Genomic DNA, 57,224 nt, shown 5'->3' on the forward strand with positions numbered 1-57,224 from the left:
GGTCACCACATTATCTCCCGGCCTTGTCGACGTTGCCGAAAGAATGTGGCGAGACGAACTGAACAGCGCCGCTCATCTACACGCGGTTTCGGGCTCACAGGGACTACCCGCCCTGCCCGTACCATCTCGTGCCGACGCTGCCGCGTCCACCGCAAGCCCGGCTCGCGATAGTGACGACACATGATCGCCCCTCTTGGGTGAGCCGGGATGGGCGACACATACGCCGAAACCGAATTTCGGTAAAGTGGAATATTTTTAGCGAATTGGATTGACAGAGGGCGACACAGGCTCTCGGTGCCGTAGTCCGGATGGAGCGCCAGCGTAATCCGGGACGGTGCGAGATGCCGGGAGCGGCCCCGGATTGCGCTTCCGCCGTCGCTCTTCGAGCTATGGCGGACAAGTCGCTGCATCCGGGCTACGGGAGCAGCCACTTCGCTCGAAGACGCTCTAATCGGCGGCCGCCTGCGCCGGGGCGATTTTCCCGATCATCGTCTCGATTTCCGTCTTCACGAGCTCCGGCACGGCGTTCTGCACCATGTGGCCGAGATCGGGCAGCACGATCAGCTTCGCATTCGGCACCATGGCTGCGAACGGGCGCGCGTGGATGTTGGTCTTCACCGTCTTGTCGGGCTCGCCGGCAATGATCGTGACCGGCGCCGATATCTCGCCATAGCGCGCGGCTTGCGCAGTCACCGCCTCCTTCAGCGTCACCAGATCATAGGCATTGGCGATGAACTCGCGCGGTCGCAGCAGCAGCGGCGTCGCGGAGTCCTGCACGAATCCATCCGGCATCATCTGCGGCAGGAACACGTTGCGCGCGCCGGGCTCGGCCAGAAAGTAGCCGAGCGGCAGGGTGATCGTGTAGGCGAGCAGCGGACCGATCACCGGCGTTGCGATGAACTCATTGTAACGGCCGACACCGCCGCGCCAGGGATGGGTGACGGGGGCGAGCATGACGAGGCCGGCGACGCGGCCGGGATGATCGAGCGCGATCCGGGCGCCGAGCGCGCCGCTCCAGGAATGCACGACGAAGACCGCGCGATCGATGCCGAGCTTGCCAAGCGCCTCATCGATCATCCGCGCCTGGATCTGCGGCGTGGAATCCTGGCGCCGCGCGCGCGTGCTCCAGCCATGGCCGGGACGGTCGACCAGGATGACGCGATGGTCTTTGGCGAGCAGGTCGCCGAGCGGGCGCCGCATCGCTTCGAGATTGGAGCTGGCGCCGTGCAGCATCACGATCGGCAGGCCTGCATCGCGCGGACCGATATCGACGACGTGAAGCGTCGCGCCGTCGACCTCGACCATCCCGCCCTGCGGCGGAAAGGCGCGCTGAACGGCGACAATTCCAGCCTGCGTGACCAGCGCCAGCAAAACCAGCGCCGTCACGACTGACATCACGATCATGGAGAGAATCCGGGTAAGCCTGGGCACAGGGCAGTTACGGGCGTTACGGGTGGCAGTTTCGCTCCGGCGGCTTTCCGGACTTGCGCCGAAACTGCCGGGGCTGTGGATATGTGCATAATTGAAGAACGTGAAAACTCAATGGAATCAACAATATTCGAGGAGGACACGCAAGCCTCCGAACAGCATCATGGGGCCGTCATCGCGGCCTCCATATAATCGCCATGGTCGGTTCCGCCATCTAGGCGCGGGTGGGCGCCGATCCTCCTCGCAGGCCCCAGGGCAACCTCAGGGGATGCGGGAAAGACCGGCAGGATTTGTCCTGATTTGAACCGGAGGATTTTCGATGAGCTTCAGATCGAACGACACTGCGATCGACGAGATCGTGGCGAGCTGCAACGGCGACCTGCGCGGTGCCGTGCGGGCGCTGCTGCTGATCAACGAGCACCTGGAATCGGAGCTTGCAAAGGCTTACGCCGCAGCCGCCGATCACGGCCTGGTCGAGCGCGGCGGCAACGCCCTGCACTAAAGCGCGGTGGACCGCACTTTAGGCTCTCTATCGAGCATGATCGTGTCGGAAAACCGCTGCACACTTTTCGCCAACGCGGCCCTTCGGATCCGGATCATGCTTGGCACGCAGACTAGTTCGCTCCGTCCTCGTCCTTTTCCTCGTCCGGCGTAAGTGCGGGGCAGGCGCGGATCGTCGAACGGGCAAGCTTGGCATCGGCCCTCGACTTGTAGGGACCGTCGCCGAACCAGATATCGCCGATGATGACCGGATTGCTGGTCACGATGTTGCATTTTCCGGTGGCGCGGTTGCCGACCACCCAGAAAAGTCCGTCGGCGAAGCTCACCGTCCCCGACGCGAGCAGCAAGCTACCCGCAAAGATCAAACGCTTCATGGCTTTTGCTCCTGCCATGCAGGTAGGCCTGCGGCTGGGTCGGCAATAGTCCTCACGATGCCGCGCTTCCGATCGTGGTTAATCGGCGCAGGCGGCCATCACTCGGAAGATGATCAAACTATCCGCGTCCGGATCGTGCGCTAGATATCTCGTCCCTCGACCTTCTCGGTCAACGCCTTGACCTGGTCGGGGATCTTTTCGAGATGCGGATTGACGGCGAGCGCCTTGCGATAGGCCTCGAGCGCGCGCTTCTCGTCGCCGACTTCCTGCATGATCATGCCGAGGCCTGCGAGCGCGCCGAAATGGCGCGGCTCGCGGATCAGCACCTGCTGGATGTCGGCGAGCGAACGGCCATAGTCATTCTGCATGTAGTAGAGCGTGGCGCGCCGGTTCCAGGCCTCGATGTAGTCGGGCCTGAGCTTGATGACCGAATCCAAGAGCTTGATCGCGACCTCGATCTTCTTGGCGTCGACCGCGGTCTTGGCGCGGGCCATCAACAGCGCCGCGGTGTCGCTCGGGGTCTGCAGCCAGATTGCCCAGATCCGCGCCTCGACATGCTTGGCGCTGGCCTCGTCGGGCGCCGCCTTCAGCGCGCCGAACAGGAATTCGAGATTCTTGTTGCGATCGACCTTGGGCAGCTTGGCCGGCGCCTCGGGGAGCTTCTTCTGCTTGCCGGGTGGATCAACCTGCTGTGCCAGGGCCGGAGCAAGGCCGGAGGTTCCCAGCACAAGGGCCAGACACAAGGTGCGCGCGAAGAGGAATCTCACTGCCATGGTCAAAGTCTAAACGCGCAAAGCCGCCCTTGCAAAGCAAAGGCGGCGTCAAACTCGTGTGAGACCGTGGTCTTGCGGGGCGCGCGCGGGCGTCCGGCAGGGCAATATCAGCCCTGACGAGCCTTGAAGCGGCGCTGCACCTTGTTGATCACATAGACCCGGCCCTTGCGGCGGACCAGGCGGTTGGCGCGATGGCGACCGCGCAGCGATTTCAGCGAGTTACGGACCTTCATGGCGGAATCCTGAACGTTCGAAAGGCCGTGTTCGGCACTACCGTTTCGGCACGCGCGAATGTGGCAAAATGAGATTTTTCCCGCCGGCGGACGACCGCCCGGGACGGGGCGGTTCTTAAGGCATGGCGGGAGGTCATGTCAATGTTAACTGCCCCGTTCCGAACCGGCAAATTCGTGAAAACAACCCCATGCACCGTCAAAGCGGCCGGATCGGCCCGATTTATCCCCGGGGAATCAGACCTTTCGACGACACCTTGCCAAATTCGTTATATCATATAATCAATTTGGCAACCCGTCGGGAGGAAACCCATGCCGAAGCTGAAGCTGCCCAATATCGACGATGTCGTCGCCATCGACATCCACACCCACGCCGAGGAGCCCTGCGGCTGCCACCCCGACGATGGTTATGACGATTTCCAGGCGCAGATGGCGGAGTATTTCAAGTCGCCGAACAAGCATCCGCCGACGGTGCCTGAGACCGCGGCCTACTACCGCTCCAAGAACATCGCCGCCGTGATCTTCCCGGTCGACGCCGAGCGCGAGACCGGCTTCCGCCGCTACAACAATTACGAGATGATCGAGGCCGCCTCCGACCATCTCGACGTCCTCATCCCCTTCGTCTCGATCGACCCGCACAAGGGCAAGCTCGGCTCACGCGAGGCGCGCAAGCTGATCGAGGAATACGGCGTGCGCGGCTTCAAATTCCACCCGACCATGCAGGGCTTCTACGCCAACGACCGCATGGCCTATGCGCTCTACGAAGAGATCAACAATGGCGGCGCGGTCGCGCTCTTCCACACCGGCCAGACCGGCGTCGGATCGGGCATGCCCGGCGGCATGGGCATGCGGCTGAAATATTCCAACCCGATGTACATGGACGACGTCGCGGCTGATTTCCCCGACCTCAAGATCATCCTGGCGCATCCCTCCTTCCCCTGGCAGGAAGAAGCGCTGTCGGTCGCGACCCACAAGCCGAACGTCTATATCGACCTCTCCGGCTGGTCGCCAAAATACTTCCCGCCGATCCTGGTGCGCTACATCAACTCGATTCTGCAGGACAAGATGCTGTTCGGCTCGGACTGGCCGGTGATCACGCCGGACCGCTGGCTGTCGGACTTCGCCAAGATCGAGATCCGCGACGAGATCCGGCCGAAGGTGCTCAAGGCGAACGCGCGGAAGCTGCTGGGGATCTGAAGCGGAATGGCTGTAGGTGGAATCGCCTGAGGCGCCACGGGCTCGCTGCAACCTCTCCCGCGTGCGGGGGAGGTCGACGCGCTCGGCAGCGCACTTGCGCACCTGAGCGCGGCGGGTGGGGGCTTTCTCCACACGATGACTTTCCCGATGCGGCGACACCCCCACTCCAGCCCTCGCAAGCGGGAGGGAGCGCACCGTCCCCCTGACACCTAGCGGAAGGCTTCCGACCTGAGGTTTCAGACCTGAGGTTTCAGACTTGCGCCAGGCCGCCATCGACGAAGACCTCGCCGCCGGTCATGAAGCTGCTGTCCGAGGACGCCAGGAACGCGGCCACCGCTACCGGCGCGCCATCCGCGACGTCAGCGACAAGGTGCTGATCCAGCAGTTGAAGGAGCGGGAGGCCGACGGGCTCGTGAAGCGGACCGACTACAAGGAGGTGCCGCCGCGGGTGGACTACAGCCTCACCCCGTTGGGCCACAGTCTGGCCCAGGCTCTCGTGCCGCTCTGCACGTGGGGCACGGAGCACATGGCGGAGGTCAGCCAGGTCTTCGCCGAGCGGGCAACCTGGACGCGGCGAGGAGGTCAGCCGACTGTCTAGCTTGAATGGTTGCATCGAACACCATGCAAACTCTACTGCGTCTGCTTCCTCTTAAAGCGGTTGTTTAGACAGTTGGCTGGCGAACAAAATTTGCGGTGTTTTGCAAAAGCCGAACCGTCCATGGCGCAACTTCCGGTGGGACATTGTCCGTTGTCAGAGCTCATCTTGGCTGCTGGACTGTGCACCTGAGCCCTCGCTTCGACCGCAAACACCAGCGAACACATCACAATCAAAAGAACTGCAAAAATCCTCGACATCAACCGCCCCCTCGATTCAGCGTAAAGTCAGATTTTACCTAGGAGATTTCACCTAAGAATTGACCCGGAAAGAAAGCAAATCGATCATTGAGAGCATGCGCCTTGCACCTCGACCGTGGAACGACTCCACCGCCTGAGTGATTCAGCACGTCGGCTGCCGACTGCACCAGATTTTGGCTCTCTGCGGGTCCATCTGCTGAATAGCCCTTGCGTAACATCCCGTGATGGGGCCCATGCATTTCTGGTAGGTGCCGTTAGATAGAGCCGCATCAGCGCGCGTGACGGCGGACGACGAAGAGGGTCTTACTTCGCGGTGCTGCAGCTCCGGCTTTTTCTTTGCTTCAGGCGATGCGCCCTTCTTCTCGCACTCATTCTCGTCGTTCAGGACGTGGCCCTTGCGGCAGCTGATTTTCGTGCAGCGGTCCCCCTCCGCGCGGTAGCCGTTCTCGCAAATCAGCGGACATATTCGCCCGCCCTTGTTTTTGACAGCGTCGAGCGCGTCGGTAGTGGCGACGCTCACATTCAGTTTCATGCCCGCGTGCTTGTTGAAGAGGTCGAGGGCTTTCTGCGAGGGCTCACCCCAAACGCCGTCCACAACGCCCACATTGCATCCCACGCGACGTAGCTCGGCTTGCAGCGCGCGCGCTGTATCGGCGCTGATCTGCTCCGTCTCGACGGGAGGTGGTAGAGCAGCGACTTGCTGGTTGTTTTCTCGCGAGGCCTTCTCTCGAATTGCGAGTTCCCGTGCCGCGTTCTCCTGGGCTGTCAGACGAGCTCTTTCAGCGGCAGCAGCCTTGTCCTGCTCGATCTGCTTGACCTTCTCGGCAGCGATGCGGGCCTCTTCAGCAGCCTTGGCAGCCGCTGCTGCTTTTTCTATCTCGAACTGTCTTGCACCTTCTGCAGCAAGTCGGACCCTCTCCTGCTCCGCTAGCCTCGCCTTTTCAGCGGCAGCTGCCCGCGCCTCTTCTGCAGCGATTTTTTTCGCGTGCGCTCTCGCAAGGTTGGCATAGAAGCCATCTGGATATTGAGACAGAAAGGCTTCCCAGCCATCGTGGGTGCCGAGTTGGAGCGCCAGCTCGTAGTCCCTTCGGATCGCCGTCTGAGGATCAGCCTGCGGTCCTGTTGGTGACGGCGCCGCCGCTGCCGGGACAAGCGAAAGATCATCGCCTCCAAGCGAGCCGTAGAGATATGGCTCTTGCCTATTGGCGGTAGACTTCAAGACTTCGTCGCGGACGTAACCAAAAGCCTTTCGCAGATCCAGGCCTGGCTTGGTGACGTGGTGAACCATCGCCGCCGTGAACGGACTATTCCTGCCATCACCATCCAGCGCTGTTGAACCTGCCTTTGATGCGAAGGCAATCAGGGTGTTGGGGCTTGACGGTTCTACCTTTGCGAGGCCGCGCCCAATCGCCCTGGAAGCGAGGGTCCGCTTCATCACCTTCGAGAACGGGCTGTCACGGCATGCGTCAAGAACCACCAGCCGCAACTTTTTCGCAGGCTCGATCGCTACTAGCACCCGATCCAGCGACATTGCCTCGTCATAAATGTCAGTGTCACGTTCGAGGACAGCATCGATCGGGACGAGATAATTGACCCCATCAACCTCGATGCCATGACCTGCATAGTAAACGACCGCAACCTCGGCATCGCGGGACTGCTCGATAAAGTCCCGCAGCGCCCGCCTCATATCAGCTACTTTTAGGTCATGACGCAGGTCGACAAGATCGAAGCCAGCAGCCTTCAAGGTTTCCGCCACGAGTGCTGCGTCGCTGGAGGGATTGCCGAGCCGCGCGACCTTTTCATAAGCCGAGTTACCGATCACCAGCGCCACGCGACGCTCGGCATGCGCCGAACCGCAGGTCAGCCAGATGAAAAAGAATAATGAAAACCAGCGAAGAGCGCCCATTGTAGGCCCCGATCAAAGTGTGCGCAGCCTACGTCGAGCCTGATGAAAGGCAAGCATTGGCTCTGTGACGTCAATCACACTTCGATGCCATGCCCCTTTAGATCACAAGCCACCGATCATGCCTGCAGTGGCAAACTTCCGCCGTGCCTTGGTAAGCTGACGACAGCGCGTACTCCCCCAAGCGGAGTTCTTGTGCCCACAATTGACCCACCCCGAACTGTCGCGAACAGAGGAGTGAAGCCGCCCTACGACGGCTTCGTCCATGCCAACGCCGACTTCGATCAGCCTTTTTGAACGGCGGCTGCCGCCTTGCGAATGACGTCGATCACAATTTCGGGCCGGGAGAGCATCGGCACGTGGCTGCTCGCCACCTCCGTGACCGTCGCGCCCATGCGCTTCGAGACCCAGCGTTGCAAGTCGGGATGCACGGTGTGGTCTCCAGTAGCCAGGATGTACCAGCTCGGCTTCAATCTCCACGCGACCTTGTCAGCGCTAAGCTTCTGCTGCTGGAACAGATCGGCGACGGGCGCATAATGGGTGGCCCATACCAGTTTCTGCTCAGCCTCGGAAAGGTCGCCGGCGAAAAACTCGGTGCCGTTCGGCAGCATCCAGGCACGACCGTCTGCGACCTCGACACGTGAGAAAATGTCCGACGGGAATTTGTTGAGCTGGTCTTGCACGGTCTCGCCCGCATCGGGCGCAACCGCTGCGATGTAGACCAGGCCAACCACGCGATCATCGGTGCCGGCGCCCGTGATGGTCGCTCCGCCATAGGAATGGCCGACGAGGAGGACCGGGCTGCCGACGCGGTTGAGCGTGCGCTTCACCGTCGCAAGGTCTTCTTCATAGGAGTCCAAACCATATTGGACGGCAATGACCTCGTGGCCATCCGCCTGGAACGCAGGAATGACCTTGCTGAAGCACGAGCCATCAGCCCAGATACCGTGACAAAAGACGATTGTTGGCTTCGATGTGGTGGACATGGGCACTCCTTAGGAGGCGCGATTGCAGCCCGAATTTCTGTCGAAGGATGCAGCTGCGTCTTTCGAAATCACCCGAATCGAACAAGGGAGACGCCTTGAACGCGCCTCCCTCGCGGGCGAACCGTGATTTATTTCGACTGACCGCCTTCGACAGCCGCAGCAGCCTTGCGAATGACCTCGATGACCACGTCGGGCTGCGAGAGCATGGTGACATGGCTGCTATCGGTCTCGACGGTGATCGCATTCATGCGCTTCGCCAGAAAACGCTGAAGATCGGGATGCACGGTCTGGTCCTTGCGGGCGAGGATGTACCAGCTCGGCTTGGACTTCCAGGCGACCTCATCGAGCTTCTGCTGCTCGAGCAAGTCGGCAGCCGGCGGGTAATGGGTCGCCCACACCAGCTTCTGCTCCTGCTCGGGAAGGTCTCCCGCGAAGTACTTGACGCCTTCCGGCTTGATCCAGACGCGTCCGCCCGCGACCTCGATCTGGGAGAAGATTTCGGTCGGGTATTTGTTGAGCTGGCTCTGCACGGTCTCCTGGACATCCGGAACGACGGCAGCGATATAAACCAGGCCGGCGACGCGGCCGTCGGTCCCCGCGCCCGTGATGGTGGCTCCTCCATACGAGTGACCGACGAGGATTGAGGGGCTGCTGACCCGTCCCAGCGTGCGCTTCACGGTCGCCACGTCATCCGCATAATTATTGAGCCCGTATTGGACGGCGATCACCTCGTGACCGTCGGCCTGCAAAGCGGGGATGACCTTGCTGAAGCAGGAGCCATCGGCCCAGAGGCCGTGACAGAACACGATGCTAGGCTTGGAGGTTGTCGACATTCTTCCTTGTCCCTTAATGGTTTGAAACTGCGCGAAGCTAAATCCCCCTTCTGTTGATGACTAAGACCTTGTACGCTCGGAGCTATGCCTCAAAGATATACGAGGGCGAATTGGAACTTCGGCATTTGCGCTATTTCGTTGCCGTGGCGGAGGAAGGCAGCTTTTTGACCGCTGCCCAGCGGCGGCTGAACACATCGCAGCCGTCTTTGAGTCGACAGATTCGCGATCTGGAAAACGAAGTTGGAGTACAGCTATTGGAGCGCCAGGCCCGCGGCGTGACGCTGACAGCCGCAGGAAGAGTGTTTCTCGATCACGCTCGGCTGGCGCTCTTGCAAGTCGAGGCGGCGACTGATGGTGCCCGGCGGACGGCCGAACCGCAGCGACCCGCGCTTTCCATGGGATTCCTGGTTGGATTGGAGGTCATGTGGCTACCCCATCTGTTGCGGATCCTCCGCGAGGAAGCACCCGAGGTCGAAGTCACGCTCTGCACTCAATCCTCCCCGGAACTCACGCTCGCGTTGATGCGAGGAAAGTTGGATATCGCCTTCCTTCGGCCCGAGAAAGAGAGTGCGGGTCTAATCTTTAAGATGCTGGCGAAGGAGCCCTTGATTGCTGTGCTTCCGGCTGACCATCGTTTGGCTTCCCGCAAAAAGATTCGGCCGCAAGATCTCGCCGGGGAAATCTACGTCAGCTCGGCAAGAACCTCTCCGGTGCTGCAAGCCGTCATTGATGACTATGCATCCAGGGTTGGGATCACGCTCAAGGCAAAGTACGAAGGCGAGAATATATCGTCGGCAATGTCGCTCGTAGCGTCCACAGGCGGAATCAGCCTTGTCCCCCTCTATGCGCAGAACATGCTGGCACCCAACGTTGTTGCCAGAGCGATCGAGGGAGGAGCGCCAACTGTCGATTTAGCTTTGGGGTTCAACCAGGCAAATTCCTCCCCGTTGCTCCAACGGCTTTTGTCTCGCGCAGATGAATTGATCGCAAGCGTTCAGAATCAGAGCATCATCCGCTATGCCGAAGTTCAATGATTGGCGGTCGGCAGGATGGGTTGAGCTCATGCGCACTCACGAAGCCGAGTCCCTGCGCCCACAACGATCCTGGAAGGACAGCCCATGAGCCACAAAGCCGTCGTCTTCGACGCCTACGGGACGCTCTACGACATCCAGTCGGTGGCTGAGATCACCGAGGACGCGTTTCCGGGTTACGGCGAGATCATCACGCAGGTCTGGCGCATCAAGCAGCTCGAATACACCTGGCTGCGCTCGCTGATGCGGCGTTACCAGGATTTTGCCGCGGTCACCCGCGACTCGCTGGCCTACACGCTGCGCGTGCTCGGGCTGGACTATGAGAGCGAGACCTTCGAGCGGGTGATCGAAAAATATCTGCATCTCGATCTCTATCCGGATGCGACAAGCGCGCTCGCAGCGCTCAAGCCGCGAAAGCTCGCCATCCTCTCCAACGGCAGCCCGGACATGCTGAATGCGCTGGTGCGCAACACCAAGCTCGATCGTCTGCTCGATGCCACCATCAGCGTTGACGCCAAGAAGATCTTCAAGCCGAGTCCGGAGGCCTACATGCTGATCGGGGAAGTGCTCGGCACCGCACCGAGCGAGACTCTGTTCGTGTCCTCCAACCCCTGGGACGTGGCGGGCGCGAAGGCGTTCGGGCTGAATGTCGCCTGGATCGAGCGGGTGACGCCGGAGGCGATGGCGCTGGCTTGCGTCGAGAACGAACTCGTGGCACCGCTGACCATGTTCAGGGCGATCCGCACCCAGATGGACGAGCTTGGCTTTGCGCCGGATCATCGTGTCCGGGCGCTCTCCGAGCTGCCAATGATTGCTTAGGCATCGCCGCCCGCCCGCAAAGTCTGACATGAGCTGCCCGGAATGAGCCTGGAATCCGTTCGCGCCTTTTTCGCCGAGAAAGCCCCCGACATCTCCGTCATGGAATCCCCGATCAGCTCGGCCACGGTGCCGCTGGCCGCCGAAGCCTATGGCGTCGAGCCCGGAATGATCGCCAAGACGCTGAGCTTGCGCGTCGGCGAACGCGTGATCCTGATCGTCGCCGCCGGCACCTCGCGCATGGACAACAAGAAGGTCAAGGCACAGTTCGGCGGCAAGCCGAAGATGCTGGGGCTGGACGAGGTCGCCGACATCACCGGACACGAGGTCGGCGGCGTCTGCCCGTTCGGGCTGAAGTCGCCGCTGCCGATCTATTGCGACCTCTCCCTGAAGGCTTTCGACGTGGTGGTCCCGGCCGCGGGCTCGACCCACAGCGCGGTGCGCATTACCCCCGACCGGATGGCCGAGCTGACCGCCGCCGAATGGGTCGACGTCTGCGAGGTCAGGCCGTAAGGCGGGCACGGGCTGCGATGCCTGGTGCATTTGCCGGTCAGGGAGGCTAGCATAACGACCATGACCGACGACAAGGTGAAGCGACGACTGACCACCGTGCTGTGCGCTGACGTGTACGGCTATTCTCGTCTCATGGAAGCAGACGAGACCGGAACGCTGGAGACGCTCCGCCGCTACCGCACCGCCATCGCGCGATTGGTCGAGCGCCGTGACGGCCGCATCGTGAATACCTGGGGCGATGCCGTGATCGCCGAGTTCGCCAGCGTCGTCGAGGCCGTGCAATGCGCGGTCGAAATTCAGCAGGAAATCTCCAGTCAGGCTGCGGACGCGCCTCAGGCGAGCCCGATGCGGTTTCGCATCGGCATCAACCTCGGCGATGTGATGGTGGACGGCTCCGACATCTATGGCGACGGGGTCAATATCGCAGCACGGCTGCAAGAGCTCGCTGAGCCCGGCGGCGTCGTGATCTCGAGCTCGGTCTATGACCAGGTGCACAACAAATTATCGGTTGGCTTCGACTGTCTCGGCCAGCGTCCCCTGAAGAACATCGCGCCCCTGACCAGCTATCGGCTGACCCTGGGTAGCCAAACTGCGGTGCCGGGAAGCGTCCCGATCGAGGCAAGCGCAGCTGTCTCAGAGAGAGCGCGTGCTCCGCGAATGGAAGACAGGCGCGAGCTGTCTTCGGCGACGAGTGTCGTCTCGGACTGGCTCGCAAAGCTGCCCCGCCCGCTGGCAGCGGCCCTCACGGTGTCGGCCTTCCTGATTCTGATTAATCTTTTCACTGGCAATAAGATCTGGTTCCATTGGCCGGTCGCAGCCATTCTCTTCGGTGTCGTCCTGCGGATGGTGCTTGGACAACGACCTGAATCGGACAGCAAGACGGAGCGCTGAACGGGGCGGCACGACGCGTCGTCGCGCCTAAAGCGCGATGAGATCTGGATGAATCGTCATCGCGCTTTAGGTTGTTGTTTACGCATGATCTTTCCGGAAAACCGCTTCGCACTTTTCCGGATCGTGCTTTAGCGCTGCGCAATTTTCCGGATCATGCGCCCTTCAGAGCCTAATCGTCGTAATCGTCATAGGGGCGCGGCGGAGGTGGCGGCGGCGCATTGTTATAGCGCGGCGGTGCGGCGCGGTTGCGCGGGACCTGCTGCTGCGGCGGCATCTGGTTGTTGGACTGGAACACGGCACGGCAGCCGCTCGACAGCTGCGGCGTGTTCTGCTGCAGACAGGCGGTGATCCGGCTCACGTCCGGGATCTGGTCGCTGCAAAGACGCCAGACGTCCGGCGTACATGCCATCTGCTGTTCCATGGTGCCGCGATATTCCTGGGCGAATGCAGCGCCCTGCGCGACGATGCCGCCGACCGCGAGCGCCACACCCAGCGCAATCCGCTCTGTTCGCATGTCCCGATCCTTCTTAATTCCCATCGATTTTCATCAATCAATGAGGCAGGACCCGGTTCTGAACCAACAACAAAAAGTGAAAATGGCTTCGGAACCCAATTCACCCTCGATATTCGGGTTGCCCGCAACGTCATCCCCCCTGCGCTTTTGCCCACGTGCTCTGACGACAAGCGGCGCCACGGTCCGTGGCACCGCCGCAACAGGGCCAGCGCAAACCGGCGGCTTGCGCCTTTGGCCATAGGGCATTTCGCATAACGCCAAGAACCGCGGCGACGGCCCCGCTAGCAATTGCGCTGGAATGAGGGAATCCGTCGATGCCGACCGCAATACCGATCTGTGCGCAAAACACCACAACGGCCGCCATCCGGCGTAGCAGACTGCTCGTCACCACGGCACTGGCCCCGCTGGTGCTCGTTGCACTCCCGGCCCTGACGACCGGCCCGGCCCTCGCGGCCTGCACGGTGGCGGGCACCGGCACGATCGGCGCGCTCAATTCGGGCGACGTTGCGACCTGCACCGGCCTCGGCAACACCGACCACATCAACGCCACCGGCCGCAGCAACGTCACGGTCAATATCGGCGACGGCACGCCGACGTCGCTGCTGCCGGGCGCCGGGATTCCCGCGGTCGTTTTCGACGGCACCATCGGCTCGCGCGTCACCGTCAGCGATCAGGCGACGGCCTCGACCTATAGCGGGGCGGTGCTGCTCTCCAATGGATCGATCCACAACAATGTGACGATCGCGGCCGGCGGGATTGCGGAGGGGACGGGCAATGCCGAAGCAGCCATCGTCATCGACAATTCGGACGACAATCTCGTCAACATTCGCGGGACGGCCGTCGGCACCGGAGCAAACACGACGGGACTCCGCATCAGCGGGACGTCGAGCGGCAATGTCGTCCTCGTCTACGACAGCGGATCGATCGGCGGCGGTCATACCGGCGCGCAATTCATCGCCGGCGGCAATACACTCATCAATGGCGGCACGATCTCCGGCGGCTTCTTCGCCATCCAGGGTTCTTCCGGCAGCGACACCATCTTCAACCCCGGCACCATCTCGGGCGGCATCAGCGGAGCGGTCGACCTGTCCGGGGGCGATGATCTGCTTGGCCTCGCCCCTGGCTCGACGATCACCGGGACCATTCGCGGCGGTAGCGGTACCGACACGCTGAACTTCGGCAGCATCGGCAGCGCCTCGTTCGACCTCGGCAATCTCGGCCCCGGCCTGCAATATGACGAATTCGAGCAACTGAAGAAAAACGGCAACTCCGTCTGGACCTTGATCGGCACCACCGTCTTCAATGGCGCCACCACGGTGGATGCCGGCGGCCTGATCGTGAACGGCACCTTGCCCTCCGTGGTCACCGTCAACGGCGGCTATCTCGGCGGCACCGGCACGGTCGGCGGCATCGTCGTCAACAATGGCGGCACGATCGCCCCCGGCAATTCGATCGGGACCCTCAATGTCAGCGGCAACGTCACCTTCAACGCCGGCTCGACCTTTCGGGTCGAGATCAATCCCGGCGGCCAGTCCGACAAGATCGCAGCGACCGGAACGGCGACACTCAATGGCGGCACGGTGCAGATCGTGCCGCTCGGCGCGGGCTTCCTCGCCAATACCCAATATACGATCCTCACCGCGACCGGCGGCGTCACCGGCACGTTCGCGACGCTGACGACCTCGAGCAGCCCGCTGGTCTCGGGGCAACTCAGCTACGATGCCAACAATGTCTACTTCCTTCTGCAACAGATCGGCGGCTTCGGAACGCTGTCGGGCCTGACGCCGAACCAGACGGCAGTGGCTGGCGCGCTGGATCAGGCGCAGTCTGGCGGCGCATCAGGACCGCTCGGCATCGCGATCAATACGCTCGCCGCGCTCAATACATCAGGCATCAAGGCCGGCCTCGACGATCTCGCCGGCCAGATTCACGCCGACGGCCGCCGCTTCACCGCGGACCAGGCCGACATATTCCAAAGCTTCATGTGGAACGCCGGCACGCAGTCGCGCGGCGAGAGCGTGCGGATGTCAGCCACAGCTTACGCCCCGGAGCCGGCGGACCCGATCGGCAAGGCGCTGCGTGGTCGCCGCGCCGCACCGGTGCAGAGCGTCTGGTTCGGCGGGTACGGCAATTGGGACAAGGTGGCGGCGAGCAGCATTGCTTTCGGGACCAGCACGGCCGTTGGCGGCGCGGCCCTCGGCGCCGATCTCTGGAGCCTGCCGGGCTTCACGGCCGGCCTTGCGATCGGCGCATCGACCGGTCAGCTGCGCATGGCGGGCCGGGCCGACCGCATCGACGCCAATGCCGGTCATGCCGGCTTCTACGCACGCGGTGAAGCGGGGGGATTCAATCTCGCATCCGCCATCAGCTATTCCTTCGCGGCGCTGGAATCCTCCCGCACGATCTCGTTCCTGGGACAGACTGCAACCGCTTCCTCGCGGGCGAATACCTTTGCCGCGTCGTTCGGCATCGCACGTCCTTTCGAGACCGGATGGGGTTTTACGGCCGAGCCATTTGCCAAGGCCGACTGGTATTCGACGCGCCAGGGCAGCTTCTCCGAGACCGGCGCGCCCGGCGTCAATCAGCTGGTGCGCGCCGGCAGCTTCGACGTCGGCTACGGCACGGCCGGCCTGCGCACCCATCACCGCATGATGATGCCGAACGGTCACGCGGCGCAGTTCGGCGCGACCCTTGCCGTACGCCATGAATTTTCCGGCAACGCAGCAACCATTACGGCTGCGCTCGAAGGTGCGCCCGGCATTCCGTTCGCGATCACCGGCGTCGAGCGCGCACGCACGGTGGCGCTCACCGGTGCGGAGGTCCGATGGGACCTCACGGCCGCAACATCGTTCAAGGCATCCTACGAGGGCGCGTTCGCGCCGGGATATGACCGGCATACCGTGCGGGGCGTGGTCCGCAGTGAATTCTGAAGCATGATCCGGAAAAGTGCGCAGCGGTTTTCCGAAAAGATCATGCTTAAACAACAACCGAAAGCCCCTACTCCACCTTGCCGATCTTCTTCACCGCCGCGATCAGCCGCTTGCTGTCGGTCGCGACGAATTCGGAGAAGGCCGGCGCGTCCTGATAGGCGACGAGACTGCCCGAGGTTTCGAAGGCCTTGAGCACCTCGGGACTCGCCATCACCTGTGCCATCGCCTCGCGCAGGCGGGTCGCGATCGGCGCGGGAAGAGAACTCTGTGCGAACAGCCCCGCCCAGATGTACATCTCAACGTCCTTGTAGCCGAGTTCCTGGAAGGTCGGCACATCGGGAAAGCTCGCGATGCGCTGCGCGCCGCAATTGCCGAGCACGCGGAGCTTGCCGTCGTCGACCTGCGGCTTCAGCGTCCCCGGTGCGGCGGCGATCGCCTGCACGGTCCCGCCGAGGATCGCGGTGAGCGCGGGACCGGCGCCACGGAACGGCACGTGCAGGAGCTTGATGCCGGCGCTGTTTGCGAACATCTCCATCGCCACATGCAGCGTACCGTAAGGCCCGGACGAGCCGTAGGTGATCTGACCCGGCCGCTTCTTCGCATCCTCGACGAAATCCTGCGCCGTTTTCCATGGCGCGGAGGCCGGCACCGCCAGCAGCGTGGGATCGGCGAGCACGCGCGCGATCGGCATGAACTGCGAGACCTCGTAGGCGGCGGGCCGGTCGAACAGACGGTCGGCCTCGGGGAGCACCGCGAGCGAGGACAGCGTCATCAGCAGCGTGTAGCCGTCGGGCTCGGCACGTGCCGCCGCGGCATTGCCGACCGAGCCGCCACCGCCTCCGGCCCGGTTGTCGACGATGACGGCCTTGCCCAGGATCCGCTCCAGCGCCATCGCCACCGGCCGCGCGGCGAGATCGGCCTGTCCGCCGGCCGGAAACGGCACGATCATGGTGATGTTGCGCGAGGGGTAAAGAGCTTGGGCAAAGCTTGATTGAGAGCAAGTTGCCTGTGCTAGCGGCAACACGGCAGCCGCCTTCAGGAGTTCGCGGCGGTTCATTGGTTGGTACCTCCCCGATTGTTTTCGTTGTTGGGAGGCAGCCTAACCGAAATGGATTGTGTTGCGATAGCCGTGCGCTTGCACCCCCCGGAGGGGGCCTGGAGAGGGGTGTCGACCGGTTGGCCGGATCTCCTCAACTACTGCGACTGCAACAAGGTAGTCAGGCTCTTGTCGAGGACGTTGCCGAGCAGTTGCCGCGTCGACGCGCGCATCACTGGATTGTTGGCGGCTTCCGGCGGTTCTGGCCACTGCGCCCAATCGATACGCAGCGTCGGCGGCCCGGTCATAAAGTTGCTTCCGCTGATCGAGCCTTCGCCGCTCTTCAGAATATCGAAGCTTTGCCCGTCATGAACGTAGATCCGTATTACCGCGTAGATGTCGGCCATGTTGTACAATGGGCTGCCCTTCATGACACCGATGCCGAAGAATCCACCCTGGCGTATTCCCTTGATCACGACGACATAGCGTTTGCATCCGGCCTGACCGGCAACTTGTCGGACGATGGCGCCGGCCTTGTCGCTGCGAACGAACATGCCAAGCCCTGGATCGTAGGAACTGAATGCGGATCTATCGGCGGCGATCCTGCGGACGACAAAACCGGAGCCGACCGCGGCCCTCACACGCTCGACGACGAGGTCATCGAGCCCGAAACCGTCGACCAAAACCTCCTTGTTCTCGTTGCCGAACACGGTCGCGCCGATCTTCTTCACGATGAAGCGATCGCCCAGCAGCGATATCACGCCGACGCACGGTCCTGCAGCTTGCGGCGTGGACCGCGAAGCAGGTGCCGGCTTGGAAGGCGCGTTCTTTGCCGGCTTGGCAACCGTCGCGGGCTGGGTGGTTTGCGCCTGCGCGGGACCGGCCTGGCACAGTGCGAACAGGACGAGGCAAACAAGACGAAGCATCATGTAGCGGTCGATCGGGTTGTTGAGAAACACGAAGCAGGAAGCAAAACGCGGCGCGGATATAGACAACAAAGTCTATGACCGCAACGCGACGGCGCCTAGCGTTTCTTCGCCTTGGGAAACTGCTTGGTTAAAAGCGGCAATGCCGCAACGGCGCGCAGGAGATCGGGTCGATCTATGATGGTGCCTTCCGCTGATTTTCTTTTGTGCGGCCAGCCTAACGCGCCAGGCGGCAAGAACAAGACGTTTACGAAGCGTTAGCCATGTCCGGCTTGGCCAGGAACGCATGTCCGGACCCGCTGTTGCCCTCCCGAGGAGAGTGAGCGATGCGGAATCTGGCGACCATCGACGTCGCGCTGGACGAGATGCTGGTGAATCTCGCGGCGATCGTGTTGCGGCTGTCGAAGCCCGAATTGACGCGGACACCGGAAGCGCGGCGCGCCTTGGCGCAATCTGTCCAGCAATACGGCGTCTGCGCAGCCCGCTCGCGCGACCCGCGCGTCCACGAATTGAAGACACAATTGGAAGGCACGCTGAAGCCACCCCTGCGTATCGTCGCCATCGACGGCGTAAAGGTGGTGTAGTCCGGCTCCGTCATTGCGAGGGGCGAAGCGACGAAGCAATCCAGACTATCTCCGCAGAGACAGACTGGATTGCTTCGCTGCGCTCGCAATGACGGTCGAGGCCGCTCGCTCTCTTACGACGCCTTGACCTTCCCACGCGCCCGCCGCTTGCAGGTGCCCGGCAGCTTGGCCGCGAGGAAATCGCCGAGCGCTTCGACGCGGGCGGGACGGGGGCCGCCGGGTGGGGTCACCAGGTGCACGGCGCCTTCGGCCTGTTTCCAGTCCTTCAGGATCACTTCGACGGCGCCCGATGAGATCGCTTCGCCAACGATGAATTCGGGCAGCTCGGCGATGCCGAGCCCAGCGATCAACGCCGGCATCACGGCCTCGCCGTTGTTGACGCGGAGCTGTCCACCCGGGCGCACGCTGGCCTGCTCGCCGGCTGAATTGGTGTAGTGCCAGATGTTCGGCGTCGACAGATAGGCGTAGCTGAAGCATTTGTGCTCGGCCAGATGCATCGGATGCGTCGGCCGGCCGTGGCGCTTCAGATAGGACGGCGCGGCCACGGTGAAGCGCGGCATGGTGAAGAGCCGCCGTGCGATCAGCGAGGAGTCCGGCAGCCGCGCGATCCGCACCGCCATGTCAAAGCCCTCGCCGATCAGGTCGACGGTCGCATCGCTCAAATGCAGATCGACTGAGACTTCCGGATAGGCCTCAAAGAACTCAGGCAGCAGCGGCGCCACCGCCTTGATGCCGAACGTCATGGGCACGGCGAGCCGCACCAGGCCCCGCGGCGCCACCGATTGCGCCAACGCCTCGTTCTCTGCCGCTTCGCCGTCGGTCAGCAGCCGCGTCGCGCGCTCGGCGAGCTTGTGCCCGGCGTCGGTCAGCGCAAGCCGGCGTGAGGTGCGGTTGAACAGCCGGGCGCCGAGCCGCTCCTCCAGGCGTGTGACCGCCTTGGACACAGTCGCCTTGGACATGACGAGCTCGCTCGCGGCCCCCGCAAACGACCGTAATTCCACGACTTTTGCAAAGATCGCGAGCGCCTCGAAATCGGGAAGTTTTGCCATGGCGGCTATCCATCTGGATATTTATGGAAACAATGCGTTTCAACAGTTTCTATTTCTATACCACAGAAGGAGGCTTATCCAAGGGGTCATCAGACATTCAGGACTGGAGAAATCCAATGACCAAGAAGCTCTCAGGCAAGGTCGCCCTCGTCACCGGCGGTTCGCGCGGCATCGGCGCGGCCTCTGCCCGCGCTCTCGCCGACCAAGGCGCGGATGTCGCCATCAGCTATGTGGCCTCGCCGGAAAAGGCGGAAGCCGTCGTCACCGAGTTGAAGGCCAAGGGCGTCAGGGCCCGCGCTTTCAGGGCGGACCAGGCTTCCGCGAAGGACGTCACGCAGCTCGTCAACGACGTCGCCAAGGAATTCGGCCATCTCGACATCCTCGTCAACAATGCCGGCGTCGCCGCCGGCGGTGCCATCGACGACGCCAATGCCGACACGGATGCCCTCGCCCGCCAGGACCAGGTCAACGTGCACGGCGTGATCGCGGCGATCCGCGCCGCCTCGCAGCTGATGGGTGAAGGCGGCCGCATCGTCACCGTCGGCTCCATGCTCGCCGACCGCGCCTCATTCCCGGGCCTTGCCGACTACGTCGCCACCAAGGCCGCCGTGGTTGGCTACACCAAGGGTGCCGCACGCGATCTCGGCCCGCGCGGCATCACCGTGAACGTGGTGCAGCCCGGCTCGATCGACACCGACATGAATCCGAAGGATGGCGGCGAATTCGCCGAGACCCAGCGCAAGCAGCACGCGCTGCAACGCTTCGGCCGTCCCGAGGAAGTCGCCGCCGGAATCGTCTTCCTCGCAAGCCCGGACGCCTCTTTCGTCACCGGCACTGTGCTCAACGTCGACGGCGGGTTCGGCGCCTGATCGAGGCGCCACCCCCTCAAGTCAAAGGAATTACGCAGATGATCGAACTCAGACCTTTCGACAAGCTCGGCGGCGCCGATCACGGCTGGCTCAAGGCCAAGCATCATTTCTCCTTCGCTGGCCATTATGACCCCAACAACATGGGTCACGGCGCATTGCGGGTGTGGAACGACGACGAGATCGCTCCGAACACCGGCTTTCCCGCCCATCCCCACGCCAACATGGAGATCATCACCTATGTGCGCGAGGGCGCGATCACCCATCAGGACAGTCTTGGCAACGAGGGCCGCACTGAAGCGGGCGACGTGCAGGTGATGAGTGCCGGCAACGGCATCCGCCACTCCGAGTACAATCTGGAACCGACCCTGACGCGGATCTTCCAGATCTGGATCGAGCCGACGACGCGCGGCGGACAGCCGACCTGGGGTTCGAAGCCGTTTCCGAAGGCGGATCGCTCCGGCAAGCTCGTCACCATCGCGAGCGGGATCGAAGGTGACACGGACGCGCTGCCGATCCGCGCCGATGCGCGGGTGCTCGCCACTACGCTGAAGGCCGGCGAGAGCGCGGAGTACGCGCCGCAGAAGTCGCGGCATCTCTACCTCGTGCCCGCAGCGGGTGCTGTCGAGATCAACGGCGTGCGCGTCAACGCCCGCGACGGCGCCGCGATCCGCGACGAGGACCGGCTGAAGATCACCGCGCTCGAGGACACCGAGCTCGTGCTCGTCGACGCAGCGTAAACACGCTCTCCGTCATGGCCGGGCTTGTCCCGGCCATCACGGCCTCAAACAACCATTCAAACTAATCCCCCAACGGAGACCACCATGACCAAAGTTCTCGTCCTCTATTATTCCGCCTATGGCCATATCGAGGCGATGGCCAACGCCGTCGCCGAAGGCGCGCGCGAGGCCGGCGCCACCGTCGACATCAAGCGCGTGCCGGAGCTGGTGCCGGCCGAGGTCGCCAAAGCTTCCTACTACAAGGTCGATCAGGCCGCCCCCATCGCCAAGATTGAGGATCTCGCCAATTACGACGCGATCATCGTCGGCACCGGCACCCGCTTCGGCCGCATGGCTTCGCAGATGGCGAACTTCCTCGATCAGGCCGGCGGGCTCTGGGCCAAGGGCGCACTGCATGGCAAGGTCGGCGGCGCCTTCACGTCGAGCGCGACCCAGCATGGCGGCCAGGAGACGACGCTGTTCTCGATCATCACCAACCTCCTGCATTTCGGCATGGTCGTTGTCGGCATGAACTACGGCTTCGCCGGCCAGATGAAGCTCGACGAAGTCACCGGCGGCGCGCCCTACGGCGCCACCACGATCACCGGCGGCGACGGCAGCCGCCAGCCCAGCGGCAACGAGCTCGCCGGCGCGCGCTATCAGGGCCGCCAGATCGCGGAGACCGCCAAGAAGCTCCATGGCTGAGCTATACGGCTGAGCTGCACGGTGATGCGACGGGCGGCATTCTCTTTCGGGAATGCCGCCTCAGCTCCGCTCGGTCTTCTTCCTGACGAGCTCGCGGCCGATCGGCCGCGCCGGTTCGCTCCGCAGCACCAGCGAGGTCGTCACAGTGCCGAATCCGGCAATGCGGTCCACGATCGTCTCGAGATCTTCCGGCGCCGGGACCAGCACTTTCAGCACGAAGCAGTCATCGCCGGTCACGCGATGGACCTCGATGATGTACGGAATCTCGCTGAATCTTTTCAGGCAGGTCTTGATGTGCTCATGCGACGTGCGCAGGCGCACCAGCGCCATCAGGCCGAGCCCGAGCGCGCGCGGGTTGATCCGGGCACCGTAGCCTTCGATGATTCCGGCTTCCTCCAGCCGCTTGACGCGCTCGGAGACGGCCGGCTGGGACAGGCCGACGGAACGGCCAAGCTCGGACAATGGCACGCGCGCATTGGCCTGCAGCGCCTCGAGGATCTTCAGGTCCTTGGCGTCGATGCTTCCGAAACGATCCAAGAAAATTCTCCATTCCGCCTTGAGATCATCGGCAGATGATCGATTCCGCCGATGACTTGCCATGTCACGCAGCACCGTGACCGGCCACACTGCGCCTCCATTTCAGATATCACGGGACGATCATGCACGACATCATCACCTTGCCCGGCCTAGGCGGCTCCGGCGACACCCATTGGCAGACGCTCTGGGAGCGCAGTGATGCGTGCTTCAAACGATTTCAGCCGACGAGCTGGGACCGGCCCGAGCTCGACGACTGGGAGCAATCGCTGGAGCGAGCGGTCAGGCGCTGCGCGAAGCCGCCCGTGCTGGTGGCCCACAGCCTCGCCTGCCTGCTCGTGGCGCACTGGGCCGCCCGCTTCCCATTCGCGATCGCGGGCGCATTTCTGGTCGCGGTCCCCGATCCTGACGGCACCAGCTTCCCCGCGGAGGCCGCCGCGTTCAAGCCGGTCCCCGACCGCGCGCTGCGCTTCCCTTCGCTCATCATCGCCAGCACGAACGATCCCTATGGCAGCCTCGAGGTGACACAGCGGCGCGCACGCGCCTGGCAGTCCGGCCTCATCGTGCCGGGCGCACTCGGCCACATCAATGGGTCGAGCGGGCTCAGCGACTGGCCGCAGGGTCGCGCATTGCTGGATGCCTTCTGCGCGGGCCTTCCGAGGTGACGGGCGAGCAGACAGCCGCTGTCAGCGCATCTTGCGTATCGCCCTCGCAGCGACGTCGGCGAGCGCGGGATAGCGACGCAGACCCTGCGCGGCATGGTCGCGCCAAGCAAACGGACCGCCGCGCCAGGACAGCGCGATGCTGACGTCGGTCAGCGGCACCCTCTCGGCGCCAAAGCGTCGCTTGTAATCCTGATTGCCGATGCTGAGGTCGAAACGGCGCACGCCCTCTGCATGCAGCGCCGCCATCGTGCGCTCGGCGACGAGCAGTCCCGGCGAGCAGCTCGACCATGAATTGCCGGCGTGGCTGATGCGTAGGAGGTAATAGGTCGCGCCGGATCTGACGCCGAACGCGGTGGCGACAATATCCCTATCGCAGACGAGCGCTGTGACGACTGCATAGCCTTCCGCAACGCCCTGGCGGGCGACCTCGCGGTAAAACCGGGCATGGGCGTCGTCGTTGAGGACGAACCGCGAGCCGAGCTGGCGCATGCGCGCCTGCTGCTGGACATCCATCACGTCCAGCAGCTCATGCGCGCGCGCAACGTCGGCGGCGATCTCGAACCGCGCGCCTTCGTGCCGGCTGAAGACGCGCCAGCAACGCGGCATCTGCATGCGCTTGATCGAGGCCTGGTAGTCCTCATAGTCGTCGCCCAGCAGCACGACATTGCCGTTGAGCGATGAGGATCCGATCCGCCCGAGCGACACCAGCGGATTCGGCTTGCCGCCGACCTGGGTCGGCATCTTCTTCAGGCGGAGCAGGTCAAAGCGGTCCGGCAAGGCGCGCAACGCCTCCACCAGCGCCCCGCTGATCGCATCCATCGCCGCCGCGTCCAACGCGGCATCGAGCGCCAGCATCGGCGCGTTGTTATCAGAGACGCCGAGATCGGCGAATTCGACGATGCGGATGCCGCGCCTGATGTGGCTGACCATCGGCACCACCGCGATGTCCTTGCCGGTGGCGGCATCCGAGATCATCGCGATCAGCGGCGCAAGATCGTGAAACGCCTCATACCATGCATCGAGCCAGTAACCATGCTGGAATGCGGTGCGATGCCCGGCGCTCAGACGCGACGCGGCCTGCCGCCAGTCACGCACGAAATCGACAGCGATGTTCGACGTGCTGGACACGAGGCCATCTGGTTGCTCGACGCTGAGGAACGTCATCTGCGGGGCATACGATTACTGAATGTTTCGAGATAGATTATGTTTTGTCGCACACCAGAAGAGACGTAGCCGCTCAATCGTTAAGCCGATGCCACCATCGCCCCGACTGCGACAAGCTGTCAGCGCTGCGGTTCCATCTGCTCGACACATTGGAACCTGGCGAGGAAGTGCAGGCCGGCCACCGCGAGCGCGAACATGAACCAGATCGGATTTTGCCGTTCGAGCAGGAAGGTCTCGGTCGCGCCGTAATACAGGCCAAACAGCCAAACGGTCAGGAACAGCTTTGCCAGCGCCCCACTGCGACTGTGAGCCTGGGCTGACTGGAAATTGCCGAGCGGTGCGAGCACGAAGATGAGGATCACAAGCAGCAGTCCCGGCAGACCGATGGTGACCGCGAGGTCGAGATAGCTGTTGTGGCTATGCGCCGCCGACGTCGCCCATTCGGCGCCCTGGGCGGTCTGCCGTGCCGTGACATCATCCCAGAAGGCCGCATAGCCGTGACCGATGACCGGCTTCTCGGCGACGGCCGCGAGCGCGAACTCCCAGATCGCGGAGCGGCCGGTGAAGGTCGGATCGAGCGGCAGCAAGCGCGTCATCGCTCCCAACGCCGGGCTCAAGACACTGCCAACCGTCAGCAGGTTCATCACGATCAGCGGCACGAAGCAGATGATCCGCTTCAGCCACAGGCTCGGCGTCACGTAGACCAGCGACGCGAGCGCGTAGATCGCAAGGCACAGCACCGACGACGTCTTGCCGCCGGTGAAGATCAGGAAGATGCCGGCCAGCGCGGCGATCGCGGGACCCATCACGAACGAGCCGACGGCGGCCAGGTAGATGCCGACATAGACCAGGATGGTCATCACGGGTGAGGCGATGTTCTTATGGCCAAAACTGCCGCGCCAGTCGCCGGCAAGCTGCGGCTCGCCAATATCAAGCCCGGTGTGGATCGAATATTGCGGGGCGAGGAAGACGCCGAGATAGCAGAGCGCGAGCAGCACCAGCGCGGCCCCGCCCAAACACAAGTTGAAGCTGCGCTGCGTCGGCGGCAGCAACGGCAGCAGGACGGCGAGCGACGTCACGCTGGCGGCGAGCACGAAGCGCTGGATCGAAACGCCGCGGCTTTCGGAGAGGACGATGTTGATCACCAGCCAGCCCACGAGGCAGAGATGAAGCGGCGTCACCAGGGTCTTCAGCGCGGGCGCATCCGTGGTGGCGACGAGCAGCGCCGCGACCGCAGCGAGCAGTCCCCAGGACACATAGGCCAGCGCCATTCGTCCGCCGACGACGGTGGTGACGTCGGGATTCCGCAGGTCCGGGAACGGATCGAGCGTCACCAGCACCAGCAGCAGCGAGGCGACGGCGACGAGGCAGCGCGCCGCCTGCACGGCATTCAGCTGCGCCAGGCCGTCGCGGAAGGCGCGGCCCAACGGTCGGGCCTCGAGGTCGGTCATGTCGGCGGCGCTGCGGTCCATGGCTCAAGACACTTGGTGACGCCGGTGAAGCTCGAGGTCCTGGCTCAACCCCATTGAGCGTCCATCACCAGGCCTTTCGGAAGTCTGCGCCGCCGGCTGCCGCACGATGCTCCGCGCAATCTCGTAATATTGCAGCGCCCGTTGCTCCAGCGTGAGGCTGTCCAGGATATAGCCGCGCGGATCGAACGCGCCTGCGGCACACCCTTCCCAGAAGTTTTCCCAACCAGCCTCGAACCCGGCGACGTCGACGAATTTGGCCCCGCAGCGCTCATCCCAATACGGCACCGACGACACCGGCGCGAACTGAACGCGGTGCGGATAGTAATCGGGGTCTCGCCACGGGCCGCCCGGATCCCAGGCGAATACCGGCACGCCGCAAGACAGGGCCTGCTGATAGGCGATGCCCTGGCTCTCGTTCTGGCACAGGAAGATCATCGCGCGCGAACGCGCCAGCGCCGCCTGATAATCCTCTTCCTTGTAGCTGCCATAACGCAGCTCCGTGAACGAGCGTCCCTCTCTGCGCAGGCGGGCGCGGACGGGTTCGATCAACTCCGGCGCATAGCGCTCGCGGTCCCAGTGGACCTTGTCGTAGATCAGCACATCGACGGCCTTCTGAGAGGCCCGCGACGGCGCCCAGAGATCGGTGTCGATGCCGACCGGCCAAGCCTCAGTCTCGGGCCAGTACGGCCGGTACATGTCGACGTACCAGGGGCCGGGCACCACAACCTTTTTCACCGGCAGACGCTTGAACAAATCGAGGTCGTCGAGCGGATGATTGTGGGCGGCGACGCCAAGCAGGATCGGGTTCTTCCACGCGAACTTGTCGAGCAGGAAGGTGCGGCCGACGATGCAGGCGAGCTCGTCGGGATGCCGCGCGATGTAGCCGTAATCGTTGACCCGGTAGCGGATGCCGAGCCGATCGAGCCCCGCACAGAGATTGAGGAACACGCGAAGCTGGCCGCTCATGCGCGGCTCGCCGAGCAGCAACCGGCGCGCCATGCGCCGCAGATGCCGGTCGCCGGGAAACCAGCGATCGTCCTTGTCCTCATAAAAGAGGTTGAGGATCATCGTATCTGGGTCGTGTTCGAATGTCTTTGCGGGCACTGGATCCATCCGCGGCAACCGGATGCGCATTCTCGCATGGGACCGGCGGTCGCACTCTTCCAAATTTGCCACAGGCTTAATGCCAGCGGCTTAACGCTAATTGACGAAACCAGCGCCGCGCACGGCTTCCCGACAACGATCTGGCTGTAATGCGGGTATCATTCGCAGGCCTGCCCATGTTGCGATCGACCGCATCATTCAATCAGCTCATGCGTCCTGGTTAACAGACTCTTAAAGGCGAGCCGTGGCTCAGATCACCGCCGAAGACGTTCTCGATTTGCCGGCCACCACACGCCTCGTTCCGGCGCTACGCCAGCCGCTGCCGTCGAGCTCGACCTGGTCGGTGTCCGTCGTCATTCCCGCCAAGAACGTTGCGGCCTATGTCGGCGAGACCCTCACCAGCGCACTGGCGCAGGGCGAGGTGAGCGAAGTGATCGTCGTGGACGACGGCTCGACCGACAACACCACCGGCGTCGTCCGCGGCATTCGCGATCCGCGACTGCGCCTGATCACAAACGATTCCGCCGGCGTGTCGGCGGCGCGCAATCTCGGTGCGCGGTATGCCCGCGGCGACTGGCTGCTCTTCCTCGATGCCGACGACCGCCTTCGCCCCGGCGCAGTGGCGGCACTGCTGGAGGCGGCACGCGGGGCTCCGCAGGCGGTGCTCGTCTATGGCGATTACAACACGATCGACAGCGAAGGACATCAGATCGGCCGGCGCGGCCTGCTGAAGGGGCGCCGGAAGCCGTCAGGCGACGTGCTGACGCGGCTCGCCGCCGGCAATTTCATCGTCAACGGCGGTATTGCGCTGGCACGCGCGGAAGCCTTCCGTGCCATCGGCGGTTTCGACACCTCGCTCAGATATTGCGAGGATTGGCATTGCTGGTGCCGCCTCGCCGCAATCGGTGAATTCGAGTTCGCGCCAAAACTGCTGCTCGATTATCGCCTGCACACCGCCAACACCATGAACGCGGCGGTGCGGACGCCGAAGGATTTCTTCCCTGCCATCGCGCGGGTATTCGACGACGGGTTGATCCTGGCACGCCTCCCCGAGGGCACGGCGGCCGGACTGCGCCTCGCCGCCGAACTTCATCTCATCACCTACTCGGCGATGCAGGCGGTTCGTTTCGGCCGATATCGCCAGGCTTTTGGCTATCTTGGAATGGTCGGCCGGCGCTCGCTCAAGGCGTTGCCGCGCGCCACGGCCAGGACCGTCCTCGCCCGCTTCGGCATCTGATCGTCACGACACGATCTTCGAGGCCTCATAAGGCTTCGGCTCGATCCCGAGCGCCGCGAGCATCGAGCCGAGCGCGACCATCACAGGATGCATCGCGACGACGGCCTTCGACGACGTCAACAGACCTGCGGACCGAATCAGCGAGAGCGGCAACCGTCCGAGCATCTGCACGAACACCTGCGCCCGCGCCGTCGCGCTCTGCGCGGCCTTGTACTGCACGCGATAATTGATCGCGCCGATGCGCAGGCCACGCTTGGCGATCCAGCCGAGGCTGGTGCGGCTTTGCGGTACGGTCTCGGTGATGACGGCCTCCGCCGTCCAGTGGAAGATCATGCCGGCATCACGGCACCGCACGAAGAAATCGCAATCGCCGCCGCCGAGGAAATTGAAGCGCAGGTCGAACGCGGGACGATCGAACCGCTCGAAGGCCGCGCGCGTGATCAGACAATTACCGCAGCCATAGATCAGCGGCACCGCGCCGGAATAGTCGTAGGCGGGACGGAAAGCGGGATGACGCGACAGCCACGGCTTGCTGTCGTCGTCGAACACAGGCAGCACCGGCCCGCCGACCACGTCGGCGCCGGTCGCCTCCGCGGTGCGGACCATCAGTTCGAGCCAGTCGCTTGACGCGATCTCGTCGTCGTCGATCATCAGGAAGCGGGTTGCAGCAGGAAACAGTGCCTGCGCCGTCTCGAACGCAGCATTGATCGCCTGGCAATTGCCCTGCCGCTTCTCGACGAGGCAGACGCCCTGCAGCCTGCCGGCGGCCAGAAATTCCGCGGCAACCGGCGCGCTCTCGCGCTGCGCGGCATCGTTCTCGACCATGACGACGGCAAAGGAACGCGGGGTCCGTTGGTTCGCCAGCGACTCCAGCGTCAACCGCAGATGCTGCGGACGGCGGAAGCAGGGAATGCAGACGACGATACCGACCGACAGGTCGATGACCGCGGAGCTTGCCGCGATCTCCCGGTTGGGATCGCGCACGGCATCCGAGATACGCGTGGCAGACAGGTCTGTCGGGATCAATGTCATGACGTTCTAGATGTCCGAGATATATTGAAAAAGCCCTGCTTCATTCGTACGTCCCGCGACGGCACATCGTCGCGGGACGGATGCGTCCCAAAACGAACGGCTGGCGCGCGCAGCACGCCGGCGCAAATCCGCAATCTCCGGCTACATCAAGCACTTTACCGTTTTCGCGTGTTTTCCGGCGCCAAACTTTCGCGCGTGATACTGCAATTCGCGGTCCATTGCGCGGGCAACGGTCCAACATGAACAATGCCGTAGTTAATGCGCATGCGCATTAACCCGACCGTAAGCACTGCGACCGGTGAGACGGCGCGGCATCAGATTTGCTCTTCGGGCTCGCGATATTTTTCCTGTAAATTTGAATAGAACAAGCGCGGTCAGAAAATATGAACAAGCCAGCCACGATTGATTTTGCGACAGCCACGGCGATCCAGATTCCCGCAGCCGCGTCCCCCGTCCAGGCACTTCACGATCTCGTCCCGGGCGAAGCCCGCGACAGCCTGCTCGCCGTTCACGATTTGCTGCGGCGCGAGCTGCCGCAAGGCCAGCTCGCCATCTATGAAGCCGGCGGCGGCTCGTGCAGCGTTCTGCCACCGGAATTGCCTGGACGCAGCAAGGTCACCGTCGTCGACATCGACGAGGACCAGGTCCGCAACAACACCTACGCGGACGAGGCTATCCTCGGCGACGTGCAGACTTACCGCTTCGGGCGCGAGACCTTCGATCTCGTGATCTGCTACAACGTGATCGAGCATCTGCCCCATGTCGACGCCGCGCTCCTGAATTTCCGCGATGCGCTCAAGCGCGGCGGCATGATCCTGATCGGCGCGCCCAATCCCCGCTCGCTGTCCGGCGTCGTCACCAAATATTCGCCGCACTGGTTTCACGTCTGGTTCTACCGGCACATCCGCGGCATCAAGGATGCCGGCATGCCCGGTGAGCCGCCATTCCCGACCTTCTTTCATCCGCTGGTGACGCTGCCCCGCCTCGAAGCCTTCGCGGCTGCCAACGGCCTTGAGATGATCTACCGCCGCGAGGTCGAGAGTCCGCGCTATCCCGAGATGCGCCGGCGCAAGCCGCTGTTCGCGGCGCTCGTGGACGCCGGCGCCGCCGTGCTGAATACCATGCTTTCGCGCGGGACCGACGTCCGCCGCGGCGACTATCACGTCATCCTGCGGAAGAGCTGACGACCATGGCGCGCGCGCGGCCCATTGCAGAACAAGCCCAGCCTCGCAGCCATGCCGCGCGCGGTAACGAACCGTTAATCTCCAGGGAGCCCCGGCATCGCTGGCGTCACGAGGACGCACCGCGGAGTGGCAAGCGCTTAAACGCTTTGTTTGCCATTTCGGTGAATAGTCCCTCAATGAGTATGGTTAATTTTCCCTGTTGCGTTGATTGGGCACCTATATCCCGGGTGCATGGCGTAGAGCGAAGAGTAGCCCCTCAGCCTGCGGCAGTTGGAATGAAAGCTGGGGATCATGCTTGACTATAACCAGCCGATAGATCGGGCCAGACCGGAGTCGCCGCAACAGCGGCCCCAGGCCAGCTTCAACGTGCTGGAGCTCGCCAATCTGCTCTGGCGGCGCAAGATCGCGATTGCCGCGGCTGCCCTGCTCGGCGCAACGCTTGCCGTTACCGTAGGCAAGAGCCTGACGCCCCGCTACACCGCCACCGCCCAGCTCTATGTCGATCCGCGCGAGCTTCAGCTCGTCGATCGTGAGCTCACGCCGCGCGCGCAGGACGTCTCCGGCATGTCCATGGTGGTGGAGAGCCAGGCGCGGCTAATCACCTCCAACAGCGTGCTGCTCAAGGTGATCCAGCAGGCTGGTCTCGACAAGGACCCGGAGTTCGGCGGCGGCAGCGACGGCCAGAGCCTGATGTCGTCGCTGCTCGGCCTGATCGGCCTGCAGCCCCGCGCTCCCTCTGCAGCGGACAACAAGGAAGTGCAGCTTGCGGCGCTCGAGGCGCTGAACAGGCACATCACGATCCGCAAGACCGAAAAGAGCTTCATCGTCGACATCGAGGTCTGGTCGACGGATCCGGCGAAAGCGGCGATGCTCGCCAACACGCTGACCAATGCCTACCTCACCGAGTCCCGCAACTCGCAGGCTTCGGCCGCACGGCGCGCCACCAACGATCTCTCCGGCCGCCTCAAGGAGCTGCGCGAGCGGCTGCGCAACGCCGAGACCGCGCTTGCGACCTACAAGGCCCAGAACAATTTCGTCGGCAGCCAGGATGCGCTGATCAGCGATCAGCAGCTCTCCGCCAGCAACCAGCGGCTTTCCGCAGCCCGCGCGGCGACGATGGATGCGCAGGCGCGGCTCGACCAGATCGAGGCGAGCCGCCGTACCGCTGCCGATGCCGGCGCGATCCCGGAGGCGCTGCAATCGCCGACGATTGCGAATTTGCGCGCGCAATATGCCGATGCCCGCAAGAAATATGCTGAGCAGGCCGGCGAGCTCGGGCCGCGCCATCCGGCGCTGCGCCAGACCGAGAAGCAGGTCGAGGATCTCAAGCGCACCATCAGCGAGGAGATCGATCGCTTCGCCCAGTCGGCCAAGAACGATCTGACGCGCGCCCGCGACTATGAGGCCTCGCTCAACCGGGCCATGGAAGCGCAGAAGCGGCAGAGCGTACAGCTCAGCCAGGCCGCCGTCCGGCTGCGCGAACTCGAGCGCGAGGCCGATGCCAGCCGCGACGTCTATCAATCCTTCCTCAAGCGCTCGCGCGAGACCGAGGAGCAGGAGACGCTGAACACCTCGGCGGCCCGCGTCATCGGCGAAGCGACGGTGCCGCAGCGGCGCTCGTTCCCGCCCGCCATGAGTCTGTTCGCCATGATCGGCTTCATCTTCGGCGCGCTCGCGGCGTCAAGCTGGTTCGCCGCGGTCGAACTCCTGCTCGTCGGCGCGCCGGCGCCCGCGCCAGCCCGCCGTGCGGGCAAGCCGGCACCGGAGAGAACGCGCACTCCCGAGGTTTTGCCGGCTCCGGAAGCTCCGCAACCTCCTCAGGTCTCGCGACCTCAGGAAGTGGCGCAGGCCCTGCCCGAACTTGCCGCGCCATCGCTGCAGCCTGCGATGGTCGAAAAGCCCCTGATCGAAAAGCCGCTGATCGCGCGCCTCCAGGAGGCCGACGTCATCCACACGCTCGGAGCGATTCTCGCCACCGGCGGCGGCATCGACCTCACCCGGCTGGGCTGGCCGACGTTGCGGCCCGGCTTTCCCCTGACGAAACTGCTCAACGCCTGGCGCGATATGCGCACTACCGTAGCCCGGCGCGCCGGCGACAAGAGGATGCCGGTCATCGCGCTCGTCGGCGCCGGCGACACCACCGGGCGCAGCGTGATCGCGCTGAATTTCGCGCTCGCGGCAGCGCGCGACGGCGCCCGCGTGCTGATGATCGATGCCGACCATCAGGCCCACGTGCTCTCGAACAAGGTCAGCCGCCCCGGCAAGAGCGAGCCGAGCAGGCTCGGCTGGCTCTCGATCGGTAGCAAGGCCGCACGCGAGATCAAGACGGTCAACGGCATTTCGGTGCTGCCGGCCGGCGAGGGTGACGCCGGCAAGGCTGCCGACGCGATCCGCAAGGCGATTGCGCAGGCGCGTTCCGCAGGCGGCTATGACCTTGTGATCCTCGACGGTCCCGCGATGCCGCTTCTTGCCGGCGGCCGCAAGCTGCTCGACGACACCGACGCGCTGGTGGCGGTGCTGCCGACCAGCCTCGACATCAACGACAGCCTGGAAGAGATCCTGACCGCGCTGGGCCGCGCCGAGCGCAAGCTCGTCGGCGTCGTGCTGGACGAGCTCACCCCTGCAATCCAAACGCGCCAGCGAGGCAGACAATATGCTTGAGCGTCGCGTCAACCTCGACGGACGGGCAGCAACGGCCGACGTGCCGCGAATCACCGTCGGCGGGCTCCGCATGGCCGCGATCGATCTGGAAGCGACCGCCGATTTCATGATCGAAGCGACCGATCCCGACAATCGCATCGGCCGTCCGTTGTTCCTGACCTCGGCCAATGGCGAGGTGCTGGCGCGCTGCTCGACGGAACCGCAGACAGAGCGCCTGTTCCGCGCCGCCGACCTGATCAACGCCGACGGCCAGCCGCTGGTGGCGGCCTCGAGGCTGCAATCCTGGTTTCCCCTGCCCGAGCGCGTCGCGACCACGGACCTGTTCCACGTCGTCGCGCGCAAGGCGGAAGCGGTCGGCCGCACCTTCTACATGTTCGGCGCCAGCGAGGCTGAAAACATCGTGGCCGTCGAGAACGTCCAGAAGATGTATCCGGACCTCAAGATCATCGGGCGCAGCCACGGCTATCTGCGAGGCGAGGCGCTGCGCGCCAAAGTCGAGGAGATCAACGCGCTTGCGCCGGACTATCTGTGGGTCGCGCTCGGCGTGCCCAACGAGCAGGCATTCGTGGAGGAATTCACGCCGTACCTGACCAATGTTGGCGTTATCAAGACATCAGGCGGCCTGTTCAACTTTTTGTCGGGCAGCCGTTCCCGCGCGCCGCAATGGATGCAGAGGGTCGGACTCGAATGGGCGTGGCGCACCTTGCTCGAGCCGCGCCGCCTGTTCTGGCGCTATTTGACCACCAACCCCCGCGCGCTCTATCTTCTCTTCAGCCGCAACCGACCCCTCCGCTAAGAGAAGAGCAGAAGACGATATGACCGACCGACCGACTGTCCTCGTCACTGGGGGCGCGGGCTATATTGGCTCGCATGCCTGCCGCGCATTGACCGCCGCCGGCTATCAGCCCGTCGTTTATGACAATCTCTCGACAGGTCATCGCAGCTTCGTTGCCGGCCCCCTGGTGACGGGCGATCTGCTCGACGGCACGGCGCTGGCACGCGCCTTCGCCGACCACAAAATCACGGCGGTGATGCACTTCGCGGCGGCGAGCCTGGTCGGCGAGTCCATGACCGAACCGCAGAAATACTACATCAGCAACGTGCAAGGCACGCTGTCGCTGTTGCAGGCGATGCGCAACGCAGGCTGCCAACGCATCGTGTTCTCCTCGACCGGCGCCGTCTACGGCAATGCCGATTCCAAGGAGCTGCCGGAAGACTTTCCCTGCGTACCGATCAACCCCTATGGCGCGTCGAAATGGATGATCGAGCGGATGCTCGCCGATTACCGCTCGGCCTACGGCTTTGGCGCGTTCTGCCTGCGCTATTTCAACGCCAGCGGCGCCGATCCGGCCGGCGGCATCGGCGAGCTGCGCGACAATGAAACCCACCTCATTCCCCGCGCCATGATGGCGCTGCAGGGCCATGTCGACTTCGCGGTGTTCGGCGACGACTACGACACGCCCGACGGAACCGCGATCCGCGACTACATCCACGTCACCGACCTCGCCGCGGCGCATGTCGCGGCCCTGAAGCTCCTGGAAGACGGGCATGCCGGCGGCAGCTTCAATCTCGGCACCGGCTCCGGCTTTTCCGTGCGCGAGATCCTGAACGCGATCAGGCAGGAGACCGGCCGCGAGGTGCCGCACACCGTCAAGCCGCGCCGCGCCGGCGATCCGACTTATCTGGTCGCGGATCCCTCCGCTGCGCGAAAGGTGCTGAACTTCGTGCCTGGCCATTCCGACCTGGCGACGGTCATCCGCACCGCCTGGGCCTGGCACCAGAAGGCGCATCCGTTCAGACAGCGTTAGGCAATCGGGGCGCCCGCGCCTTGCTCGGCGGAGGCGGCGAGCCGCAGCCGTCAGACGACAGCGCGTTTCAGCCGTGACGCCGCAGCTTCCGTAGCGGCAACGTCCGGCTCCGGCTGGAGCGGCGGGGCGACAGGCAGGACCATCGGCCGCAACAGCTCGGCCATCTGCCTGGCCGGCAGCGGCTTCGAGATCAGGAAGCCCTGCATCTCGTCGCAGCCATGGGTGCGCAGGAAGGCCTCCTGCTCGGCGTTCTCGACGCCTTCGGCGACGACGGTCATGCCGAGCGCCTTGCCCATGCTGATGATGGCCTGTGCGATCGCCTGGTCCTCCGAATCCTGCGGCAGGTCGCGCACGAAGGAGCGGTCGATCTTGATGGTGTCGATCGGGAAATGCTTCATCAGCGACATCGACGAATAGCCAGTGCCGAAATCGTCGATGGCGAGGCGGATGCCGCGGCTCTGGATGGCATCGAGCACCTTGAGCGCGCGGCCGACATTGCGCATCATCATGCTCTCGGTGACTTCGAGCTGGAGCAGCACCGGCGACATGCCGCTGGCCGCCAGCGCCTCGTCGACGTCCTGCAACAGATGCTCGTCGGCGAACTGCCGCGGCGACAAATTGACCGCCATCGACAACGGCAACAGGCCGCGGCGCTGCCAGGCCATGGCCTGCGCGCAGGCTTCCCTCAGCACCCAGCGGCCGATCGGCACGATCAGGCCGGTCTCCTCCGCGAGCGGGATGAACTGAGCCGGCGAGATGTTGCCGAGATCGGGATGCGCCCAGCGCAGCAGGGCTTCCACGCCGGTGATCTGGCCGGTCGCCATGTCGACCTTCGGCTGGTAGTTCAACGAGAACTGCTCGCGCTCCAGCGCGCGGCGCAGCGCGCTCTCCAGCGACAGCCGCTCGATCGACTGCGTCGTCACTTCCTTGGAGAAGAACCGGTAGCCGTTCTTGCCGTCCTCCTTGGCGAGGTACATCGCCATGTCGGCGTTCTTGGTCAGCGTCTGCGCGTCGGAGCCGTTGGCCGGATACATCGCGATACCGATCGAGGCCGTGGTGTGGCACTCGTGTCCGGCCAGCTCCATGGGCTCGGCGAGTGCAGCGAGCAGCCCGGTCGCGATGCGCTGGACGTCGTCGATCTCGCCGCACTGGTCGAGGATCACCACGAACTCGTCGCCGCCGAGGCGCGCCACGACGTCGCTTTCCCGTAGCGCGCCGCGCAAGCGATTTGCCACTTCGAGCAGAAGCAGGTCGCCGGCCTCATGGCCGAGCGAATCGTTGATGACCTTGAAGCGGTCGAGATCGATGAACAGCACCGCGAAACGGTGATCGTGGCGCTCCGCCGTGTCGATCGCCCCCCGCAGCAGCCCGTTGAAGGTCTCGCGGTTCGGAAGGTCCGTCAGGCTGTCATGCGAGGCGAGGTACTCGATCCGCTCGTCCGCCTCGTTCTTCTCGTCGGCGCGATCGAAATTCTCCATCGCAAACGAAACATTGTCGGCCAGACGCTGCAACAGCTCGACGAACTCGGCCGTGAAGGTCGCCGGCTCGGTCGACATGTAGATCATGACGCCGACGGCCTGATCGTGCACGATGAGCGGAAACGCTGCGCCCGACCGCGCTCCGTCGCCGCGGACAACGGCGTGGAATGCGCTGACGCGATCGTCGTTGAGATAATCGTTGCTGATGCAGGGCTGGCGGGTGCGGAACGCCGTGCCGCTCATCCCGCGTCCTTCGGGCCGCTCGGGGTCGATCGAGAGGCGAACGTTGCGCGTGGTGTCGGAAGACGGCCCGGCGCTCGCCACGATCTCCAGCTGGTCGCTGTCGACCCTGGCCAGCGCGATCGTCGTCGACGTGAATTTGGCACCGTTCGAGGCCGCGAGACAGACGAGGTCGAACAGCTCGGCGCGCGATTTCGCCCGCATGATCGCCTCGTTGGTCGCGCTCAGTGCCGCGAACATGCGCGTCAGGCGCTCCTTCTGCGCCTCGGTGCGGGCCTTTTCCTCGACACGGTCGAAATTGTCGAGCGCGAAGGAGACGTTTTCGGCAAGGCGCCCGAGCAGTTCGACCAGATCGGGCGTGAATGTGTTCTCCTCGGGCGCGAGGAAAAGCAGGATGCCGATCGGCTCCTGGCCCGCCTTTAGAAGCGGGAAGCTGGCGGCGGCCCGCGTTCCGTCCTCGATCGCCTTCGCCCGCCAGTATGCCGACCGCGGCTCGTTCAGATAGTCGTTCATGACGCTGGGCCGGCGGGTCCGGAGCGAGGTGCCGATGATCCCCTCGCCTTCGGGATGGTCGGCGGAAATGCTGCAGGTCCGTCCAACCATCTGCTGCTGCAGGCGCCCCTTCACCGCGACGACGCGAACGAGCTCGTTTTCCTCGTCGATGATGCCGATCGTTGCCGACGCGAACACGTCGCCGAGAATAGCTGCCTGGCACGCGGCCTCGAACAGGTCCTCGCGCGTCTTGGCGCGCATGATCGCTTCATTGGTTGCGCTGAGCGCTTCGAACATTCCGCTCAGGCGATTGCGCTGCTTGTCTACCTGCGCCTTCTCCTCGGCGCGATCGAAGCCTTCCAGCGCGAAGGCGACGTTGGCCTGGAGCTTGCGCAGCAATTCGACGAATTCGGGTGTGAACGTGCCACACCCCGGAGAGTTGAACAGGAACACGCCTTCGACCTGGTCGCCGTTGAAGAGCGGCAACGCCGCGGAGGACGCGATCCCGTTGCGGCGGGCGCTGGCGTGCCAGGGCGCGATGCGCTCGTCGGCGAGCACGTCGTTGCTGACGGCGGGCTGGCGCGTGCGGAACGCGATGCCGGTCAGTCCGCGCCCTTCCGGCACCTCCTCGGAGATGGAGAACTTGAAGTTGCGAACCTGGTCGGCGTTCGGCCCGTAACAGGCGACGACGCGCAGCAGCCCGGCGTGAGGGTCGACCAGTGCGATGTTGGCCGAAGTGAACTTGGCACCCTTCGCCGTCGCCTCGCAAACGAGGTCGAACAGCTCGGAACGCGACCGTGCGCGCAGGATCGCCTCGTTGGTTGCACTGAGCGCCGCATACATGCGTGCCAGCCGTTCCTCTTCGGCGGCGATTTTGGCCTTCTCGGACTCGCGGCCGAAATTATCGATCGCGAACGAGACGTTCTCCGCCATACGCAGCAGGAGCGCGACGATCTCCTCGTCCTTGGCCCAGGAGCGGCTGATGAAGAACAAGAGCACGCCGACACTTTCACCGTGCCTGATCAGCGGCGCGACCACGCAGGCGGCAACGCCAGTGTTGACGTTGGCCTGCTCCCACGGCGTGCCTCTGGTGCGGCTGGCGAGATCGTCCTCGACGATGGCCTTCTGCGTCCGGAACACCTCGCCGGATATTCCCTTGCCGTAGGGATTCTCCGGATCGATCGAATAGCGCGCCTGGGTGATCAGTGCGAGGTTCTGGCCGGTGGACGCGACCGGACTCATCCAATGCGAATCCGGTTCGCGGAGCAACACGATGGTCGCCAGCGATTTACCCCCGTGAACGGAGGCGTCACACACGAGCTGATACAGCTCCTGCTCGGTTTTGGCGCGTAGGATGGCTTCGTTGGTGGCGCTGATGGCGCCGAACATGCGGTTGAGTCGCCGCGTCGCCCGTTCGCTGGTCTGCCGCGCGGTTTCGCGCGCGAAATTGTCCAGCGCATAGGAGATATTGGCCGACATGCGCCCGAACAGCGACACCATCTGCTCGTTCAGCGAGCCGGCTTCGCGGCGGGTCACGTAGAGCACGCCGACACTCTTGCCGTTGCAGAGCAGCGGCAGCGCCGCAGCGGCGCCAATGGCGGCCGAAGTGGCACCCGCGCGCCACGCCAGCGAACGGGGGTCGTTCAGATAATCGTTGCTGACGCACAGCTTCTGATCGCGAAATGCCTCGCCGCCGACGCCCGAGCCTTCGGGTGTGCCGGCATCCGTCGTGATCTCGATCGAGCGCAGCCGCGCAACGTCGTCGCCACAGCCGGCCGCAAATTGCAGCCGCCGGTCGTCCGGTCCGACCAGAAACACGGCGACAGCCAAGAAATCCCCGCTCGAAAACCCGGCGTTGCAGACCTTCTGGTACAGCTCGTCCGGCGATTTCGCATAGAGGATCGCTTCGTTGATGGCGCTCAACGCCGCAAATGTGCGCGCGAGTGTCGTCGGCACGATCTCAGCTCCCGGGCATTTCTGCCTATTTCTCCCGGGTGCCTTTATGAGGGGCCATCGCCTAAGTGGTGATTATTGCGCGCTGCAAACAATCGATCAAAGTGAACGAGCTGCGAACGACCCCGGGTAAACTACCGAAAATACCGCCGCACGGGACGAATCCTCAGCGAGAGCCGCGATCTCTGTACGAATTTGCAGCCCTGTATTGGTTTACGGGAGATTGATATCGCAGCGGCGCTTTGAGACGATGGCCTCCAACAATCAGTGCCCACCAAGGGCAAAGACCCCGGGGAACGCCATGCCGATCGTCACGGCCGATCGCCTCACACACGTCAGCGCCGCCCTGCTCCGCGCCGCCGGAGCCTCCGAGGAAGAAGCCGACGCCGTCGCGGTCGGCTGCGTCAACGCCAATCTCGCCGGCCATGATTCCCACGGCGTGATCGCCGTTCCCACCTATATCGACCGCATCAAGGCCGGCCACATCGTTCCCGGCGCGAAATGGACAGTGGTCCAGGAATCGCCGACCACGACCGTGATCGACGGCCATTGGGGCTTTGGCTTCCACATCAACGCCAAGGCGATGGCTCTGACGATCGAGAAAGCGAGGACGGCGAATGTCGCTGCCTGCACCGTGTTCCGGCAAAGCCATGTCGGCCGCCTCGCCGCCTACCCCTTGATGGCGATGCGCGCAGGCATGATCGGGATTGCCACGGCGGACTCCGGCCGCTCGCCGAAGCATGTGGCGCCGTTCGGCGGCAAGGAGGCGCGGCTCGGCACCAACCCGATCTCGATCGCGGTGCCGTCCGATCTCGATGCGCCGTTCTATCTGGATATCGCGACTTCAGCTGTCGCAGCCGGCAAGATCCAGCTCGCAGTCGCCCGCGGCGAGGAGATTCCGACGGGCTGGATCATCGATGCCGAGGGACGGCACACCACAGATCCCACCCAATACCGCAAGGGCGGCGCGCTGCTGCCGCTCGGCGGCACCGAGGGTTACAAAGGCAGCGGCCTTGCCGCCATGGTCGAGGTGCTGTGCGGCCTGCTCACCGGTCTCGGCTTCGGCGTCGAGCCGACGGGACGACACAATGACGGATGCTTCATGGCGGTGTTCAATGTCGCCGCATTCCGCCCGCTGCAGGAGTTCAAGCGCGAGGTCGCCGAGTTCGCGCGCTATCTGAAATCGACGCCGCCGTCAGAGGGCAGCAAAGGCGTCTACTATCCCGGCGAGATCGAGGGCCTGCGCGAGCAGCAGCGCCTGCGCGACGGCATCGAGATCGAGGAGGCCACCTGGGAAAAGCTGCGCGCGCTGGCGCGGGAATACCGGCTCGACACCGTCCTCGATCTGGCCTGACGGCATCAGGAGAACAGCAGCATGAATCGACAGATGGTCCTGGTCGGCTTCCTCCAGGCGCAGAACTGCACCAATTTGCCGAGCTCCTGGCGGCATCCGGATTCGCGCGACCATTCGATGTCGGCGGACTATTATCAGGAGATCGGCAGGATTCTCGAAGCCGGCAAGTTCCACATGGCCTTCTTCGACGATCGCCTGGCAATGCCGGACCGCTACGGCAACGACCACGCCCATACCGTCGAATACGGCATCCGCTGCGTGAAGATGGATCCGCTGATCGTGCTGACCACGATGGGCATGGTCACCGAGAAGCTCGGGCTGGGAGCAACCTGCTCGACCACCTATTACGAGCCGTTCGACGTCGCCCGCCGCTTCGCAACGCTCGACCTCATGTCCGGCGGACGCGCCGGCTGGAACGTCGTGACCTCGCTCAACGACGGCGAGGCCCTCAACATGGGGCGCGACTCCCATCCCGAACATGATTCCCGCTACGACAAGGCCGACGAGTTCATGGAGGTCGTGCTCGGCCATTGGGACACCTGGGAAGACGGCGCACTCATCATGGACAAGAAGACCGGCCGCTTTGCTGATCCGACCAAGGTGAAGCGGCTCGACCACAAGGGCGCGGCGTTCAAATCACGCGGGCCGTTCACCGTGCCGCGTTCGCAGCAAGGCCACCCCGTGATCATCCAGGCCGGGGCATCGGGCCGAGGCCAGCGCTTTGCCGGGCGATGGGGCGAGGTGATCTTCACCGCCGCGCGCAATCTTCAAGGCGCCAAGGACGGCTATGCGTCCGTGCGCAACGAGGCCGCCAAGGCCGGCCGCGATCCCGACCAGATGTTCCTCTGCAATTTGACGACGCCGGTCTGTGGCGCGACCAAGGCGGAAGCCGAGGACAGGATGGCGCTGATCAACAAGCTGCCGCTCCAGATCGACGCGCTGTCGCTGCTTGCCGAAGCGCTCAACTACGACTTCGCCTCCAAGGATCTCGACGAGCCGCTGACCACTGACGAACTGAAGAGCATGCAAGGTATCTTGGGCATCCGCGACGGCGTGCTGAAGAATTCAGGCAAGAGCAATCCGAGCGCGCGCGACTTCGTTACTTTCTCCGGCCGCGGGCAGGTGCAGGACGCGATGGTCGGCGGTCCCAAGGAGATCGCGGACAAGCTCGAGGAAATGTTTGTCGAGCGCGGCTGCGACGGCTTTGTCATCGCAGCGACCTATGTGCCCGGCTCCTACGCCGATTTCGTGCAGCATGTCGTCCCGGAGCTGCAGCGTCGCGGCCTGTTCCAGAAGGACTATCGCGGCAAGACATTGCGGGAAAATCTCGGACTGAAGCGGCCCGCGGCCGGCGCCTGGAAGATGCAGCCGCGCAATGCCGCGGAATAGCAACGAGGACTTAACATGCGCTGGCTGAAATTTACTGACGCAGGCAAGACCTCGTGGGGGATCGTCGAGGGAGATAAGGTCGTCGCGGTCGACGGCGATCCCTTCGGTGAATGGCAGCGCACCTCGCGCACGCATTCGCTGTCGCAGGTCGGGATCGAGCTGCCGCTGATCCCCCGCACCTTCTATTGCGTCGGCCTCAACTATCTGAAGCATCTGAAGGAGGCCGCCGACAAGCGTGGCGAAGTGCCGGCCGTGCCCGATCGTCCCGAGATCGGCTATCGCGCCCAGAACGCGCTGATCGCACATGACGAGGAGGTCGTGATCCCGTCCTTTGCGACGGACAAGATCCATTACGAGGGAGAACTCGTCGTCGTCATCGGCAAGAAGGTGAAACATCTCACCAAAGACAACGCCATGGATTGCGTGTTCGGCTACACCATCGGCAACGACGTCAGCGAGCGCAGCTGGCAGAAGGCCGACCGCAGCCTGTGGCGCTCGAAGAACGCCGACACGTTCAAGCCGATGGGGCCGTGGATCGAGACCGAGGCCGATCTCGAACAGATGGAAACGGTGGTCCGGGTCAACGGCAAGGAGACCAACCGCTTCGCTACCGGCGACATGATCTTCGGTGTGGTGCCGTTCCTGGTGGAGCTGACCAAGTATTTTACGTTGTGGCCCGGCGACGTGATCTGGATGGGCACGGACGGTGCCTCGCCCGACATCAAGCACGGTGACGTCGTGGAGATCGACATCACCGGTGTCGGAACGTTGCGGAACAGGTTTGTGCGGGAGGGGCAATAGCGGTCCAGCAGCACCGGTGCTGTAGGGTGGGCAAAGGCGCTCTTGCGCCGTGCCCACCATCTTTTTCCGTCGTGAAAGATCGTGGGCACGCTTCGCTTTGCCTACCCTACGACACCTTCTTCAAAACGGCAGCGCCACGCTCGACTTGATCTCCTTCAACACCACGTTGCTGCGGACATAACGGATGCCGGGAATGCGGAACATGAACTCGTCGAGGAATCTGTTGTAGGCCGCCATGTCCTGCACGACGACGCGCAAATGATAATCGGCGTCGCCCGTGGTCGCAAAGCACTCCAGCACTTCGCGGCGTTTGGTTACCCGCGCGACGAACTCGTCGACGAACTTCGCGTCGTGCCGCTCCAGCGAGACGTGGAGGATGGCCGACATCGCAAAGCCCGCCTGCTCGCGCGCGACCAGCGCCGCGTAACCCTGGATGATGCCGGCTTCCTCCAGCGCGCGCACGCGGCGCCAGCAGGCAGAGGTGGACATGCCGACCTCATCCGCCAGTTGCTGGTTGGTTGCACGGCCATCCTTCTGGAGATGGGCGAGAATCCGCGTGTCCTGGTCTTCGATCATCGATCGGCCCAATCTGGTGTATTCTGCCGCAGAATAGCCATATCCGGGATAATTTACCAGAATCAGGTTGCAACCAGGAAAGATAGGTAAGACCTACCAACCATCAGGGCCTACCCTCCGCTCATCCAGCAAGGATGCCGCGGGAGGCCCGCATGGACGCCATTCCGTCACTCGACTCCTATGAACTCTCCGATCGCTACGATCGCGAACACGGCCGCGTCTTCCTTACGGGCACACAGGCCATCGTCCGCATCGCGCTCGACCAAGTCAGGCGCGATCGGGCCGCGGGGCTCAACACCGCCGGCTTCATCTCAGGCTATCGCGGCTCGCCGCTCGGCGGCATCGACCTCGAGCTCTGGCGCATCCAGGAGCGGCTAAAGCGGGACCATGTCGAATTCCTGCCAGCCGTGAACGAGGACCTCGCCGCGACCGCGGTACTCGGCTCGCAGCAGGTCGAGACGCAGGGAGATCGCGAGGTCGATGGCGTGTTCGGGCTCTGGTACGGCAAGGGACCCGGCGTCGACCGCTCCGGCGATGCGCTGAAGCACGGCAACGCCTACGGCTCCTCGCCGCATGGCGGTGTGCTGGTGGTCGCCGGCGACGACCATGGCTGCGTCTCCTCCTCGATGCCGCACCAGTCCGACGTCGCCTTCATGAGCTGGTTCATGCCGACGCTGCATCCCGCAAGCGTTGGCGAATATCTCGAATTCGGCGAATATGGCTACGCGCTGAGCCGCTTCTCCGGCATGTGGGTCGGCTTCAAGGCGATCTCGGAGATCGTCGAGTCGGGCGCCTCCGTCGCGTTGCACCCGCCGCGCCTCTTCCGCACGCCAGAGTTCACGCCGCCGCCCGATGGACTGCACTACCGCTGGCCTGATTTGCCGGGCCCGCAGATCGAGGAACGGCTCGAGGCGAAGAAGCACGCGGTCTACGCTTTCGCCAAGGCCAATCCGATCGACCGTCACATCTACGACATTGCGGACGCCACTTACGGCATCGTCACCACCGGCAAGGCACATCTCGACCTGATGGAGGCGCTGCGGCTGATGGGGCTCGACGAGGCCGCCTGCCGCAGCATCGGCATCGACGTTTACAAGGTTGGCATGGTCTGGCCGCTGGCGTTGCATGACGCCATGGACTTCGTGAAAGGCAAGCGCGAGATCCTCGTGGTCGAGGAGAAGCGCGGCATTATCGAGAGCCAGTTCAAGGAATATTTTTACGACTATCCTGGCAGCAAGCCGGAGCGCATGGTCGGCAAGCACGATGAAACGGGGGCAAGGCTGATCTCCTGGATCGGCGAATTGTCGCCTCGCGCGCTCGCCGGCGTGCTGGCGCGCCGGCTTGATCCGATGTTTCCAGGCCTCAATCTCGCCGCACGCGCGGCCGCCCTGATGCCGGAGGCAGCGCGCACGATCAACGTCAGCGGCGCGACACGAACGCCGTATTTTTGCTCGGGATGTCCGCACAACACATCAACCAAGGTGCCTGAAGGCTCCAAGGCGCTGGCCGGGATCGGCTGTCACTTCATGGCAAGCTGGATGGACCGGGAGACCTCGTCGCTGATCCAGATGGGCGGTGAAGGCGTGAACTGGGCGGCTTCGTCACGCTTCACCGGCCACAAGCACATCTTTCAGAACCTCGGCGAAGGCACCTACTACCACTCCGGCTCGATGGCGATCCGGCAGGCGATCGCTGCCAAGGCCAACATCACCTACAAGATCCTGTTCAACGATGCCGTCGCGATGACCGGCGGCCAGCCGGTCGACGGCCCCATCAGCGTGCATGCCATCGCCCACAGCGTCCGCGCCGAAGGTGTGGCGCGCATCGCGCTGGTGTCGGATGATCCCGCACAGTTCTCGCCTGCCGACCTGCCGGCCGGCGTCACCCTTCATCCACGCGAAGAGATGGATGCCGTGCAGCGCGAGCTGCGCAATATCCCCGGCGTCTCGGTCCTGATCTATCAGCAGACCTGCGCCACGGAGAAGCGACGCCGGCGCAAGCGTGGGCAGATGGCCGACCCCAAGCGCTTCGCCTATATCAACGATCTCGTCTGCGAAGGCTGCGGCGACTGCTCGGTGGAATCCAACTGCCTCAGCGTCGAGCCGAAGGAGACGCCGTTCGGCCGCAAGCGCCAGATCAATCTGTCGGCCTGCAACAAGGATTTTTCCTGCCTGAACGGATTCTGCCCGAGTTTTGTGACCGTCGAAGGCGCGACGCGCCGCAAAAAGAGCGCGAGCCAGATCGACGCCGTTGGTCGGGCCGCCACACTTCCGTTGCCCGCGACGGCAACGCTCGACCGCCCCTACGACCTGCTGGTGACCGGCGTCGGTGGCACCGGCGTCATCACAGTGGGTGCGCTGATCGGCATGGCCGCGCACCTGGAACATCGCGGCGTCTCGGTGCTCGACTTCACCGGCTTTGCGCAGAAGTTCGGGCCCGTGCTGAGCTACATCCGCCTCGCCTCGAGTCCCGAGGCGCTGCATCAGGTCCGTATCGACCAGGGCGCAGCCGATGCGCTGATCGGCTGCGACCTTGTGGTGAGCTCCTCGCCAAAAGCCTCAGGCACTTACCGCCGCGGCACGCGTGCAGCGGTCAACACCGCGGAGATGCCGACCGGTGACGTCGTCCGCTTCCGCGACGCCGATCTCGCCTCCCCCGCGCGCCTGCGTGCCATTGGCCAGGTCATCGGCGAGAACGATCTCAGTACCATCAACGCCAACGCACTGGCGGAACGGCTGCTCGGCGATGCCGTCTATGCCAACATCATCATGCTCGGTTTTGCCTGGCAGCGCGGTTTGGTGCCGATTTCGCTGCAAACGCTGCTGCGCGCAATCGAGCTCAACGGCGTCGCCGTCGAACGCAACAAGCAGGCCTTTGCCTGGGGCCGGGTCGCCGCAGCCGATCCGGACTTTTTGCCGAGGGTGGACGATGCGCCCAAAGCCGAGACGCTCGACCAGATGATCGACCGTCGGGCCGTTTTCCTCACCGCCTATCAGGACGACGCCTATGCGGCGCGCTACCGGGCGACCGTCGCGAGGGTCCGCCGAGCCGAAGCTGTCCTGAACAGCGAGGCCCTGACCGAGGCCATCGCCCGCGCCCTGTTCAAGCTGATGGCCTACAAGGACGAGTATGAGGTGGCGCGCTTGCACATGCAGGGCGGATTCCTCGATGAGCTGAAGCGAGAATTCGAGGATGGCTTCAGAGTCCAATATCACCTCGCTCCGCCCTTCCTGCCGTCGCAGCGCGACGCACGGGGGCGGCCGCGCAAGCGCGCCTTCGGCCAATGGATCCAGATGCCGCTCGCCACGCTCGCGCGCTTGAAGGGACTACGCGGCACGCGGTTCGATCCGTTCGGCTACACCCGGGAAAGGCGCACCGAGCGCGAACTGATCGCCTGGTATGAAGGCTTGATCGAGCGGATGCTCGGCGGGCTCGATGCGGCGCATCTGCCAGGTCTCGTCGCAATCGCAACAGCGCCGATGGACATCCGCGGCTATGGCCCGGTCAAGGACACCGCGATCGAGAAGGCGAAGATCGAGGTCGAGCGGCGGTTCAATGAACTCCACCCGTCGTCGCCGGCAGAGCTGCGCGCCACCGGTTGACGCGGAGCCGGCGAGGCTTCAGCCTCTATGTCCGGGAGGGCGCCCTGACGGCTGCCCGCCAATCGGGTGACGCATCATGGATTTCGACCAGTTGACCCTGACCCAGGCCGCGGCCGCCCTCCGCGCCGGTTCAGTCGAGAGTACCGCGCTCACAACGGAGGCTCTTGCCCGCGCCAAGGCCAATGCCGATCTCAATGCCTTCGTCACGCTGGACGAGGCCGACGCCTTGAAGGCCGCCGCGGCATTCGACGCGACGGGCGACAAGAACAAGCCGCTCGGCGGTGTGCCCGTCGTGATCAAAGACAACATCGAGGTCGCGGGACTGCCCTGTAGCGCCGGCACACCCGCACTCAGAGATTACGTTCCAAGGGCCGATGCGCCGGTCGTGGCAAAGCTGCGCGCTGCGGGCGCGATCATCATTGGCAAGACCAGCATGCATGAGCTGGCCTTCGGCATCTCCGGCTACAACACCGCGTTCAAGACCGGCACCGAGTTCGGCGTGCGCAACGCCTATGACCGCACTCTGATCGCCGGCGGCTCCTCGTCCGGGACCGGTGCTGCGATCGGCGCGCGGATCGTCGCAGGCGGGCTCGGCACCGACACTGGTGGGTCGGTGCGCGTGCCCGCCGCGCTGAACGGATGTGCCTCGCTGCGCCCGACCGTCGGCCGCTATCCACAAGAAGGCATCGCCCCGATCTCGCACACGCGCGACACCGCAGGCCCGATGGCCGCGACCATGGCCGACGTCGCGCTGCTCGATCGCGTGATCGCGGGTGGCGCGGTGGTCCTACCTGCCGACCTGAAGCAGGTGCGGATCGGCATCGTGAAGACGATGTTGACCAATCTCGATGTCGACACCGAAACCGCTTTCCAGGCCGCCATCGTGCGGATGAAGGCCCACGGCGTCACGGTGGTCGAGGTCGAGATGCCGCAGCTCGCCGAACTCAACGGCCAGGTCGGCTTCCCGGTCGCGCTGTACGAAGCCTATGACGATATGGTCGGATATCTCGCCCACACCGGCACAGGCCTCACCATCGAGGCACTGGCGAGGGAGATTGCGAGCCCCGACGTGAAGGGCACCTATGATGGCCTCGTCATCCCGCGCAAACTGCCGGGTCCGGACAATACGCTGCTCGATGCCGGGCCGATCTACGACGCGGCGATCAAGACCGCACGACCGGCGCTACAGGCGCTCTATGCCAGGACCTTCGCCGATCATCGGCTCGATGCCATCGCTTTCCCGACCACGCCGCGCGTCGCAATCGCCTCCAATTCCGACTCCAGCAGCCTCGAGAACTTCGGACTGTTCATCCAGAACACCGATCCCGGCAGCAATGCCGGCATTCCCGGAATCCAGATCCCGATCGCGCTCGGCGCCACCAGCGAGCTGCCGATCGGCCTTGAGCTGGACGGCCCGGCGGGCAGCGATCAGCGGCTGGTTGCGATCGGCATGGCGCTGGACAAGGTATTCGGACGGCTGCCGCCGCCGCGCCGCTCATGAATACGGATTGATCAGTTTTTGCTGCTCGGAACTGTGGTGCGCGAGCAGGTCGATGAAGGTCCTGACCTTTGCCGACAGATGATGACGATGCGGATAGACCGCGTTCATCGACAGCTCGATCGTCCGATATTCCGGCAAGAGGCGCACGAGGCGGCCGGCTTCGAGGTCGTCCTGAATGAGAAATCCCGCCATCAGACAGATTGCGGCCCCCTCCAGTGCGACCTTGCGCAGCGCTTCTCCGCTATTGGTGACGAAGCTGCCCGAGATGCGTACGGAGGCCGGTGCGCCTTTGCGATCGAGGAAGCGCCATTCGTCGCCGAACGGATAGTTCAGGTGCCGGCCACAATTATGCGCGGCGAGCTCGTCGAGCTTCTGCACCCGGCCGTGCTTCTCGAGATAATCGTGCGAGCAGCACAGCACGTGACGCCAGGTGGCGAGGCTACGGACGATCAGGCTTGAATCCGGCGGCGAGGTCATGCGCAAGGCGACATCGTAGCCTTCCTCGATGAGATCGACGTCAGCCTCGCCCATGCGCAGATCGACCTTGAGCTCCGAATAGGTCGACAGAAGCTTTGCCACCACAGGCGCGACGAACTGCACCATATGCGTGGCGACGTGGATGCGCAGCGTGCCGCGGGGCACCGACTGCAATTCACTTGCGATATCGTCGGCCTGTTCGATGTCGGCGAGGATCTGGACGCACCGGTCGTAATAGGCCTTGCCGATCTCGGTGAGGTTGACCTTGCGCGTGGTCCGCTGAAGCAGCCTCACCCCGAGCCGGTCTTCCAGCGCCTGAACGTGATTGCTCACCATGGTGGTCGACATGTTGAGCTTGCGGGCGGCTGCAGAGAAGCCGCCGGTCTCTACCACCCGGCTGAAGACTTCGAGGCTGGTCAATCGATCCACGGCGCTGATTATCCGCTTTTGATGGATAATCGCAAGAAATTCACCCCGATTATCTATCGAAACATCAGTTTCTCCGCGTGAAGCCTCGTGTGCAGCAGCCCGGGTGCGGTTAACAGCAATCGCTCGACGGGCGCGGCAATCGCTCTGGGGCAGTCGCGACTCCGGTTCGCTAGACATCATAACCAAGGCGATCTCTCCGGATTATCCAACCCTGGTGGATAATCCTTCCAGCATTTCGCCGATTATCACCCGGCCCAGAAAGACCAATAGTCTCAGCACGCCGATAGGAGACTTCCATGTCCGAGATGCCCCGCGCCGAGATTTTTCAGCAGGCAACTGAAATCACCCCCGATAACCCCAAGACCCCGCCGACTGCCCCGGCCCGGAACAGGGTGCGGCGCGCGGCGCTGGCGCTCGCGTTCCTCGCGGGCACTGCAACCGCTGTCTATTACGGGCACGATTACTGGACCAACGGCCGCTACCTCGAGACAACCGACGACGCCTATGTGAAGGCCGACTCCACGATCATCGCGCCAAAAATCTCCGGCTACATCGCCAAGGTGCTGGTCAGCGACAACGAAAAGGTGAAGGCCGGCCAGGCGCTGGCCAAGATCGACGACCGCGACTTCAAGGCGGCGCTCGACCAGGCCAAAGCCGACGTCGCCGCCGGCGAAGCCTCGGTGCGCAACATCGATGCCCAGCTCGAACTGCAACAGCCGATCATCGAGCAGAGCACGGCTGATGTCACCGCTGCCGACGCCAACCTGAAATTCGCGCAGGAAGAGCGCGCCCGTTACGACGACCTCATGAAGACCGGCTCCGGCACGATCCAGCGCGCGCAGCAGACCGACGCGGCGCTTCGCGCGAGCAGCGCGCAATTGCAGCATGCGAAATTCGGCCTTCTGGCCGCGCAGCGCAAGATCGACGTGCTCACCACCCAGCGCGCCCAGACGGCGGCCCAGCTCGAACGGGCCCGCGCGGTCGCGCAGCAGGCGACGTTGAACCTGTCCTATACCGAGATCACCGCGCCGGTCGACGGCACCGTCGGCGCCCGCTCGCTGCGCGTCGGTCAATACGTTCAGGCCGGCACGCAATTGATGGCGGTGGTGCCGCTCGATGCGGTCTACGTGGTCGCCAACTTCAAGGAGACCCAGCTCACGCATGTGCGGCCGGGTCAGCCGGTCGAGTTGCACGTCGACAGTTTTCGCAATCGAACCCTGCACGGCCATGTCGACAGCCTGTCGCCGGCAAGCGGGCTCGAATTCGCGCTGCTGCCGCCCGACAATGCCACCGGCAATTTCACCAAGATCGTGCAGCGGGTCCCGGTGAAGATCGTGCTCGACGACCACAGCCTCACCGGCCGGCTGCGCCCCGGCATGTCGGCGGTGCCGACGGTCGATACCAAGCAGGCGGTGCTGGCCGAGCGCGAGACGGCGAAGCGCCTCGCCGACAACACATCCCGCCCGAACGGCGGCTGAAGCCGGAAGGCGTCGGCGGGATTATCAAATCCTGCCGAACGATCCCTCCATAACTTCATCGATTATCGAAACCATTCGCCGAACGCATCCTGTCTCCGCACCCGAGACGAGGCTTCCATGAGCACGTTGCAACCGACCGTCGACGCCGCCACCAATCTCGCCGCCCCCGCAGCTCCGACCACGCCGGCGGTATCCGCAAAGACCTGGGTCGCGGTGATCGGCGCGACGCTCGGCGCCTTCATGGCGGTGCTGAACATCCAGATCGTCAACGCCTCGCTCGCCGACATCCAGGGCGCGATCGGCGCCGGCATCGACGACGGCGGCTGGATCTCGACCTCCTATCTGATCGCGGAAATCGTGGTGATCCCGCTGTCCGGCTGGCTGGCGCAGGTGTTCTCGATCCGGATTTACCTTCTGACCAACGCGATCCTGTTCCTGGTTCTCTCGGCGGCCTGCGCACTGGCGCAGGATCTGCCGCAGATGATCGTGCTGCGCGCCGTGCAGGGATTTACCGGCGGCGTGCTGATTCCGATGGCGTTCACGCTGATCATCACGCTGCTGCCGCGCGCAAAACAGCCGGTCGGTCTTGCGCTGTTCGCGCTGTCGGCGACGTTCGCGCCGGCGATCGGCCCGACCATCGGCGGCTATCTCACCGAGAATTTTGGCTGGGAGTACATCTTCTACGTCAACCTCATCCCCGGCGCGGTGATGGTCGGCATGCTCTGGTACGCGCTCGACGCCAGGCCGATGAAGCTGGCGCTGCTGCGCGACGGCGACTGGGCCGGCATCATCACCATGGCGATCGGGCTATCGGCGCTGCAAACCGTGCTGGAGGAAGGCAACAAGGACGACTGGTTCGGCTCGCCCTTCATCGTCAAGCTGTCAGTGATCGCGGCCGTCGCGCTGGCCGCCTTCCTGATCATCGAGCTCACGGTGAAGAAGCCGCTGCTCAATCTGCGCCTGCTCGTCCGCCGCAATTTCGGCTTCGGCATGCTCGCGAACTTCCTGCTCGGCATCGCGCTGTACGGCTCGGTCTTCATCCTGCCGCAATATCTGTCGCGCATCCAGGGCTACAATTCCGAGCAGATCGGCATGGTGTTGGCATGGACCGGATTGCCGCAACTCCTGCTGATTCCGCTGGTGCCGCGCCTGATGCAAAAGTTCGATGCGCGGGTCATCATCGGCATCGGCTTCGTGCTGTTCGCGGCTTCCAACTTCATGAACATCTATATGACCAATGATTACGCCGCCGACCAGCTGCTGTGGCCCAACGTCGTCCGCGCCATCGGCCAGGCGCTGGTGATGGCGCCGCTGTCGGCGGTCGCCACCGCGGGCATCGAGGCGGAGAACGCGGGCTCGGCCTCCGGCCTGTTCAACATGATGCGCAATCTCGGCGGCGCTGTCGGCATCGCACTGCTCCAGACCGTGCTGACCAAGCGCGAGCAGTATCACTCCAACGTGCTGATGCAGTCGGTCTCGGTGTTCGAGCAGGCCACCCGCACACGCCTGGAACAGCTCACGCAATATTTCGTCAATCACGGCATCCTCGACCGTGCGGATGCGGCGCATCGCGCCTATGTCGCGATTGGCCATACCGTGCAGAAGCAGGCCTATATCTTCGCCTTCAGCGACACGTTTTATCTGCTCGGCATGGCGCTGATCGTCGCGCTCGCCGCGGTGCTGTTCCTGAAGAAGCCCGGCCAGACCTCAGCCGGTGGTGCCCACTGACCGAACCCAGCAAGCAAGGAGAACGACCATGAGACCTCGCATGAATTTCTACCAGGCCGCGCCCGACACGATGAAAGCGCTGATGGCGCTGGAGACGCAGATCCAGTCCACGGGACTCGAAAAATCGCTGATCGAGCTCGTCAAGATCCGGGCGTCACAGATCAACGGCTGCGCCTTCTGCATCAACATGCACACCGAGGACGCGCGCAAGCGCGGCGAGACCGAGCAGCGCATCTACCTGCTCGATGCCTGGCGCGAATCCCCGCTTTACACCGATCGCGAACGCGCCGCGCTGGCCTGGACCGAATCGGTAACGCTGATCTCGCAGACGCATGCGCCTGACGACGTCTACGAGCAGATCCGCGCGCAGTTCTCCGAGGAAGAGACGGTGAACCTGACCATGCTGATCGGCGCCATCAACGCCTGGAACAGGATCGCGATTGCGTTCCGTGCGGTTCATCCGGTGAAGGTGAAGGCGTCCGTGGCGTGACGGGAGGCGCTCCCCTCACGGGTAAGTCTCGTAGGGTGGGCAAAGGCGCACTTGCGCCGTGCCCACGTCTTCCCATCAAATAGGCAGGACGTGGGCACGCTGCGCTTTGCCCACCCTACGGCAGCTCAGTACGCGGCTCAGACCGCCGTCGCCTTGGCGAACTCCACGTAGATTTCGCGCAGGCGCGTGGCCATCGGGCCGGGCTTGCCGTCGCCGATCTTCTTGCCGTCGATCGCAACCACGGGCTGGACAAACAGTGACGCCGAGGTGGCAAAAGCTTCCTTTGCAGCCAGCGCCTCGGCGACCGTGAACGAGCGCTCCTCGACACGGAGCTGACGCTCCTCGGCGAGTGCCACCACGGCCTTGCGGGTGCAGCCCGGCAGGATCGCGTTGGAGTTCTTGCGGGTGACGATGACGTCGTCCTTGGTGAGGATGAACGCCGAGGACGAGCCGCCCTCGGTGACGTAGCCGTCTTCCAGCATCCAGGCTTCGCCGGCGCCGGCCTCAGCCGCAGCCTGCTTTGCCAGGACCTGCGCCAGCAACGCCACGCTCTTGATGTCGCGCCGCTCCCAGCGGATATCAGGCACGGTAATGACGTTGATGCCGGTCTTCGCGGATGCGGCGTTGATGATGTCCTTTTCGGAAGTGAACATCACCAGGCTCGACTTGACGTCGCCCTTGGGAAACGGAAAGTCGCGGCCCTTGTCGGCGCCGCGCGTCACCTGGAGATAGACGAGGCCGTTGGCGACCTTGTTGCGCGCGATCAGCTCCTTCTGCAGCTCGGTAATGCGCTCGACCGTCTCCGGCAGCTTCAAGCTGATCTCGCCGACCGAGCGCTCCAGCCGCGCCAGATGCGAGGCGTTGTCGACCAGCTTGCCGTCGAGCACGGCCGAGACCTCATAGATGCCGTCGGCAAACAGGAAGCCGCGATCGAGGACCGAGATCTTGGCGTCCGAGAGCGGGACGAATGAGCCGTTGACGTAGGCGATCGGGTCCAAGGCAGGTCTCCTGGGGAGAAGGGGGAATTTGGGGCGTTATACGCTGATTGAGGGGCGCAATCATCCCTCGTTTCGTCATTCCGGGGCATTCGCAAAGCGAATGAACCCGGAATCTCGAGATTCCGGGCCTGCGCCTTCGGCGCATCCCGGAATGACGGCAGCGGTAATTAATGCGACAGAATCTTCGACAAGAACTTCTGCGCGCGGTCGCTGCGCGGCTGGCCGAAGAAATCGTCCTTGGCCGCGTCCTCGACGATCTCGCCGCGGTCCATGAAGATCACGCGGTTGGCGACCTTGCGGGCAAACCCCATCTCGTGGGTGACGACCATCATGGTCATGCCCTCATGGGCGAGATCGACCATGACGTCGAGCACTTCGCTGACCATTTCGGGATCGAGTGCCGAGGTCGGCTCGTCGAACAGCATCACGATCGGGTCCATGGCGAGCGCGCGCGCGATCGCCACGCGCTGCTGCTGGCCGCCGGAAAGCTGCGCGGGAAACTTCTGCGCCTGTTCCTTCAGGCCGACGCGATCCAGCAGCATCATGCCCTTCGTCACCGCCTTGTCAGACGACCTGCCCAGCACCTTCTGCTGCGCGAGGCAGAGATTGTCGATGATCTTGAGGTGCGGGAACAGCTCGAAGTGCTGGAACACCATGCCGACGCGCGAGCGCAGCTTGGGCAGATTGGTCTTGGGATCGTTGACCTTGGTGCCGTCGACGCTGATGTCGCCGCTCTGGAACGGCTCCAGCGCATTGACGCATTTGATCAGCGTCGACTTGCCCGAGCCCGAGGGACCGCAGACCACGACCACCTCGCCCTTGGTGACGCTGGTGGTGCAATCGGTCAGCACCTGGAAGCTCGGAGTGTACCATTTGTTGACGTGGCTGATTTCGATCATGACCGACACGCTCTATCGAATGATGGCGATGCGCGCCTGAAGGCGACGGACGCCGAAGGACGCGATACAGGAAATGGTGAAGTAGACGACCGCTGCGAACAGATACATTTCGACGAGGCGCCCGTCGCGCTGCGCGACCTTGCTCGCCGCTCCCAGGAAGTCCGTGATCGAGAGGACGTAGACCAGCGAGGTGTCCTGGAACAGCACGATGGTCTGGGTGATCAGGACCGGCAGCATGTTGCGGAAGGCTTGCGGCAACACGACGTAACGCATGGTCTGGGCGTAGGTCAGCCCCAGCGCGCTGGCCGCGGCCGGCTGGCCGCGCGAGATCGACTGAATGCCGGCGCGCATGATCTCGGAGAAGTACGCCGCCTCGAACATGATGAAGGTGATGAGCGAGGATGCGAACGCGCCGACGCTGATGGGACGCGAGGCACCGGTCAGCCATTGCCCGATATAGGGCACCAGGAAGTAGAACCAGAAGATGACCAGCACCAGCGGCAGCGAGCGCATGAAGTCGACATAGACCCCGGCGATCCGGCCGAGGATCTTGAAGCCGGACAACCGCATCAGCGCGAGCGCCGTGCCGAAGACCAGGCCGCCGAGAGCTGCGAGCCCCGTCAGCGTCAGGGTGAACGTCATGCCCTCGTAGAACAGATAGGGCAGTGCGCGGCGGATGACGTCGAAATCGAGATTGCCGAACATCGCTTATTTCCCCGTGATGTAGCCGGGGATCGCGACCCAGCGCTCGAGGAAACGCATCGCGGTCACGACGACGGCGTTGACGAGAAGATAGAGGATGGTCGCGGCGGTGAAGGCCTCGAACACCTGGAACGAGAACTCCTGCATCGAGCGCGCCTGTCCGGTCAGCTCGAGCAGGCCGATGGTGATCGCGACCGCCGTGTTCTTGATGGTGTTGAGGAACTCCGACGTCAGCGGCGGCAGGATGATGCGGAACGCCATCGGCAGCAACACATAGCGATAGCCCTGTGCGGTGGTCAGACCCAGCGCGGTCGCCGCCATCTTCTGCCCGCGCGGCAGTGAGCCGATGCCGGCCTGCAGCTGCACGGCCACGCGCGCCGACATGAAGAAGCCGACGCCGATCGCCGCCGTCCAGAACGGCGCGTTCGGCAGCTGCTTCAGCCAGGTGCCGGCGCCTTTCGGTAGCAGTTCAGGCAGCACGAAGAACCACAGGAACAGCTGCACCAGCAGCGGCATGTTGCGGAAGAATTCGACATAAGCGAAGCCGAACCAGTTCGCACCCTTCGACGGCAGCGTGCGCATGACGCCGACGAGCGAGCCGGTGATCAGCGCGATGACCCAGGCCAACGCCGCGGTCTTCAGAGTCAGCACCAGGCCCGACAGCAGCATGTCGAGATAGGTGCCGGTCCCCATCGGGTTCGGCTGGAAAAAAATTCCCCAATTCCAGTTGTAGTTCACGTGTCCCCCGCGCGAACGCGCCAGTCAGAGATATCCTGGCTGCCTATGCAAATGTCCGGCCACCCCTGTGTCAAGAGTGGCCGGACATGATCCCGATCGAAAGATCGAGGTTATCTTACTTATAGTCGTCCGGGTTCGGCGAGTCCGAAGGCTTCGCGAACTCGTTCTTCAGCTCGGCCGAGATCGGGGTATTGAGGTTGAGGCCCTTCGGCGGAATCTTGGCCGTGAACCACTTGTCGTAGATCTTCTGGGCCTCGCCGGACGTATAGAGCGCAGCGGTCGCCCCATCGACCACCTTCTTGAAGGCAGCGTCGTCCTTGCGCAGCATGATGCCGTAGGGCTCGGGCTTGGAGAATGCGTCCTTGGAGACGGCGTAGTCATCCGGCGACTTCGAGCCGGCGACGAGGCTCGCGAGCAAGATGTCGTCCATGACGAAGGCGACAGCGCGGTCAGTTTCGACCATCAGGAAGGCTTCGGCGTGGTCCTTGGCGGGGATGATGTTTGCGCCGAGGCTTTTCGCGACGTTGGCCTCGGTGAGCTGCTTGATGTTGGTGGTTCCCGCGGTCGAGACCACCGTCTTGCCCTTGAGGTCCTCGATCGACTTCAGGCCGCTCGACTTCTTGAAGACGTAGCGGCTGGCGGTCAGGAAGTGGGTGTTGGTGAAGGAGACCTGCTTCTGGCGCTCGGCATTGTTGGTGGTCGAGCCGCATTCGAGGTCGATGGTGCCGTTGGCCATCAGCGGGATACGGGTCGCCGACGTCACCGGGTTGAGCTTGACCTCGAGCTTGTCGAGCTTGAGCTCCTTCTTCACGGCGTCGACGATCTTGTAGCAGATGTCCATCGCGAACCCGACGGGCTTCTGATTGTCGTCGAGATAGGAGAAGGGGATCGAGGAGTCGCGGAAGCCCAGCGTGATGGCGCCGGTGTCCTTGATGTTCTTCAGCGTGCCTGTCAGCTCCTGGGCCCCGGCCTGGCTGACGGCGAAGGTCGCGGCGAGCGCGAGCCCAATGCTACGGAAATGTTTCACTTTTTTGGTCCCCTTTCAGGATGATGCGGCCCGGATGCAAGCACAGATTGGGCCGGATTAGAATGTGACTTTCGGCTGGCTTGCGGCAGAGGTTAATGGGCTCAGGTCAGCGGCTTGGGCAATTCCCCGAGATCCCAGAACAGGCCGGCCATCACCGTCAAGGCTTCTTCCGTCAATGGCAGCAGGATGTGCTCATTGGGCGCATGCTGGGAGCAGCCGGGATAGGAGTGCGGGACCCAGATCGTCGGCAGACCCAGGAACTCGGAGAATACGTCGTTGGGCAGCGAGCCGCCGAAGTTCGGCAGCACTGCCGGCGGCTTGCCGGTGGTCTGTTTCACCGAATCCGCGGCC

General features: G+C 63.9%; 50 protein-coding genes and 2 pseudogenes (1 of these 52 running past the window's edge). 26 read left to right on the top strand and 26 right to left on the bottom strand.

What is annotated here, in order from left to right:
• Window positions 1-447 precede the first annotated feature (447 nt).
• Window positions 448-1,404 carry an alpha/beta fold hydrolase gene (locus tag RAD04_RS17420; protein WP_461624742.1) on the bottom strand — a complete coding sequence of 319 codons (957 nt, stop codon included), beginning with the start codon at window positions 1,402-1,404 and terminating at the stop codon, window positions 448-450.
• Window positions 1,405-1,747: 343 nt separating this feature from the next.
• Here RAD04_RS17420 and RAD04_RS17425 point away from each other — a divergent pair, with 343 nt between their 5' ends.
• Entirely contained in the window at window positions 1,748-1,930 is a 183-nt protein-coding gene (locus RAD04_RS17425; RefSeq protein ID WP_038947516.1) for a hypothetical protein, read from the top strand.
• Window positions 1,931-2,042: 112 nt separating this feature from the next.
• On the opposite strand, the gene RAD04_RS17430 is transcribed toward RAD04_RS17425, so the two are convergent.
• The 3 genes from RAD04_RS17430 to ykgO form a co-directional block, all read right to left on the bottom strand.
• Window positions 2,043-2,303 carry a hypothetical protein gene (locus tag RAD04_RS17430; RefSeq protein ID WP_028140081.1) on the bottom strand — a complete coding sequence of 87 codons (261 nt, stop codon included), beginning with the start codon at window positions 2,301-2,303 and terminating at the stop codon, window positions 2,043-2,045.
• Window positions 2,304-2,443: 140 nt separating this feature from the next.
• Complete coding sequence (locus RAD04_RS17435; RefSeq protein ID WP_038947517.1) at window positions 2,444-3,076, bottom strand: tetratricopeptide repeat protein; 633 nt, start codon at window positions 3,074-3,076, stop codon at window positions 2,444-2,446.
• 107 nt (window positions 3,077-3,183) lie between these two features.
• On the bottom strand, window positions 3,184-3,309 hold the full coding sequence (gene ykgO / locus RAD04_RS17440; RefSeq protein WP_006611362.1) for a type B 50S ribosomal protein L36: 126 nt from the start codon (window positions 3,307-3,309) through the stop codon (window positions 3,184-3,186).
• 309 nt (window positions 3,310-3,618) lie between these two features.
• Here ykgO and RAD04_RS17445 point away from each other — a divergent pair, with 309 nt between their 5' ends.
• Entirely contained in the window at window positions 3,619-4,503 is an 885-nt protein-coding gene (locus tag RAD04_RS17445; protein WP_461624743.1) for an amidohydrolase family protein, read from the top strand.
• Window positions 4,504-4,753: 250 nt separating this feature from the next.
• Here RAD04_RS17445 and RAD04_RS17450 read toward each other — a convergent pair.
• Window positions 4,754-4,840 (bottom strand): annotated as a pseudogene (locus RAD04_RS17450) (oxidoreductase); the annotation flags it as partial.
• On the opposite strand from RAD04_RS17450, the pseudogene RAD04_RS17455 reads away from it, so the two are divergent.
• Window positions 4,838-5,101, top strand: a pseudogene (locus tag RAD04_RS17455) (winged helix-turn-helix transcriptional regulator); the annotation flags it as partial. The pseudogenes RAD04_RS17450 and RAD04_RS17455 sit on opposite strands and share 3 nt — an antisense overlap.
• A gap of 399 nt (window positions 5,102-5,500) precedes the next feature.
• Here the strand turns inward: RAD04_RS17455 and RAD04_RS17460 are convergent.
• The 3 genes from RAD04_RS17460 to RAD04_RS17470 form a co-directional block, all read right to left on the bottom strand.
• The gene (locus tag RAD04_RS17460) at window positions 5,501-7,264 is read right to left on the bottom strand and encodes a caspase family protein (protein ID WP_461624744.1); all 1,764 of its coding nucleotides are present in this window, start codon (window positions 7,262-7,264) and stop codon (window positions 5,501-5,503) included.
• Between the two features lie 281 nt (window positions 7,265-7,545).
• Complete coding sequence (locus RAD04_RS17465; protein ID WP_461625020.1) at window positions 7,546-8,247, bottom strand: alpha/beta fold hydrolase; 702 nt, start codon at window positions 8,245-8,247, stop codon at window positions 7,546-7,548.
• A gap of 128 nt (window positions 8,248-8,375) precedes the next feature.
• Window positions 8,376-9,080 carry an alpha/beta fold hydrolase gene (locus tag RAD04_RS17470; protein ID WP_461624745.1) on the bottom strand — a complete coding sequence of 235 codons (705 nt, stop codon included), beginning with the start codon at window positions 9,078-9,080 and terminating at the stop codon, window positions 8,376-8,378.
• Window positions 9,081-9,190: 110 nt separating this feature from the next.
• On the opposite strand from RAD04_RS17470, the gene RAD04_RS17475 reads away from it, so the two are divergent.
• From RAD04_RS17475 to RAD04_RS17490, 4 genes are all read left to right on the top strand, one after another.
• Window positions 9,191-10,114 carry a LysR family transcriptional regulator gene (locus tag RAD04_RS17475; protein WP_461624746.1) on the top strand — a complete coding sequence of 308 codons (924 nt, stop codon included), beginning with the start codon at window positions 9,191-9,193 and terminating at the stop codon, window positions 10,112-10,114.
• 84 nt (window positions 10,115-10,198) lie between these two features.
• The gene (locus tag RAD04_RS17480; RefSeq protein ID WP_461624747.1) at window positions 10,199-10,930 is read left to right on the top strand and encodes a haloacid dehalogenase type II; all 732 of its coding nucleotides are present in this window, start codon (window positions 10,199-10,201) and stop codon (window positions 10,928-10,930) included.
• Window positions 10,931-10,972: 42 nt separating this feature from the next.
• Window positions 10,973-11,440 carry a YbaK/EbsC family protein gene (locus RAD04_RS17485; protein ID WP_461624748.1) on the top strand — a complete coding sequence of 156 codons (468 nt, stop codon included), beginning with the start codon at window positions 10,973-10,975 and terminating at the stop codon, window positions 11,438-11,440.
• Between the two features lie 60 nt (window positions 11,441-11,500).
• Complete coding sequence (locus RAD04_RS17490; RefSeq protein WP_461624749.1) at window positions 11,501-12,331, top strand: adenylate/guanylate cyclase domain-containing protein; 831 nt, start codon at window positions 11,501-11,503, stop codon at window positions 12,329-12,331.
• A gap of 169 nt (window positions 12,332-12,500) precedes the next feature.
• Here the strand turns inward: RAD04_RS17490 and RAD04_RS17495 are convergent, their stop codons facing one another.
• Complete coding sequence (locus RAD04_RS17495; protein WP_461624750.1) at window positions 12,501-12,845, bottom strand: hypothetical protein; 345 nt, start codon at window positions 12,843-12,845, stop codon at window positions 12,501-12,503.
• A gap of 314 nt (window positions 12,846-13,159) precedes the next feature.
• Here RAD04_RS17495 and RAD04_RS17500 point away from each other — a divergent pair, with 314 nt between their 5' ends.
• On the top strand, window positions 13,160-15,775 hold the full coding sequence (locus RAD04_RS17500; protein WP_461624751.1) for an autotransporter outer membrane beta-barrel domain-containing protein: 2,616 nt from the start codon (window positions 13,160-13,162) through the stop codon (window positions 15,773-15,775).
• 67 nt (window positions 15,776-15,842) lie between these two features.
• On the opposite strand, the gene RAD04_RS17505 is transcribed toward RAD04_RS17500, so the two are convergent.
• Both RAD04_RS17505 and RAD04_RS17510 read right to left on the bottom strand, forming a co-directional pair.
• Window positions 15,843-16,832: a tripartite tricarboxylate transporter substrate binding protein gene (locus tag RAD04_RS17505; protein ID WP_461624752.1), complete on the bottom strand. Its 990-nt coding sequence runs from the start codon at window positions 16,830-16,832 to the stop codon at window positions 15,843-15,845.
• A gap of 137 nt (window positions 16,833-16,969) precedes the next feature.
• Window positions 16,970-17,542 (bottom strand): hypothetical protein, encoded by a 573-nt coding sequence (locus RAD04_RS17510; RefSeq protein ID WP_461624753.1) that lies wholly within the window; start codon window positions 17,540-17,542, stop codon window positions 16,970-16,972.
• 521 nt (window positions 17,543-18,063) lie between these two features.
• Here RAD04_RS17510 and RAD04_RS17515 point away from each other — a divergent pair.
• A complete protein-coding gene (locus RAD04_RS17515; protein ID WP_461624754.1) occupies window positions 18,064-18,321 on the top strand; it encodes a hypothetical protein in 258 nt (85 codons plus the stop codon).
• Between the two features lie 113 nt (window positions 18,322-18,434).
• Here RAD04_RS17515 and RAD04_RS17520 read toward each other — a convergent pair whose 3' ends face one another.
• A complete protein-coding gene (locus RAD04_RS17520; RefSeq protein WP_461624755.1) occupies window positions 18,435-19,370 on the bottom strand; it encodes a LysR family transcriptional regulator in 936 nt (311 codons plus the stop codon).
• Window positions 19,371-19,486: 116 nt separating this feature from the next.
• Here RAD04_RS17520 and RAD04_RS17525 point away from each other — a divergent pair, with 116 nt between their 5' ends.
• From RAD04_RS17525 to wrbA, 3 genes are all read left to right on the top strand, one after another.
• The gene (locus RAD04_RS17525; protein WP_091965993.1) at window positions 19,487-20,239 is read left to right on the top strand and encodes an SDR family NAD(P)-dependent oxidoreductase; all 753 of its coding nucleotides are present in this window, start codon (window positions 19,487-19,489) and stop codon (window positions 20,237-20,239) included.
• Between the two features lie 38 nt (window positions 20,240-20,277).
• The gene (locus RAD04_RS17530; RefSeq protein ID WP_461624756.1) at window positions 20,278-20,976 is read left to right on the top strand and encodes a pirin family protein; all 699 of its coding nucleotides are present in this window, start codon (window positions 20,278-20,280) and stop codon (window positions 20,974-20,976) included.
• An 84-nt stretch (window positions 20,977-21,060) separates the two neighbouring features.
• On the top strand, window positions 21,061-21,660 hold the full coding sequence (gene wrbA, locus RAD04_RS17535; RefSeq protein ID WP_461624757.1) for an NAD(P)H:quinone oxidoreductase: 600 nt from the start codon (window positions 21,061-21,063) through the stop codon (window positions 21,658-21,660).
• 60 nt (window positions 21,661-21,720) lie between these two features.
• On the opposite strand, the gene RAD04_RS17540 is transcribed toward wrbA, so the two are convergent.
• Window positions 21,721-22,197 carry an Lrp/AsnC family transcriptional regulator gene (locus RAD04_RS17540; protein WP_018321535.1) on the bottom strand — a complete coding sequence of 159 codons (477 nt, stop codon included), beginning with the start codon at window positions 22,195-22,197 and terminating at the stop codon, window positions 21,721-21,723.
• A 122-nt stretch (window positions 22,198-22,319) separates the two neighbouring features.
• On the opposite strand from RAD04_RS17540, the gene RAD04_RS17545 reads away from it, so the two are divergent.
• Window positions 22,320-22,859: an RBBP9/YdeN family alpha/beta hydrolase gene (locus tag RAD04_RS17545; protein WP_461624758.1), complete on the top strand. Its 540-nt coding sequence runs from the start codon at window positions 22,320-22,322 to the stop codon at window positions 22,857-22,859.
• 21 nt (window positions 22,860-22,880) lie between these two features.
• On the opposite strand, the gene RAD04_RS17550 is transcribed toward RAD04_RS17545, so the two are convergent.
• The 3 genes from RAD04_RS17550 to RAD04_RS17560 all read right to left on the bottom strand — a co-directional run bounded on the left by RAD04_RS17550 (window position 22,881) and on the right by RAD04_RS17560 (window position 26,599).
• Window positions 22,881-24,023, bottom strand: coding sequence for a GNAT family N-acetyltransferase (locus RAD04_RS17550; protein ID WP_461624759.1), 1,143 nt, complete (start codon window positions 24,021-24,023; stop codon window positions 22,881-22,883).
• Window positions 24,024-24,142: 119 nt separating this feature from the next.
• Window positions 24,143-25,495 (bottom strand): O-antigen ligase family protein, encoded by a 1,353-nt coding sequence (locus RAD04_RS17555; protein WP_461624760.1) that lies wholly within the window; start codon window positions 25,493-25,495, stop codon window positions 24,143-24,145.
• A gap of 3 nt (window positions 25,496-25,498) precedes the next feature.
• Window positions 25,499-26,599, bottom strand: coding sequence for a glycosyltransferase (locus RAD04_RS17560; protein WP_461624761.1), 1,101 nt, complete (start codon window positions 26,597-26,599; stop codon window positions 25,499-25,501).
• Between the two features lie 244 nt (window positions 26,600-26,843).
• Between RAD04_RS17560 and RAD04_RS17565 the strand changes: the two genes are divergently transcribed.
• A complete protein-coding gene (locus RAD04_RS17565) occupies window positions 26,844-27,836 on the top strand; it encodes a glycosyltransferase (protein ID WP_461624762.1) in 993 nt (330 codons plus the stop codon).
• 3 nt (window positions 27,837-27,839) lie between these two features.
• Here the strand turns inward: RAD04_RS17565 and RAD04_RS17570 are convergent, their stop codons facing one another.
• Entirely contained in the window at window positions 27,840-28,868 is a 1,029-nt protein-coding gene (locus RAD04_RS17570; RefSeq protein ID WP_461624763.1) for a glycosyltransferase family 2 protein, read from the bottom strand.
• A 383-nt stretch (window positions 28,869-29,251) separates the two neighbouring features.
• Here RAD04_RS17570 and RAD04_RS17575 point away from each other — a divergent pair, with 383 nt between their 5' ends.
• The 4 genes from RAD04_RS17575 (at window position 29,252) to galE (ending at window position 34,521) form a co-directional block, all read left to right on the top strand.
• Window positions 29,252-30,052, top strand: coding sequence for a class I SAM-dependent methyltransferase (locus RAD04_RS17575; RefSeq protein ID WP_461624764.1), 801 nt, complete (start codon window positions 29,252-29,254; stop codon window positions 30,050-30,052).
• Between the two features lie 291 nt (window positions 30,053-30,343).
• The gene (locus RAD04_RS17580) at window positions 30,344-32,713 is read left to right on the top strand and encodes an exopolysaccharide transport family protein (protein WP_461624765.1); all 2,370 of its coding nucleotides are present in this window, start codon (window positions 30,344-30,346) and stop codon (window positions 32,711-32,713) included.
• Window positions 32,706-33,509 carry a WecB/TagA/CpsF family glycosyltransferase gene (locus RAD04_RS17585; RefSeq protein WP_461624766.1) on the top strand — a complete coding sequence of 268 codons (804 nt, stop codon included), beginning with the start codon at window positions 32,706-32,708 and terminating at the stop codon, window positions 33,507-33,509. Before RAD04_RS17580 ends, RAD04_RS17585 begins: the two co-directional genes overlap by 8 nt.
• Before the next feature lie 19 nt (window positions 33,510-33,528).
• Window positions 33,529-34,521, top strand: coding sequence for a UDP-glucose 4-epimerase GalE (gene galE, locus RAD04_RS17590; protein ID WP_461624767.1), 993 nt, complete (start codon window positions 33,529-33,531; stop codon window positions 34,519-34,521).
• Between the two features lie 50 nt (window positions 34,522-34,571).
• On the opposite strand, the gene RAD04_RS17595 is transcribed toward galE, so the two are convergent.
• Entirely contained in the window at window positions 34,572-38,687 is a 4,116-nt protein-coding gene (locus RAD04_RS17595; RefSeq protein WP_461624768.1) for a bifunctional diguanylate cyclase/phosphodiesterase, read from the bottom strand.
• Window positions 38,688-38,985: 298 nt separating this feature from the next.
• On the opposite strand from RAD04_RS17595, the gene RAD04_RS17600 reads away from it, so the two are divergent.
• Genes RAD04_RS17600 through RAD04_RS17610 form a run of 3 tightly spaced genes read left to right on the top strand, consistent with a single transcriptional unit; the run spans window position 38,986 to window position 42,228 of the window.
• Window positions 38,986-40,038, top strand: coding sequence for an Ldh family oxidoreductase (locus RAD04_RS17600; protein ID WP_461624769.1), 1,053 nt, complete (start codon window positions 38,986-38,988; stop codon window positions 40,036-40,038).
• A 21-nt stretch (window positions 40,039-40,059) separates the two neighbouring features.
• Window positions 40,060-41,427: an LLM class flavin-dependent oxidoreductase gene (locus tag RAD04_RS17605; RefSeq protein ID WP_461624770.1), complete on the top strand. Its 1,368-nt coding sequence runs from the start codon at window positions 40,060-40,062 to the stop codon at window positions 41,425-41,427.
• Window positions 41,428-41,442: 15 nt separating this feature from the next.
• The gene (locus RAD04_RS17610) at window positions 41,443-42,228 is read left to right on the top strand and encodes a fumarylacetoacetate hydrolase family protein (protein WP_461624771.1); all 786 of its coding nucleotides are present in this window, start codon (window positions 41,443-41,445) and stop codon (window positions 42,226-42,228) included.
• Between the two features lie 120 nt (window positions 42,229-42,348).
• Here the strand turns inward: RAD04_RS17610 and RAD04_RS17615 are convergent, their stop codons facing one another.
• Window positions 42,349-42,804: an Lrp/AsnC family transcriptional regulator gene (locus RAD04_RS17615; RefSeq protein WP_183709291.1), complete on the bottom strand. Its 456-nt coding sequence runs from the start codon at window positions 42,802-42,804 to the stop codon at window positions 42,349-42,351.
• Window positions 42,805-42,956: 152 nt separating this feature from the next.
• Between RAD04_RS17615 and RAD04_RS17620 the strand changes: the two genes are divergently transcribed.
• Entirely contained in the window at window positions 42,957-46,406 is a 3,450-nt protein-coding gene (locus tag RAD04_RS17620; protein ID WP_461624772.1) for an indolepyruvate ferredoxin oxidoreductase family protein, read from the top strand.
• Between the two features lie 76 nt (window positions 46,407-46,482).
• On the top strand, window positions 46,483-47,907 hold the full coding sequence (iaaH, locus tag RAD04_RS17625; RefSeq protein WP_461624773.1) for an indoleacetamide hydrolase: 1,425 nt from the start codon (window positions 46,483-46,485) through the stop codon (window positions 47,905-47,907).
• Here iaaH and RAD04_RS17630 read toward each other — a convergent pair.
• Window positions 47,902-48,813 carry a LysR family transcriptional regulator gene (locus tag RAD04_RS17630; protein ID WP_461624774.1) on the bottom strand — a complete coding sequence of 304 codons (912 nt, stop codon included), beginning with the start codon at window positions 48,811-48,813 and terminating at the stop codon, window positions 47,902-47,904. The two genes, iaaH and RAD04_RS17630, sit on opposite strands and share 6 nt — an antisense overlap.
• A 296-nt stretch (window positions 48,814-49,109) precedes the next feature.
• Between RAD04_RS17630 and RAD04_RS17635 the strand changes: the two genes are divergently transcribed.
• From RAD04_RS17635 to RAD04_RS17645, 3 genes are all read left to right on the top strand, one after another.
• Window positions 49,110-50,291 (top strand): HlyD family secretion protein, encoded by a 1,182-nt coding sequence (locus tag RAD04_RS17635; protein WP_461624775.1) that lies wholly within the window; start codon window positions 49,110-49,112, stop codon window positions 50,289-50,291.
• 117 nt (window positions 50,292-50,408) lie between these two features.
• A complete protein-coding gene (locus RAD04_RS17640) occupies window positions 50,409-52,019 on the top strand; it encodes an MDR family MFS transporter (RefSeq protein WP_461624776.1) in 1,611 nt (536 codons plus the stop codon).
• Window positions 52,020-52,047: 28 nt separating this feature from the next.
• The gene (locus RAD04_RS17645; protein ID WP_461624777.1) at window positions 52,048-52,509 is read left to right on the top strand and encodes a carboxymuconolactone decarboxylase family protein; all 462 of its coding nucleotides are present in this window, start codon (window positions 52,048-52,050) and stop codon (window positions 52,507-52,509) included.
• Between the two features lie 137 nt (window positions 52,510-52,646).
• Here the strand turns inward: RAD04_RS17645 and RAD04_RS17650 are convergent, their stop codons facing one another.
• The 6 genes from RAD04_RS17650 to RAD04_RS17675 all read right to left on the bottom strand — a co-directional run.
• The gene (locus RAD04_RS17650) at window positions 52,647-53,507 is read right to left on the bottom strand and encodes a D-amino-acid transaminase (protein ID WP_461624778.1); all 861 of its coding nucleotides are present in this window, start codon (window positions 53,505-53,507) and stop codon (window positions 52,647-52,649) included.
• Between the two features lie 167 nt (window positions 53,508-53,674).
• A complete protein-coding gene (locus tag RAD04_RS17655; RefSeq protein WP_018321511.1) occupies window positions 53,675-54,406 on the bottom strand; it encodes an amino acid ABC transporter ATP-binding protein in 732 nt (243 codons plus the stop codon).
• 12 nt (window positions 54,407-54,418) lie between these two features.
• The gene (locus tag RAD04_RS17660; protein ID WP_028140044.1) at window positions 54,419-55,111 is read right to left on the bottom strand and encodes an amino acid ABC transporter permease; all 693 of its coding nucleotides are present in this window, start codon (window positions 55,109-55,111) and stop codon (window positions 54,419-54,421) included.
• A 3-nt stretch (window positions 55,112-55,114) separates the two neighbouring features.
• Complete coding sequence (locus tag RAD04_RS17665) at window positions 55,115-55,846, bottom strand: amino acid ABC transporter permease (protein WP_104463171.1); 732 nt, start codon at window positions 55,844-55,846, stop codon at window positions 55,115-55,117.
• A gap of 115 nt (window positions 55,847-55,961) precedes the next feature.
• Window positions 55,962-56,873: an amino acid ABC transporter substrate-binding protein gene (locus RAD04_RS17670; RefSeq protein WP_461624779.1), complete on the bottom strand. Its 912-nt coding sequence runs from the start codon at window positions 56,871-56,873 to the stop codon at window positions 55,962-55,964.
• 101 nt (window positions 56,874-56,974) lie between these two features.
• A protein-coding gene (locus RAD04_RS17675; protein WP_461624780.1) for a M20 family metallopeptidase crosses the window boundary here: on the bottom strand, window positions 56,975-57,224 show its end. The gene runs 1,136 nt beyond the window's last position; only the last 250 of its 1,386 coding nucleotides appear in the window; its start codon lies off the right edge, out of view; its stop codon occupies window positions 56,975-56,977.

The sequence above is a fragment of the Bradyrhizobium sp. 25ACV genome (assembly GCF_054863005.1).

What these genes read in the sequence shown, in the direction of transcription:
- RAD04_RS17420 (WP_461624742.1), bottom strand. Translation starts at nt 1,404, where the DNA reads ATGATCGTGATGTCAGTCGTGACGGCGCTGGTTTTGCTGGCGCTGGTC.
- RAD04_RS17425 (WP_038947516.1), top strand. Translation starts at nt 1,748, where the DNA reads ATGAGCTTCAGATCGAACGACACTGCGATCGACGAGATCGTGGCGAGC.
- RAD04_RS17430 (WP_028140081.1), bottom strand. Translation starts at nt 2,303, where the DNA reads ATGAAGCGTTTGATCTTTGCGGGTAGCTTGCTGCTCGCGTCGGGGACG.
- RAD04_RS17435 (WP_038947517.1), bottom strand. Translation starts at nt 3,076, where the DNA reads ATGGCAGTGAGATTCCTCTTCGCGCGCACCTTGTGTCTGGCCCTTGTG.
- ykgO (WP_006611362.1), bottom strand. Translation starts at nt 3,309, where the DNA reads ATGAAGGTCCGTAACTCGCTGAAATCGCTGCGCGGTCGCCATCGCGCC.
- RAD04_RS17445 (WP_461624743.1), top strand. Translation starts at nt 3,619, where the DNA reads ATGCCGAAGCTGAAGCTGCCCAATATCGACGATGTCGTCGCCATCGAC.
- RAD04_RS17460 (WP_461624744.1), bottom strand. Translation starts at nt 7,264, where the DNA reads ATGGGCGCTCTTCGCTGGTTTTCATTATTCTTTTTCATCTGGCTGACC.
- RAD04_RS17465 (WP_461625020.1), bottom strand. Translation starts at nt 8,247, where the DNA reads ATGTCCACCACATCGAAGCCAACAATCGTCTTTTGTCACGGTATCTGG.
- RAD04_RS17470 (WP_461624745.1), bottom strand. Translation starts at nt 9,080, where the DNA reads ATGTCGACAACCTCCAAGCCTAGCATCGTGTTCTGTCACGGCCTCTGG.
- RAD04_RS17480 (WP_461624747.1), top strand. Translation starts at nt 10,199, where the DNA reads ATGAGCCACAAAGCCGTCGTCTTCGACGCCTACGGGACGCTCTACGAC.
- RAD04_RS17485 (WP_461624748.1), top strand. Translation starts at nt 10,973, where the DNA reads ATGAGCCTGGAATCCGTTCGCGCCTTTTTCGCCGAGAAAGCCCCCGAC.
- RAD04_RS17490 (WP_461624749.1), top strand. Translation starts at nt 11,501, where the DNA reads ATGACCGACGACAAGGTGAAGCGACGACTGACCACCGTGCTGTGCGCT.
- RAD04_RS17495 (WP_461624750.1), bottom strand. Translation starts at nt 12,845, where the DNA reads ATGCGAACAGAGCGGATTGCGCTGGGTGTGGCGCTCGCGGTCGGCGGC.
- RAD04_RS17500 (WP_461624751.1), top strand. Translation starts at nt 13,160, where the DNA reads ATGCCGACCGCAATACCGATCTGTGCGCAAAACACCACAACGGCCGCC.
- RAD04_RS17505 (WP_461624752.1), bottom strand. Translation starts at nt 16,832, where the DNA reads ATGAACCGCCGCGAACTCCTGAAGGCGGCTGCCGTGTTGCCGCTAGCA.
- RAD04_RS17515 (WP_461624754.1), top strand. Translation starts at nt 18,064, where the DNA reads ATGCGGAATCTGGCGACCATCGACGTCGCGCTGGACGAGATGCTGGTG.
- RAD04_RS17520 (WP_461624755.1), bottom strand. Translation starts at nt 19,370, where the DNA reads ATGGCAAAACTTCCCGATTTCGAGGCGCTCGCGATCTTTGCAAAAGTC.
- RAD04_RS17525 (WP_091965993.1), top strand. Translation starts at nt 19,487, where the DNA reads ATGACCAAGAAGCTCTCAGGCAAGGTCGCCCTCGTCACCGGCGGTTCG.
- RAD04_RS17530 (WP_461624756.1), top strand. Translation starts at nt 20,278, where the DNA reads ATGATCGAACTCAGACCTTTCGACAAGCTCGGCGGCGCCGATCACGGC.
- wrbA (WP_461624757.1), top strand. Translation starts at nt 21,061, where the DNA reads ATGACCAAAGTTCTCGTCCTCTATTATTCCGCCTATGGCCATATCGAG.
- RAD04_RS17545 (WP_461624758.1), top strand. Translation starts at nt 22,320, where the DNA reads ATGCACGACATCATCACCTTGCCCGGCCTAGGCGGCTCCGGCGACACC.
- RAD04_RS17550 (WP_461624759.1), bottom strand. Translation starts at nt 24,023, where the DNA reads ATGACGTTCCTCAGCGTCGAGCAACCAGATGGCCTCGTGTCCAGCACG.
- RAD04_RS17555 (WP_461624760.1), bottom strand. Translation starts at nt 25,495, where the DNA reads ATGGACCGCAGCGCCGCCGACATGACCGACCTCGAGGCCCGACCGTTG.
- RAD04_RS17570 (WP_461624763.1), bottom strand. Translation starts at nt 28,868, where the DNA reads ATGACATTGATCCCGACAGACCTGTCTGCCACGCGTATCTCGGATGCC.
- RAD04_RS17575 (WP_461624764.1), top strand. Translation starts at nt 29,252, where the DNA reads ATGAACAAGCCAGCCACGATTGATTTTGCGACAGCCACGGCGATCCAG.
- RAD04_RS17580 (WP_461624765.1), top strand. Translation starts at nt 30,344, where the DNA reads ATGCTTGACTATAACCAGCCGATAGATCGGGCCAGACCGGAGTCGCCG.
- RAD04_RS17585 (WP_461624766.1), top strand. Translation starts at nt 32,706, where the DNA reads ATGCTTGAGCGTCGCGTCAACCTCGACGGACGGGCAGCAACGGCCGAC.
- galE (WP_461624767.1), top strand. Translation starts at nt 33,529, where the DNA reads ATGACCGACCGACCGACTGTCCTCGTCACTGGGGGCGCGGGCTATATT.
- RAD04_RS17600 (WP_461624769.1), top strand. Translation starts at nt 38,986, where the DNA reads ATGCCGATCGTCACGGCCGATCGCCTCACACACGTCAGCGCCGCCCTG.
- RAD04_RS17605 (WP_461624770.1), top strand. Translation starts at nt 40,060, where the DNA reads ATGAATCGACAGATGGTCCTGGTCGGCTTCCTCCAGGCGCAGAACTGC.
- RAD04_RS17610 (WP_461624771.1), top strand. Translation starts at nt 41,443, where the DNA reads ATGCGCTGGCTGAAATTTACTGACGCAGGCAAGACCTCGTGGGGGATC.
- RAD04_RS17615 (WP_183709291.1), bottom strand. Translation starts at nt 42,804, where the DNA reads ATGATCGAAGACCAGGACACGCGGATTCTCGCCCATCTCCAGAAGGAT.
- RAD04_RS17620 (WP_461624772.1), top strand. Translation starts at nt 42,957, where the DNA reads ATGGACGCCATTCCGTCACTCGACTCCTATGAACTCTCCGATCGCTAC.
- iaaH (WP_461624773.1), top strand. Translation starts at nt 46,483, where the DNA reads ATGGATTTCGACCAGTTGACCCTGACCCAGGCCGCGGCCGCCCTCCGC.
- RAD04_RS17635 (WP_461624775.1), top strand. Translation starts at nt 49,110, where the DNA reads ATGTCCGAGATGCCCCGCGCCGAGATTTTTCAGCAGGCAACTGAAATC.
- RAD04_RS17640 (WP_461624776.1), top strand. Translation starts at nt 50,409, where the DNA reads ATGAGCACGTTGCAACCGACCGTCGACGCCGCCACCAATCTCGCCGCC.
- RAD04_RS17645 (WP_461624777.1), top strand. Translation starts at nt 52,048, where the DNA reads ATGAGACCTCGCATGAATTTCTACCAGGCCGCGCCCGACACGATGAAA.
- RAD04_RS17655 (WP_018321511.1), bottom strand. Translation starts at nt 54,406, where the DNA reads ATGATCGAAATCAGCCACGTCAACAAATGGTACACTCCGAGCTTCCAG.
- RAD04_RS17660 (WP_028140044.1), bottom strand. Translation starts at nt 55,111, where the DNA reads ATGTTCGGCAATCTCGATTTCGACGTCATCCGCCGCGCACTGCCCTAT.